The sequence below is a fragment of the Aestuariibacter salexigens DSM 15300 genome, from assembly GCF_000429145.1.
Taxonomy (GTDB): Bacteria; Pseudomonadota; Gammaproteobacteria; order Enterobacterales; family Alteromonadaceae; genus Aestuariibacter; species Aestuariibacter salexigens.
The window spans coordinates 1-57,671 of record NZ_AUBH01000012.1 but is presented as its reverse complement, the minus strand read 5'-3'; the positions used below and the strand labels follow the sequence as shown (position 1 = coordinate 57,671).

General features: G+C 49.1%; 58 protein-coding genes (1 of these 58 running past the window's edge). 40 read left to right on the top strand and 18 right to left on the bottom strand.

Translation table 11 applies throughout. The features are described 5' to 3' along the window. The 6 genes in view from lepA to G441_RS0114350 are tightly spaced (at most 9 nt apart) and all read left to right on the top strand, a layout consistent with a single transcriptional unit that may run on beyond the window. Positions 1–663, top strand: the end of a protein-coding gene (lepA, locus tag G441_RS0114375; protein WP_026376999.1) for a translation elongation factor 4. Its footprint begins 1,134 nt before the window's first position; only the last 663 of its 1,797 coding nucleotides appear in the window; its start codon lies off the left edge, out of view; its stop codon occupies positions 661–663. After that, complete coding sequence (lepB, locus tag G441_RS0114370; protein ID WP_026376998.1) at positions 663–1,601, top strand: signal peptidase I; 939 nt, start codon at positions 663–665, stop codon at positions 1,599–1,601. The genes lepA and lepB overlap by 1 nt, the downstream gene beginning before the upstream one ends. Beyond that, complete coding sequence (rnc, locus tag G441_RS0114365) at positions 1,601–2,287, top strand: ribonuclease III (RefSeq protein ID WP_026376997.1); 687 nt, start codon at positions 1,601–1,603, stop codon at positions 2,285–2,287. Before lepB ends, rnc begins: the two co-directional genes overlap by 1 nt. Then, entirely contained in the window at positions 2,244–3,185 is a 942-nt protein-coding gene (gene era / locus G441_RS0114360; protein ID WP_420806156.1) for a GTPase Era, read from the top strand. The genes rnc and era overlap by 44 nt, the downstream gene beginning before the upstream one ends. Further along, positions 3,186–3,824: a pyridoxamine 5'-phosphate oxidase gene (pdxH, locus tag G441_RS0114355; protein WP_026376995.1), complete on the top strand. Its 639-nt coding sequence runs from the start codon at positions 3,186–3,188 to the stop codon at positions 3,822–3,824. A gap of 9 nt (positions 3,825–3,833) precedes the next feature. Further along, on the top strand, positions 3,834–4,595 hold the full coding sequence (locus tag G441_RS0114350; protein WP_026376994.1) for a TatD family hydrolase: 762 nt from the start codon (positions 3,834–3,836) through the stop codon (positions 4,593–4,595). On the opposite strand, the gene G441_RS0114345 is transcribed toward G441_RS0114350, so the two are convergent. Continuing rightward, the gene (locus tag G441_RS0114345; RefSeq protein ID WP_169726087.1) at positions 4,587–5,204 is read right to left on the bottom strand and encodes an AhpA/YtjB family protein; all 618 of its coding nucleotides are present in this window, start codon (positions 5,202–5,204) and stop codon (positions 4,587–4,589) included. The two genes, G441_RS0114350 and G441_RS0114345, sit on opposite strands and share 9 nt — an antisense overlap. Before the next feature lie 62 nt (positions 5,205–5,266). On the opposite strand from G441_RS0114345, the gene serB reads away from it, so the two are divergent. Next, positions 5,267–6,343, top strand: a complete 1,077-nt coding sequence (gene serB, locus G441_RS0114340; RefSeq protein ID WP_240485147.1) for a phosphoserine phosphatase SerB — start codon at positions 5,267–5,269, stop codon at positions 6,341–6,343. Between the two features lie 64 nt (positions 6,344–6,407). On the opposite strand, the gene G441_RS0114335 is transcribed toward serB, so the two are convergent. Next, on the bottom strand, positions 6,408–6,950 hold the full coding sequence (locus G441_RS0114335) for a hypothetical protein (protein ID WP_026376991.1): 543 nt from the start codon (positions 6,948–6,950) through the stop codon (positions 6,408–6,410). A gap of 319 nt (positions 6,951–7,269) precedes the next feature. On the opposite strand from G441_RS0114335, the gene iscR reads away from it, so the two are divergent. The 8 genes from iscR to G441_RS0114295 all read left to right on the top strand — a co-directional run bounded on the left by iscR (position 7,270) and on the right by G441_RS0114295 (position 13,985). Then, on the top strand, positions 7,270–7,761 hold the full coding sequence (gene iscR, locus G441_RS0114330; protein ID WP_026376990.1) for a Fe-S cluster assembly transcriptional regulator IscR: 492 nt from the start codon (positions 7,270–7,272) through the stop codon (positions 7,759–7,761). Between the two features lie 161 nt (positions 7,762–7,922). Then, entirely contained in the window at positions 7,923–9,359 is a 1,437-nt protein-coding gene (gene sufB, locus G441_RS0114325) for a Fe-S cluster assembly protein SufB (RefSeq protein ID WP_026376989.1), read from the top strand. Positions 9,360–9,375: 16 nt separating this feature from the next. Further along, on the top strand, positions 9,376–10,152 hold the full coding sequence (sufC, locus tag G441_RS0114320) for a Fe-S cluster assembly ATPase SufC (protein WP_026376988.1): 777 nt from the start codon (positions 9,376–9,378) through the stop codon (positions 10,150–10,152). Beyond that, entirely contained in the window at positions 10,149–11,402 is a 1,254-nt protein-coding gene (gene sufD / locus G441_RS0114315; RefSeq protein WP_026376987.1) for a Fe-S cluster assembly protein SufD, read from the top strand. Before sufC ends, sufD begins: the two co-directional genes overlap by 4 nt. Further along, complete coding sequence (locus G441_RS0114310; RefSeq protein WP_026376986.1) at positions 11,399–12,619, top strand: aminotransferase class V-fold PLP-dependent enzyme; 1,221 nt, start codon at positions 11,399–11,401, stop codon at positions 12,617–12,619. The genes sufD and G441_RS0114310 overlap by 4 nt, the downstream gene beginning before the upstream one ends. A 34-nt stretch (positions 12,620–12,653) precedes the next feature. After that, entirely contained in the window at positions 12,654–13,010 is a 357-nt protein-coding gene (locus G441_RS0114305) for a HesB/IscA family protein (RefSeq protein WP_026376985.1), read from the top strand. Positions 13,011–13,030: 20 nt separating this feature from the next. Next, entirely contained in the window at positions 13,031–13,552 is a 522-nt protein-coding gene (gene sufT / locus G441_RS0114300) for a putative Fe-S cluster assembly protein SufT (protein ID WP_034475248.1), read from the top strand. A gap of 22 nt (positions 13,553–13,574) precedes the next feature. Then, complete coding sequence (locus tag G441_RS0114295) at positions 13,575–13,985, top strand: SufE family protein (RefSeq protein ID WP_026376983.1); 411 nt, start codon at positions 13,575–13,577, stop codon at positions 13,983–13,985. 195 nt (positions 13,986–14,180) lie between these two features. On the opposite strand, the gene G441_RS20025 is transcribed toward G441_RS0114295, so the two are convergent. Continuing rightward, positions 14,181–14,573: a type IV pilin protein gene (locus tag G441_RS20025; RefSeq protein ID WP_026376982.1), complete on the bottom strand. Its 393-nt coding sequence runs from the start codon at positions 14,571–14,573 to the stop codon at positions 14,181–14,183. A gap of 112 nt (positions 14,574–14,685) precedes the next feature. Here G441_RS20025 and G441_RS0114285 point away from each other — a divergent pair, with 112 nt between their 5' ends. The 4 genes from G441_RS0114285 to G441_RS19380 are packed head-to-tail and all read left to right on the top strand — an operon-like array spanning position 14,686 to position 19,024. Continuing rightward, complete coding sequence (locus tag G441_RS0114285; protein ID WP_026376981.1) at positions 14,686–15,207, top strand: GspH/FimT family pseudopilin; 522 nt, start codon at positions 14,686–14,688, stop codon at positions 15,205–15,207. Next, positions 15,201–15,833, top strand: a complete 633-nt coding sequence (locus G441_RS0114280) for a hypothetical protein (RefSeq protein ID WP_026376980.1) — start codon at positions 15,201–15,203, stop codon at positions 15,831–15,833. Before G441_RS0114285 ends, G441_RS0114280 begins: the two co-directional genes overlap by 7 nt. Continuing rightward, positions 15,826–16,959, top strand: a complete 1,134-nt coding sequence (locus G441_RS0114275; protein ID WP_051275626.1) for a hypothetical protein — start codon at positions 15,826–15,828, stop codon at positions 16,957–16,959. Before G441_RS0114280 ends, G441_RS0114275 begins: the two co-directional genes overlap by 8 nt. Positions 16,960–16,969: 10 nt before the next feature. Then, positions 16,970–19,024: a type IV pilus modification PilV family protein gene (locus G441_RS19380; protein WP_051275625.1), complete on the top strand. Its 2,055-nt coding sequence runs from the start codon at positions 16,970–16,972 to the stop codon at positions 19,022–19,024. Positions 19,025–19,044: 20 nt separating this feature from the next. Here the strand turns inward: G441_RS19380 and G441_RS0114265 are convergent, their stop codons facing one another. After that, on the bottom strand, positions 19,045–21,573 hold the full coding sequence (locus G441_RS0114265) for a PilZ domain-containing protein (protein WP_026376978.1): 2,529 nt from the start codon (positions 21,571–21,573) through the stop codon (positions 19,045–19,047). Between the two features lie 134 nt (positions 21,574–21,707). Here G441_RS0114265 and radA point away from each other — a divergent pair, with 134 nt between their 5' ends. Beyond that, positions 21,708–23,075, top strand: a complete 1,368-nt coding sequence (gene radA, locus G441_RS0114260) for a DNA repair protein RadA (RefSeq protein WP_026376977.1) — start codon at positions 21,708–21,710, stop codon at positions 23,073–23,075. A 165-nt stretch (positions 23,076–23,240) separates the two neighbouring features. Then, positions 23,241–25,109 carry a DUF885 domain-containing protein gene (locus G441_RS0114255; protein WP_026376976.1) on the top strand — a complete coding sequence of 623 codons (1,869 nt, stop codon included), beginning with the start codon at positions 23,241–23,243 and terminating at the stop codon, positions 25,107–25,109. Between the two features lie 166 nt (positions 25,110–25,275). Here the strand turns inward: G441_RS0114255 and G441_RS0114250 are convergent, their stop codons facing one another. The 4 genes from G441_RS0114250 to ettA all read right to left on the bottom strand — a co-directional run bounded on the left by G441_RS0114250 (position 25,276) and on the right by ettA (position 28,201). Then, positions 25,276–25,566 (bottom strand): type II toxin-antitoxin system RelE/ParE family toxin, encoded by a 291-nt coding sequence (locus G441_RS0114250; RefSeq protein ID WP_026376975.1) that lies wholly within the window; start codon positions 25,564–25,566, stop codon positions 25,276–25,278. Next, positions 25,559–25,780, bottom strand: coding sequence for a TA system antitoxin ParD family protein (locus tag G441_RS0114245; RefSeq protein WP_012518669.1), 222 nt, complete (start codon positions 25,778–25,780; stop codon positions 25,559–25,561). The genes G441_RS0114250 and G441_RS0114245 overlap by 8 nt, the downstream gene beginning before the upstream one ends. Before the next feature lie 272 nt (positions 25,781–26,052). Beyond that, a complete protein-coding gene (locus G441_RS0114240) occupies positions 26,053–26,424 on the bottom strand; it encodes a PilZ domain-containing protein (protein ID WP_026376974.1) in 372 nt (123 codons plus the stop codon). A gap of 109 nt (positions 26,425–26,533) precedes the next feature. Beyond that, entirely contained in the window at positions 26,534–28,201 is a 1,668-nt protein-coding gene (ettA, locus tag G441_RS0114235; RefSeq protein WP_026376973.1) for an energy-dependent translational throttle protein EttA, read from the bottom strand. A 168-nt stretch (positions 28,202–28,369) separates the two neighbouring features. Between ettA and lpxD the strand changes: the two genes are divergently transcribed. The 10 genes from lpxD to G441_RS0114185 all read left to right on the top strand — a co-directional run bounded on the left by lpxD (position 28,370) and on the right by G441_RS0114185 (position 36,739). Next, on the top strand, positions 28,370–29,401 hold the full coding sequence (gene lpxD / locus G441_RS0114230; protein WP_026376972.1) for a UDP-3-O-(3-hydroxymyristoyl)glucosamine N-acyltransferase: 1,032 nt from the start codon (positions 28,370–28,372) through the stop codon (positions 29,399–29,401). 153 nt (positions 29,402–29,554) lie between these two features. Next, entirely contained in the window at positions 29,555–30,811 is a 1,257-nt protein-coding gene (gene glyA, locus G441_RS0114225; protein WP_026376971.1) for a serine hydroxymethyltransferase, read from the top strand. Positions 30,812–30,920: 109 nt separating this feature from the next. Then, entirely contained in the window at positions 30,921–31,370 is a 450-nt protein-coding gene (gene nrdR / locus G441_RS0114220; RefSeq protein WP_026376970.1) for a transcriptional regulator NrdR, read from the top strand. A 38-nt stretch (positions 31,371–31,408) separates the two neighbouring features. Next, on the top strand, positions 31,409–32,497 hold the full coding sequence (gene ribD / locus G441_RS0114215; protein ID WP_034475261.1) for a bifunctional diaminohydroxyphosphoribosylaminopyrimidine deaminase/5-amino-6-(5-phosphoribosylamino)uracil reductase RibD: 1,089 nt from the start codon (positions 31,409–31,411) through the stop codon (positions 32,495–32,497). A gap of 15 nt (positions 32,498–32,512) precedes the next feature. Next, on the top strand, positions 32,513–33,175 hold the full coding sequence (locus tag G441_RS0114210; RefSeq protein ID WP_026376968.1) for a riboflavin synthase: 663 nt from the start codon (positions 32,513–32,515) through the stop codon (positions 33,173–33,175). A gap of 23 nt (positions 33,176–33,198) precedes the next feature. Beyond that, positions 33,199–34,299, top strand: a complete 1,101-nt coding sequence (gene ribBA / locus G441_RS0114205) for a bifunctional 3,4-dihydroxy-2-butanone-4-phosphate synthase/GTP cyclohydrolase II (RefSeq protein WP_026376967.1) — start codon at positions 33,199–33,201, stop codon at positions 34,297–34,299. Positions 34,300–34,372: 73 nt separating this feature from the next. After that, entirely contained in the window at positions 34,373–34,849 is a 477-nt protein-coding gene (ribH, locus tag G441_RS0114200; RefSeq protein WP_026376966.1) for a 6,7-dimethyl-8-ribityllumazine synthase, read from the top strand. Beyond that, a complete protein-coding gene (gene nusB / locus G441_RS0114195) occupies positions 34,850–35,275 on the top strand; it encodes a transcription antitermination factor NusB (RefSeq protein WP_026376965.1) in 426 nt (141 codons plus the stop codon). 4 nt (positions 35,276–35,279) lie between these two features. Further along, a complete protein-coding gene (gene thiL / locus G441_RS0114190) occupies positions 35,280–36,251 on the top strand; it encodes a thiamine-phosphate kinase (RefSeq protein WP_026376964.1) in 972 nt (323 codons plus the stop codon). Then, positions 36,251–36,739 carry a phosphatidylglycerophosphatase A family protein gene (locus G441_RS0114185; RefSeq protein ID WP_026376963.1) on the top strand — a complete coding sequence of 163 codons (489 nt, stop codon included), beginning with the start codon at positions 36,251–36,253 and terminating at the stop codon, positions 36,737–36,739. The genes thiL and G441_RS0114185 overlap by 1 nt, the downstream gene beginning before the upstream one ends. Here the strand turns inward: G441_RS0114185 and dxs are convergent. The 3 genes from dxs to xseB are packed head-to-tail and all read right to left on the bottom strand — an operon-like array spanning position 36,734 to position 39,765. Beyond that, positions 36,734–38,602 carry a 1-deoxy-D-xylulose-5-phosphate synthase gene (dxs, locus tag G441_RS0114180; protein ID WP_026376962.1) on the bottom strand — a complete coding sequence of 623 codons (1,869 nt, stop codon included), beginning with the start codon at positions 38,600–38,602 and terminating at the stop codon, positions 36,734–36,736. The two genes, G441_RS0114185 and dxs, sit on opposite strands and share 6 nt — an antisense overlap. 21 nt (positions 38,603–38,623) lie before the next feature. Then, a complete protein-coding gene (ispA, locus tag G441_RS0114175; RefSeq protein WP_026376961.1) occupies positions 38,624–39,514 on the bottom strand; it encodes a (2E,6E)-farnesyl diphosphate synthase in 891 nt (296 codons plus the stop codon). After that, complete coding sequence (xseB, locus tag G441_RS0114170) at positions 39,514–39,765, bottom strand: exodeoxyribonuclease VII small subunit (protein WP_026376960.1); 252 nt, start codon at positions 39,763–39,765, stop codon at positions 39,514–39,516. The genes ispA and xseB overlap by 1 nt, the downstream gene beginning before the upstream one ends. Before the next feature lie 272 nt (positions 39,766–40,037). Between xseB and pomA the strand changes: the two genes are divergently transcribed. Further along, the gene (gene pomA, locus G441_RS0114165) at positions 40,038–40,802 is read left to right on the top strand and encodes a flagellar motor protein PomA (protein ID WP_026376959.1); all 765 of its coding nucleotides are present in this window, start codon (positions 40,038–40,040) and stop codon (positions 40,800–40,802) included. Between the two features lie 3 nt (positions 40,803–40,805). Beyond that, positions 40,806–41,735, top strand: a complete 930-nt coding sequence (locus G441_RS0114160) for a flagellar motor protein MotB (RefSeq protein ID WP_026376958.1) — start codon at positions 40,806–40,808, stop codon at positions 41,733–41,735. A gap of 16 nt (positions 41,736–41,751) precedes the next feature. Here the strand turns inward: G441_RS0114160 and G441_RS0114155 are convergent, their stop codons facing one another. Genes G441_RS0114155 through G441_RS0114135 form a run of 5 tightly spaced genes read right to left on the bottom strand, consistent with a single transcriptional unit; the run spans position 41,752 to position 46,159 of the window. Beyond that, complete coding sequence (locus G441_RS0114155; RefSeq protein ID WP_026376957.1) at positions 41,752–43,008, bottom strand: SAM-dependent methyltransferase; 1,257 nt, start codon at positions 43,006–43,008, stop codon at positions 41,752–41,754. Next, positions 43,005–43,742 (bottom strand): DUF1365 domain-containing protein, encoded by a 738-nt coding sequence (locus G441_RS0114150; RefSeq protein WP_026376956.1) that lies wholly within the window; start codon positions 43,740–43,742, stop codon positions 43,005–43,007. Before G441_RS0114150 ends, G441_RS0114155 begins: the two co-directional genes overlap by 4 nt. After that, on the bottom strand, positions 43,739–45,007 hold the full coding sequence (locus G441_RS0114145; RefSeq protein ID WP_026376955.1) for an NAD(P)/FAD-dependent oxidoreductase: 1,269 nt from the start codon (positions 45,005–45,007) through the stop codon (positions 43,739–43,741). Before G441_RS0114145 ends, G441_RS0114150 begins: the two co-directional genes overlap by 4 nt. Then, positions 45,000–45,740, bottom strand: a complete 741-nt coding sequence (locus G441_RS0114140; RefSeq protein ID WP_026376954.1) for an SDR family NAD(P)-dependent oxidoreductase — start codon at positions 45,738–45,740, stop codon at positions 45,000–45,002. Before G441_RS0114140 ends, G441_RS0114145 begins: the two co-directional genes overlap by 8 nt. Then, on the bottom strand, positions 45,737–46,159 hold the full coding sequence (locus tag G441_RS0114135) for a nuclear transport factor 2 family protein (protein ID WP_026376953.1): 423 nt from the start codon (positions 46,157–46,159) through the stop codon (positions 45,737–45,739). The genes G441_RS0114140 and G441_RS0114135 overlap by 4 nt, the downstream gene beginning before the upstream one ends. 158 nt (positions 46,160–46,317) lie before the next feature. Here G441_RS0114135 and G441_RS0114130 point away from each other — a divergent pair, with 158 nt between their 5' ends. From G441_RS0114130 to G441_RS0114120, 3 genes are read left to right on the top strand one after another with little or no spacing between them, the layout of a single operon-like run. Then, on the top strand, positions 46,318–46,893 hold the full coding sequence (locus G441_RS0114130; RefSeq protein ID WP_026376952.1) for an LON peptidase substrate-binding domain-containing protein: 576 nt from the start codon (positions 46,318–46,320) through the stop codon (positions 46,891–46,893). A 57-nt stretch (positions 46,894–46,950) separates the two neighbouring features. Then, positions 46,951–47,565 carry a sigma-70 family RNA polymerase sigma factor gene (locus G441_RS0114125; protein WP_026376951.1) on the top strand — a complete coding sequence of 205 codons (615 nt, stop codon included), beginning with the start codon at positions 46,951–46,953 and terminating at the stop codon, positions 47,563–47,565. Further along, positions 47,558–48,226 carry a ChrR family anti-sigma-E factor gene (locus G441_RS0114120; RefSeq protein ID WP_026376950.1) on the top strand — a complete coding sequence of 223 codons (669 nt, stop codon included), beginning with the start codon at positions 47,558–47,560 and terminating at the stop codon, positions 48,224–48,226. Before G441_RS0114125 ends, G441_RS0114120 begins: the two co-directional genes overlap by 8 nt. 25 nt (positions 48,227–48,251) lie before the next feature. Here the strand turns inward: G441_RS0114120 and G441_RS0114115 are convergent, their stop codons facing one another. Continuing rightward, a complete protein-coding gene (locus G441_RS0114115) occupies positions 48,252–49,019 on the bottom strand; it encodes an outer membrane protein assembly factor BamD (RefSeq protein WP_034475259.1) in 768 nt (255 codons plus the stop codon). A gap of 191 nt (positions 49,020–49,210) precedes the next feature. On the opposite strand from G441_RS0114115, the gene rluD reads away from it, so the two are divergent. The 3 genes from rluD to clpB all read left to right on the top strand — a co-directional run bounded on the left by rluD (position 49,211) and on the right by clpB (position 53,632). Continuing rightward, positions 49,211–50,194 carry a 23S rRNA pseudouridine(1911/1915/1917) synthase RluD gene (rluD, locus tag G441_RS0114110; protein ID WP_026376948.1) on the top strand — a complete coding sequence of 328 codons (984 nt, stop codon included), beginning with the start codon at positions 49,211–49,213 and terminating at the stop codon, positions 50,192–50,194. Next, a complete protein-coding gene (pgeF, locus tag G441_RS0114105) occupies positions 50,194–50,931 on the top strand; it encodes a peptidoglycan editing factor PgeF (protein ID WP_034475237.1) in 738 nt (245 codons plus the stop codon). The genes rluD and pgeF overlap by 1 nt, the downstream gene beginning before the upstream one ends. A gap of 130 nt (positions 50,932–51,061) precedes the next feature. Further along, positions 51,062–53,632 carry an ATP-dependent chaperone ClpB gene (clpB, locus tag G441_RS0114100; protein ID WP_026376946.1) on the top strand — a complete coding sequence of 857 codons (2,571 nt, stop codon included), beginning with the start codon at positions 51,062–51,064 and terminating at the stop codon, positions 53,630–53,632. 40 nt (positions 53,633–53,672) lie between these two features. Here the strand turns inward: clpB and prsT are convergent, their stop codons facing one another. After that, complete coding sequence (prsT, locus tag G441_RS0114095; RefSeq protein WP_026376945.1) at positions 53,673–56,498, bottom strand: XrtA/PEP-CTERM system TPR-repeat protein PrsT; 2,826 nt, start codon at positions 56,496–56,498, stop codon at positions 53,673–53,675. Between the two features lie 174 nt (positions 56,499–56,672). Here prsT and pssA point away from each other — a divergent pair, with 174 nt between their 5' ends. Further along, positions 56,673–57,473, top strand: a complete 801-nt coding sequence (gene pssA, locus G441_RS0114090) for a CDP-diacylglycerol--serine O-phosphatidyltransferase (RefSeq protein WP_026376944.1) — start codon at positions 56,673–56,675, stop codon at positions 57,471–57,473. Positions 57,474–57,671: the final 198 nt, after the last annotated feature.

The following is a 57,671-nucleotide window of genomic DNA, read 5'->3' as shown; positions in this document are numbered from 1 at the left end:
ACCAAAGGCGAGACCGTGTCGGTTGATAATCCGTCTAACCTGCCACCGGTAAATGATATCGATGAGATCCGCGAGCCAATCGTCGAAGCCCATATCCTGGTGCCTCAGGATTATCTGGGCAACGTGATTACGTTATGTGTCGAAAAGCGCGGCGTACAAACCAACATGCAATATCACGGTAAGCAGGTGGCGGTAACTTACGAATTACCGATGGCAGAAGTGGTGCTGGACTTCTTTGACCGATTGAAATCTACCAGTCGCGGATTTGCATCGTTGGATTACAACTTCAAGAAATTCCAGAGCGCAGACATGGTGCGGGTGGATATTCTGATTAACGGTGAACGCGTCGATGCACTGGCTATGATAACGCACCGTGATAACGCCCAGTCCCGAGGGAGAGAGCTAGTGGATAAACTGCGCGAGCTGATCCCAAGACAAATGTTCGATATTGCCATTCAGGCCGCTATTGGCAATCATGTGATTGCCCGCAGTACGGTTAAGCAGCTGCGCAAGAACGTTATTGCCAAATGTTACGGCGGTGACGTCAGCCGTAAGAAAAAGCTTTTGCAAAAGCAGAAAGAAGGAAAGAAAAGGATGAAGCAGGTAGGTAACGTAGAACTGCCGCAGGACGCATTCCTTGCAATATTGAAGGTAGGTAAGTAATGGCCAACTATTTTTCGTTATTTCTCGTCATATTGACGGTTGGCTCGGGTCTTATCTGGCTGATTGATTCATTGGTCTTCGCCCCTAAGCGCAGAGAACGTCAGGCGGTGATTGAATCAAGCACCGGTGCAACTTCCGCGCTCAACAACGAAGTGAAATTGCCCTATATCGTCGATACGGCCCAGCAAATCTTTCCTGTTATTGCTTTTGTACTGGTCCTACGTTCGTTTCTTTACGAGCCATTTCAGATCCCCTCTGGCTCAATGATGCCAACGTTGTTGGTAGGCGATTTTATTCTGGTTGAAAAGTACGCCTACGGCCTCAAAGACCCGGTATTTAGAAAGAAGTTTGTTGATACAGGGGCACCTGAGCGTGGTGACGTAGTGGTATTTAAATATCCTGAAGAGCCCAGCATCGACTACATCAAACGGGTTGTGGGTCTGCCGGGAGATATCATCGAGTACCGCAACAAGGCGCTGTATATCAAGCCTGCTTGTGACGACGGCAGTGATTGCGAAGCAATTAAACCGGTGAAACTTACCTTCCAGGAAAATGAAACCTTTAAGCAAAATGGCAGTGCGCTGGAAAGGTTTTCTGAACAATTGGGCGAAGTCGAGCATGAGATTTTACGTAATCCTGCTGTACCCCCGATTGAGCGTTTGAACTTAGCCTTGTTGCCAAAAGAGTTTCGCTATTACACTCAGCCGGGCACGCGCATAAATGAGTGGATCGTGCCAGAAGGCCAATATTTTGTGCTTGGTGACAATCGCGACAACAGCCGCGACAGTCGCTACTGGGGCTTCGTTGAAGACCAGCATCTGGTTGGTCAGGCAGTGGCAATATGGATCAGTTTTGAATTTGAACGTGATCCCTCCAGTTGGCTGCCCAACTGGGTACCGACGGGTATTCGCTTTAACCGTGTAGGCGGCATTCAATAATGCCAGTAACGGCAAACTACACAAAGTTTTACAAGCAAATTGGCTATACGTTTAAGGAGCCTAAGCTCCTAAAGCGGGCACTGACACACCGCAGCGCCGCTCGCGAGCACAATGAACGCCTTGAGTATCTTGGCGACGCAGTGCTTGGCATGCTGATAGCCAAAACCCTCTACCATCGTTTTCCAACCCAGCCAGAAGGTAAGCTGACGCGCATGCGTGCGAGTCTAGTAAAAGGTGAAACACTGGCAGCCTTGGGTAAAGAAATGGGCATTGGAGAACTACTTAATCTCGGGCCGGGAGAAATGAAAAGCGGAGGCCATCGACGGGGCTCCATACTCGCTGATGCGGTAGAAGCCATCATTGGGGCGATTTACCTGGAAGCAGGCATCGACACCTGTGAAAAGCTCGTGACCGAATGGTTTTCTACCCGAATCGAAAAGCTCGATCCGAATGCCCATCCGAAAGATCATAAAACCCGCTTGCAAGAGTTTTTGCAAGGCCGCAAGCAACCTTTGCCAAATTACGAGATTAGCGACATCAGCGGTAAGTCCCACGATCAAACATTTACCGTCACCTGTAGTGTGACGCTGTTAAATGATACGGTCACGGGAACAGGCAACAGCCGACGTCGCGCAGAGCAGGATGCGGCAAAGCAAGCACTGGAGCAGCTCTCAAATGTCAGATAGCGGAACTACATACTGCGGCCTTGTTGCCATTGTCGGTCGACCTAACGTAGGAAAAAGTACCCTGCTGAATAGGCTGCTCGGCTACAAAGTCAGTATTACGTCTAAAAAACCTCAGACGACCCGACACCGGATCCTCGGCATAGACAGTCGTGATAATAAACAAACTGTGTACGTTGACACGCCCGGACTGCATAAAGAAGAAAAACGGGCAATTAACAGGCTGATGAATCGCGCGGCCAGCAGCTCATTGGCAGATGTTAGTTTGGTGTTGTTTGTGGTTGAAGGGACACGCTGGACAGACGATGACCAGCTGGTGCTTGAAAAGGTCAAATATAGCGGTCTTCCCTGTTTCATGATTGTGAACAAAGCCGACAATGTGAAGGACAAAGCGGCACTGATGGAGCATCTGGCGTGGCTAAACACGCAGCATGAATTTGAACAGATTATCCCTGTTAGCGCCAAACACGGTCGCAACGTGGACGAACTAAGGGAACTGGTGCAGCAGCAGTTGCCGGAGAGTGAATTCTACTTCCCGGAAGATTACATCACCGACCGTTCCAGTCGCTTTATGGCGGCTGAAATTATTCGCGAAAAACTGATGCGTTATACCGGTGACGAGCTGCCCTATTCGGTGACGGTAGAAATTGAACAGTTTAAGCTCACTGAAAATGGCGTCATGCGAATTAATGGCCTGATCCTGGTGGAGCGGGAAGGGCAGAAGCGTATGGTGATAGGCAAGGGTGGTCAGCACCTTAAAACCATCGGCGCTGAAGCCCGTAAAGACATGGAGGCGTTATTCGAAAACAAGGTATTTCTCGAACTTTGGGTCAAAGTAAAGTCTGGTTGGGCAGACGATGAAAGAGCGCTGCGCAGCCTTGGCTACGGGGAGAATAACTAAATGCAATTGCAGGATATCCGGCGTCAGTATTCTCGTGGCAGTCTCACAGAACAGGATGTCGACGCAAACCCTATTGTGCAGTTTGAGCGCTGGTTAAAAGACGTTGTCGATGCGCAAATACCGGACCCAACCGCCATGACGGTGGCCACCGTTGGCGAGGATGGGCAGCCTTCACAGCGTATTGTACTGCTCAAAGATGTTGGTCCAGCAGGTTTTGTGTTTTATACCAATCTGGAATCCCGCAAGGCGAGAGAGCTTGAGCATAACAATAAAATATCTCTGCACTTCCCATGGTACCTGCTGGAGCGACAGGTAAGGGTGATTGGTTATGCTGAACAGCTCAGTACCCTTGAAGTGGCTAAGTACTTTGCCAGTCGGCCGCGCGAGAGCCAACTGGCGGCGTGGGCATCACAACAAAGTAAACCGATATCGGCGCGCCATGCATTGATGGGCAAGTTTATGGAAATAAAGCAAAAGTTTGCTCAGGGAGAGATCCCATTACCTAAATTTTGGGGAGGATTTCGCGTGGTTCCCCAACAGATCGAGTTTTGGCAGGGTGGTGAACACCGTCTGCACGATCGACTTGAATATACCAGACAGCCTGATGACAGCTGGACCATCCAGCGCCTCATGCCCTGAGACGTTGAGATGATTGACAGTCACTGTCACCTTGATTTTGCGGTATTTGATGCAGATCGGGACAGCGTACTGTATAACGCTGCCGCTCAGGGCGTACAAGCCATCGTCATTCCCGGCACAACACTCGCATCGGCGCCTTTTCTACTCGATTTATGCAAGTCACATCCACAGTGCTATCCGGCACTGGGTTTACATCCTTACTTTCTCAGAGATTATCGACCACAGCACTTACAGCAGCTTGAAGGGCTTATCAAAGACAATCGTCAACACATAGTGGCGGTGGGCGAAATCGGGCTGGATAGTCAGATTGATGTCGACCTGGACCTGCAAAAAGACGTGCTTGATGCTCAGCTAAGGCTTGCTGCCCGATATGCGTTACCGGTCATTGTGCATCATCGCAAAACTCATCATCTATTGTTAGGCGCGCTTGGCAACGCCGCATTGGTAAAAGCGGGTGTGATACACGCGTTCTCAGGCAGTATCCAGGATGCACATCGTTACATCGAGATGGGATACAAATTGGGTGTAGGAGGTGTGATCACCTATCCGCGAGCTCAGAAAACACGGGAAACACTTAGCAAGGTCCCGCTTGGATCACTGGTACTCGAGACAGATGCACCAGATATGCCGATGCAAGGCAGGCAGGGGCAACGCAACAGTCCGGAGTATTTGTACGATGTCGCACAGTGTCTCGCTCAACTGCGCGGCATATCTGTAGACGAAGTGATGACTGTGACCAGCGAAAACAGCCGGAGGCTATTTTCACTCTGAAGATGCCTGCATGCGCTGTTTAATGCGTTCACGCAGTTTGTAAAACGCACGCATGAGAATGGCACCCGCAAGCGCCGAGATAAAGGCCAAAACCTGCATTTGTTCGAGCCATTGACGCTGATAATCAGCGTGAAAACGCATCACATTTTCCCGCGACAGATAGATCCTGATATAGCCAATCACCACCTCAGCATCCTTTATCTCCTCAAGAAACACCATTGGGGGGAGCGTGTCGTTACGAAAACTGGTGACAACGGAGCTTTGCTCGCTGGTGTTTTCCAATTGCCGTCCACGAAAGTCAAACAGCGCGGCGGCTGACACATGAGGATCCTGAATCAGATTGCCAAGTAATTGCTGGATAGCTTGATTATCATCGGCTCTCAGCGGTTTCACCAGAGCCAGCGCGGCCTGCTGAACCAGACTGCGCCCTAACTGCTGAGTTTGATTGGTGTACCAGACTTGCGACGAGCGCTGGTGGGCCATCCATAGGTTAATACAAACTGCAGCGACAACTACCGCCAACAGGAGGTTTGCCAGGCGTTTGTAGATAGCATAACGGCTTTGTTCAAGTCGCTTATCGTTGCCAAATAAAGTAGGTAGGGCGTTCATATCGCCACAATACGGCAACTGTGTCCGGTTGCCAAGCATTGGCCAAACAGGACTTTTTAAGCGTGTCTACATTGGGTATTATCCTTTGCCCGGACAGGACTTTGGATAACGCTTTGCTTTCACTTCCCTACACAAGCCCAGAGATGACTCGCTATGCATTTCTTGCAGACTTATTAAAAGCCGGCACACATCGCATGTCGCTGTCATCACACCATGTTGAGTTTGAGGCTCAGGCGGCTGAAGCAAAAGCGAGTGATTCATTTACTCTTGTCGTTACCGCCCCCGGACTATGTGCCGAGCAGTTGATTGGCCTGGCGAAACGCTTACCTCTGGACAGTGAGCAGGTGGCGTATGAGTTAGCGCTGCATTGTGAGCTACCGGGGCAGCAAATCGTTGCAAAATTAAAGGTAGGTCAAAACGTTGCAGACGAACTAAAAGCGCAACTTGATGCGTTAAGTCATGCCTTGCAACTGGAATTAATGCTGGTTGGACAGGCTCCCAGCCTGACAGAGCCGGGCTTGCTGGTGATGGATATGGACAGCACCGTGATTAAGGTTGAATGTATCGACGAGATCGCCCGACTCGCCGGCGTCGGAGAGCAGGTATCAAAGGTCACGGCGATGGCGATGCGCGGCGAGCTGGCGTTTTCAGAAAGCCTTGTAAATCGTGTTGCCTGTTTGGCGGATGCGCCACAGTCTATTCTTGAAGAGGTCAGACAGGCCCTGCCGTTGATGCCGGGGGTAGTGAATCTGATCAATGTGCTCAAGCAGCACGGCTGGAAGCTGGCCATTGCGTCAGGTGGTTTTACATACTTTGCCGACTACCTCAAGGACAGATTGGGGATAGATTATGCTGTGTCCAATGTGCTGGAGATTGAGAGCGGGAAGCTAACAGGCAACGTGCACGGCAATATTGTTGATGCTGAGGTTAAAGCCCAAACCGTGACCCAACTAGCAGAGCAATTCGACATTCCGAAGCGACAGGTCATTGCCATGGGGGATGGTGCCAACGACCTGGTAATGATGACCCGCGCGGGACTCGGCGTAGCCGCACATGCCAAGCCTATTGTGCGTGAAAAAGCCGATATGGCGATTCGATTTGGTGGTTTGGATACGCTGCTGGCCGTGCTTGAGCGCTAGTCTAATATTTACGCATTTTGGCCCTGACACGCCTGTGAAGACAGGCGCTCAGTTGCATCCTATTTTAATGCGTTGTGCGCTTTCGTCTTCTTGACCAAAGCAAAAGTACTGGGCTGAGGGCTAAAAGCGCAAACATAGGCGGCTCAGACACTTCAGCGATGGTGTATTGTCCGCTAAAACGGTGTTCGCCATAAAAGCCACCGTCAAAGCTAACCGTTCCCAGATTGAGCTGTTTCAAATCCGCGGCACCGGCGATTGGGTCAATCAGAGTATTGATGTTTAGTTGCCCAATAGGGTCTGCTGGAGGAAAAAGGATACCCCACACGCCTCTCAGAAAAGCAGTATAGCTGGTGAACGAAACAAGTGGTCCTGAACCAAGTCGATAGAAAACCGTCGCGGTAGTGAGGTCAAATCTATCGACGTTAATAACATTCAAATCGTCTGTGTCGAAAGTAAATGTATAAAAAATAGACGTGTCGGGAGCGACGTAAGAAGTGGTTATAACATCACTATCGAATATTCCATTCACAGTGACTTTAATCAGCGCGGCTGACGCGTTGAAGGTTAGCAAGGTCAGGAACACTCCTAACCAGATTTGTTTTTTCATTATTATTCCTTCCAAGATCTGATGTTTTGTACGCGACCAATGGCTAAATGAAAAATCAATAAACCGACAGCTGGCCAGCTGGATTTAAAAGCAATAATTGCGCCAAAATAAAGAGCTTAAGAAAAACAATAAGTTAATTACATGCCATAACGTTCTCCAGTCAATTATGTAAAAAATGCTGACACTAACGGCTAGTAAAGACTGCTTTGTTTCAATCTGTCAGTGCGGTATTGCAATTCGTCGTCATAAAGCTTAATACTTGACTGTTTTAGTCAGGTAATGCACAATTCGCGCAGTTTACTAGGCGATGAGGCGATTCATGAAGTTGACATCAAAAGGGCGCTATGCGGTAACCGCGGTGCTTGACGTGGCGCTGCATGCGCAGGACGGGCCGGTACCATTGATGGATATTTCCGAGCGCCAGGACATCAGCCTGTCTTACCTTGAACAACTTTTCTCACGATTGCGCCGCAAAGGTTTGGTCAGCAGCGTTAGAGGCCCCGGTGGCGGTTATCATCTGGGACGTGAGATGAGTGACATTACAATCAGCGATATCATTGTCGCCATTGATGAGAATGTCGATGCAACTCGTTGTAGTGGTGTAGCTGATTGTCAGGGGGGGACACAGTGTCTGACCCACAGTTTATGGGTTGACTTGAGCGATCGCATCTACTCTTTTCTGGACAACATTACTCTAGCCGATTTGGTGTCCAAGCAGGAGATCCGTTCTGTTGCTGACAGGCAAAACAAATGTCACGCGCAGTCCCCGCGCTTCCAGTCAGAAAGCGAATTTAATATCCAGGTAAAGTAGTCTTTACGCCCCGTTATATAAGGCTACCGGCGTTAAGTTGTGCTATACTCCGGCCCCCTTTGATCTGGGGCTGTGTTAATCCGGTACATAGTTGAGTAAAATAGTCAGGTATTTCTCTCTGGCGCGACGCCAGACAATGCAGATAGGTATGAGTTTTTGATATGAGCTACCAAATAGAAAAAGCCCTTCATCGCGAGTATGAAGCGGGGTTTGTCTCCAATGTAGCCTCAGATACTTTCCCACCGGGATTGGATGAGGACGTGATTCGCCGTATCTCGAAGATGAAAAACGAGCCTGAGTGGATGCTTAACTGGCGTCTAAAGGCATTTCGTATCTGGCAGAAGATGGAAGAGCCTGAATGGGCACATCTGAACTATCCGAAAATCAATTATCAGGATATCTCTTATTATTCTGCACCTAAGAGTATGGCCGATAAGCCAAAATCTTTGGACGAAGTCGATCCAGAGCTGCTGGCAACGTACGAAAAGCTTGGTATTCCATTGCATGAGCAGGAAATGTTAGCCGGTGTGGCAGTAGACGCCGTATTCGATTCTGTGTCAGTCGTCACGACATTCAGGGAAAAGCTTGAAGAAGCTGGCGTCATATTCTGTCCAATCTCTGAGGCAGTGCACAAGTATCCAGAACTGGTGAAAAAATACCTGGGACGCGTTGTGCCGCAGCATGACAATTTCTTTGCTGCACTAAACTGCGCCGTATTCACTGACGGTTCGTTTGTTTACATTCCTAAAGGCGTGCGCTGCCCAATGGAGCTATCTACGTATTTCCGTATCAATGAGCAGAATACCGGTCAGTTCGAGCGCACCTTGATTGTTGCCGATGAAGGCAGCTATGTGTCATATCTCGAAGGCTGCACCGCGCCTCAGCGAGACGAAAACCAATTACATGCTGCTGTAGTTGAGCTGGTGGCACTGGATGATGCGGAAATTAAGTATTCAACCGTACAGAACTGGTACCCGGGCGATGAAAACGGTAAAGGTGGTATTTACAACTTTGTGACCAAGCGCGGTGTATGCCATAACAATGCAAAAATCTCCTGGACACAGGTTGAAACTGGTTCAGCCATCACCTGGAAATACCCAAGTTGTATATTGAAAGGTGATAACAGTATTGGCGAGTTTTATTCAGTTGCGCTGACACGCGGCGCACAGCAGGCTGATACGGGCACCAAGATGGTACACATCGGCAAAAACACCAAATCGACCATCATATCCAAAGGGATTTCAGCCGGACGTAGCAACAACAGCTATCGAGGTCTGGTGCAAATGCACGGCTCTGCGGATGACGCGCGTAACTTTACCCAGTGTGACTCATTGCTGATCGGTGATAAGTGCGGTGCCCATACTTTCCCTTATGTTGAGAGCAGCAACCCGTCTGCGATTGTTGAACACGAAGCGACCACGTCCAAAGTCAGTGACGACCAGATGTTCCTTTGTCAGCAGCGTGGCATGGATCCAGAAAAAGCCGTTTCCATGATCGTCAACGGCTTCTGTAAAGAAGTATTTAAAGAATTACCAATGGAGTTTGCCGTTGAAGCAGGCAAGTTGTTGGAAATCAGCCTTGAAGGCTCAGTAGGCTAACCCAAGAGAAGTAGATATGTTGAAAATCAATCAGTTGTCGGCAAGCGTCGAAGATAAAACGATCCTCAAAGGACTTAACCTTGAGGTCAAGCCTGGTGAAGTTCACGCAATCATGGGACCTAATGGCGCAGGTAAAAGTACCCTGGGCTATGTGCTGTCAGGCCGCGACGGTTATGAGGTTGAAGGTGGCAGTGCAGAGCTGGACGGTAGCGATTTGCTCGAGCTTGAGCCCGAAGAGCGTGCCCGTAAAGGCTTGTTCCTGGCATTTCAGTATCCGGTAGAAATCCCGGGTGTCAGCAACATGGAATTTATGAAAGCCGCTGTCGATGCAGCGCTGGAAGCCCGAGGCGAAGAAGCATTAAGTAGTGCCGAGTTTTTGAAGCGCGCCAAGCAGGCCTGTAAACAGGTGCAATTGCCTCTTGAGTTTCTTAAGCGTGGTGTTAACGAAGGCTTTTCAGGTGGTGAGAAAAAGCGCAATGAAATTATGCAGATGCTGCTGCTTGAACCGAAGCTGGCGATTCTCGACGAGTCAGACTCGGGCCTCGACATCGATGCGTTGAAAGTGGTTGCCGACGGCGTAAACAGTCAGCGTGATGGCCAGCGCAGTTTTATTGTCGTGACCCACTATCAGCGTTTGCTTGACTATATAGAACCGGATTACGTTCATGTGCTGTCGGATGGCAAAATCGTCAAAAGCGGTGATGCATCGCTGGCCAAAGAACTTGAAGCGCAGGGCTATGCCTGGTTGCAAGGCTATGAAGATAAAAACGGTGCTGAGGAGCCAGTGGCATGAGTCAGTGGTTCGAATCAGCCATTGTGCGTGCCGAGCAGGTAAACGACTGGCTGTCTCCAGTCCGTGCCGAAGCGCTGCAGACGCTTAAACGCGCCTCCTGGCCAACCCGCAAGACAGAAGCCTGGAAATACCTGTCATTACGACGCCTTGAAAAGTCCGAGTTTGCTCAGCAGCAGGAAAGCGCACAGATAACACCAGAGATTATTGAAGGGCTGGACAGTCTGGACCTGACCTTTGTAGACGGACAACTGGTCGATTTACCGGCAGATTTGCCAGCAGGACTGTCAATCGTGTCGCTGCAAAATGCCACCGATAGCGTCAAGCAATGGGCCGGTGAAATAATCGGTGACATCAAGCCTGAGCGCCATTTGTTTGGGCTGATTAACGATACCTTGGCACAGCATGGCGTGATCATTGATGTGGCTGAGGGAGTGAGCGTCGAGCGCCCAATCCGCATCAGCTATATGAGTTCAGAGGGCAGCGAAGCCCACACCCGAGTGCTTGTCAGGGTTGCCAGCAACGCCAGCGTGACTGTTATTGAACAGGCACAAAATAAACACAACAGCCTGCACACGTCAGTGGCAGAGTATGCGATTCATGAACAGGCAGAGCTCACTCACTATGGCCTGATGATGGGCGGTGGTGCAGCGATGCACGTTGCCGGTATGCATTTCAGGTTGGCACAGCAGGCCACACTGAACAGTCATCTGGTTGGTTTTGGCAGTGAGCTTAATCGCCTTGATGTGGATGTTCAACATCGCGGTGAACAGGCCGATGCCAACATTAACGCTGTTTATCTGTTGCGCGATGCTGAGGTGTTTGACCTGCACAGCACGATTGAGCATGAAGTACCGCATTGTACGACCGACGAAAACGTCCGGGGCATCGTCGCAGACCGCAGTAAAGCAGTGTTTAACGGTCGAATTCACATTCACCGCGACGCACAAAAGACGTTGGCTGAACTGAATAACAAAAACCTGCTGTTGTCGCGGGAGGCTCAGATCAACACTAAGCCTGAACTTGAAATTTACGCCGACGATGTTAAATGCGCCCACGGCGCTACCGTTGCAGAGATTGATAAAAAGGCACTGTACTATCTTCAGTCCCGGGGTATCAGTCGTGAGCAGGCATTGGTTATGCTGAATTTCGGATTCATTAATGCTCTGGTTGACGAGATGCCGCACTCAGCCCTCGCCGAGTGGCTCCGTCCCATTCTTCGCAACCGTTTTGCCAGTATGGATGTGCAATGAGCCTGAACGTCGACGCTATTCGAGCCCAGTTCCCCATTCTGGCGCGCAAAATAGACGGCAACCCGCTTGTCTATCTGGATAATGCCGCAACGACACAAAAGCCGCAGGCGGTAATAGATGCGATTAGTCACTATTACACGCACAGTAATTCCAATGTACACCGCGGTGCACATACATTGGCAGATGAAGCCACAAGGCTCTTTGAAGGCGCCAGAGACACGGTCGCAGAGTTTATTGGTGCAGCATCGCGTCAGGAAGTGATCTGGACCAGTGGTACGACAGAGGCGATTAATATTGTTGCCCACGGCATGGCAAAAAGATTGCGCTCCGGTGATACCGTGCTGGTCACGGAAATGGAGCATCATGCCAATCTTGTCACCTGGCAGCAGGCTTGTTTGAACAGTGGCGCACAGCTCATCGTCAGTCCAATAAAGGACAATGGTGAGCTGGATATTGATGCCTTCACTGCTAATTTGTCTGACAGCGTGAAAATGGTCTCGATGCCCCACGTGTCGAATGCACTGGGGACGATTAATCCGATCACCACACTTATCCCACTTATCCGTGCTAAAACCTCGGCACTGATAATGATCGATGGCGCACAGGGTATTGCCCATGGCGGTGTCAATGTGCAGGAGTTGGACTGCGACTTTTACGCATTCTCGGCGCACAAAATCTTCGGTCCGACCGGTATGGGCGTGTTATGGGGCAAAAAAGCCGTGCTTGAAGCGTGGCCTGTGTGGCTGACCGGTGGTGAAATGATTAGCACCGTCACCTATCAACAGTCCACCTGGGGCGAGTTACCTAACAGGCTCGAAGCTGGTACGCCACATATCGCTGGCGCGATAGGCCTGGCTGCCGCAATCAAGTGGCTGAGCGAGCTGGATATGCAGGACGTTCATCAGCATGAACAATTGTTGATGAATACGGCGACCGAGTACGCGCAGGCCTTTGACGGCCTGACCATCGTCGGTAACGCCGCGGATAAAATAGGCGTGCTAAGTTTTGTGATGGATGCAGGACATCCTGCGGATATAGGTTTCTTGTTGGATAAGCAGGGCATTGCAATTCGCACCGGCGATCACTGCGCACAGCCCCTGATGAATCGACTGGCGGTTCCCGGTACAGCCAGAGCGTCGTTTTCGATTTACAACACAGCACAGGAAATCGAAACGCTGTTTAACGCACTGAAAAAAGTGCAAATGATGTTGGCCTGACAGGCCAAAAGCATAAGAGAGTGGATAGACCATTATGAGTGTTGAAACATTTGTACCACATGCGCATTCGGTGAGTCTGACCGATGCCGCGGTGCGTCATTTCGAAAGATTGGTGGCACAGCAACCTGGTAAAATGGTCAGGTTATCAACCAAAATGAGCGGTTGTACGGGCTATGCCTACGTCTTGGATATGGTTGATGAAGCCAAAGACGATGACGAGCGCATCGAGGTATCTGATACTCTAACCTTCCTGGTAGATGAAAAGGCCAGGGAACTGGTGAACATGACCGAGCTGGATTATGTCCAGGAAGGCATTAACGGTGTAGTGAAGTTTAATAATCCCAACGTGACCAATGAATGCGGTTGCGGTGAAAGCTTCAACGTAGAATAGGGTTGTCAGTGCAAAAGAAAATGCTGCACACGTTGCGCGAGTGTCCTGCGCGCAGAGTTCCCGCGGGCGACAAAACGATGATCCCCGCCGGTGAGTTCGTGACCCTGAATCAGGCATTAGGTGGAAATTACACTGTGACCTGGCGTGGAAACATGCTCAGGATTGACGGCACCGATGCCGACGCCATCGGCATGAAGCCAGAAAAGCTGGTGTTTTCCCCCGTTAGCGATGAAGACATCCACGAAGACCAGGTATGGGATGCCCTCAACACCATCTTCGACCCTGAAATCCCGATCAGCATCGTGTCGCTTGGATTGGTCTATAAGGTCGACATTGATGCAGAAAATAAAATGGTTAGCATTGATATGACGTTAACCGCGCCAGGGTGCGGTATGGGGCCAGTATTGGTCAGTGATGTTGAATATCGGGTCGCCAAAGTGCCAAACGTTAAAGCCGTTAAGGTCAATCTGGTGTTTGACCCGCCCTGGTCTAAATCCATGATGAGTGAAGAAGCCCAGCTGGAAGCCGGACTATTTTTCTAATACGTCAACTAAAGACAGCAACATGAGCCAAATTAGCACACAAGAAATACTCGACGACCTGGAATTCTTTGATAATTGGGAAGAGCGTTACAAGTACATCATCGATCTTGGCAAAGAGTTGACACCAATGCCAGAGTCAAAGCGCACGCCAGAACGTCTGGTCAAAGGTTGTCAGAGTGACGTTTGGCTGGACGTTGATAAACAGGACGACAAGCTGATATTTCACGTAGATAGTGATGCCATTATCGTACGTGGTTTACTGGTTCTGGTGATGGCTGCTTACAATGAAAAATCGGCACAACAAATCGTTGATTTTGATATTGAGGGCTATTTTTCGCAGTTGGATCTTGAGCGTCACATCAGTCCGACCAGAGGCAATGGCCTGCGCGCGATTGTCGCCAAGATACAAGCATTGGCAAAAGCCGGCCTTTAAGTAAAGCTGCCTGTCAGCACTGCAAAAGCGTCTTTCTCGCCGCTATGAAATATCATTCCCGCGGAGGCGGGAATCTTCTCTTCGCTAAGTAGACACCCGCCTGCGCGGGTGCCACGTCAAATGGACCGCGGGTGAGACGTCAAATGGACCGCGGGTGAGACCTTATATGCAACACAACTCTAAATAATTAGGTTGCTACCAACAATCCGCCGGTGTTCTCGTCATCGACTGGTTGAGCGTGAGCGTCGTACAGCCCGTATCGTCAGTTTGTTTGCCTTTCGCAGTTGCGGTAATGGTGTACGTCGTGGCAGTAACATTTGCAACTTCAAAAGTATAAAAGTCGTTTGCAGGCGCTCCTAATTGTGCCAACGTAGCGTAGCTGACGTTTTCAAGTCGCCATGCTTCCTGTTGCATCTGCATTTGCAACAGCTGTTTCAACACGTCATCACGGCGGGAACCTATGACCTGATTCTGATAAGCAGGTATGGCAATTGCCGAGATAATGCCTACTATAGCTACCACAATCATCAACTCGATGAGCGTCATGCCGTGCTGTTTGTTCTGTTTGCTTATTGTGTTTAATACCATTTGTCCACCCAAATACTCGCCAAGCGAAAAATTTAACTACAATGTTCAATGCGACTGTACTGTAAGCTAAGTATAGTGCCAGCTGCTCAGATAATAGGTATTTAAATTGTTAATGACGTACAAACACAAAGGCATGTCGATTCTGGAAATGATGATAGTGGTCTCTATCATTGCTCTTGTCGTCGTGCTTGGCGGGCCGACGATTGTTGAGTCACAGCGTATTATGCGCCACAAAGGTGCGGTAGAAACCGCGTATTTTACATTGCAATCTGCCAGGGCCGGCGCAATTAGCCGAGCGGCAAACACCACCATAAATTTTGAAACTGAAGACCCCTGGTGTATAGGCGTAAGCGATGTCGGTGTGTGCGACTGCCAGACCTTAGACAGCTGCACAGTGGATGGCGTTGAACAGATTATTCAACAAAGCGACTACAACGGTATCACATTGCAGGAAATTAATTTTGGTGGCAATGACTTTATGGTGTTCGATGGGCAACGGGGACTGGCATTAGGTAATGCCGGCAGTTTCGTATTCAGTGATGGCAATGTTGAGGCGCGCATCGAAGTCAGCACCCTGGGGAGGGTGCGAATCTGCACCGAGGAAGGCAATTTGGGAAATTATCCGGCATGTTAAGGTCCACGCACAGACAAACCGGCGCCACGCTGGTGGAATTAATGATCGCCATGGCGCTAGGTATAAGCGCACTGGCGGCGCTGGCAAGTTTAGTCGGCTATGGGATGGGGATTAACGCCAAGCTGCTGGCAAACTCCCGCCTAAATGAGGAATTAGGCAATGTGATGTCGTTAATGACACGGGACATTCGCCGTGCCGGGTTTAACGGCAATACGCTGGCCATGGTCAGTGACCCTGTTGCCAACCCGTCGGCGTTTACCGGCTCAATGGCACTGGGCGAGTTTCTCGGGGAAACAGCAAACAGCTGTATTACCTACGCTTACGACAATAATTCTGACGGCGTATTAAATGCCGTTGCCGGAAATAATGAAAACTACGGCTTTCGGCTACGCAATCAAATGGTTGAAATGCGGGTTAACGGCCTTGCCTGCGGTGATGATGGGTGGGAGCCGCTTACCGATCCGAACGCGGTCTCTGTTACCGGCCTGACATTTGCACTAAATCAGGTAGTTGAAAACGGCGTGACCAGCACTGAGGTCACCGTGTCCCTGCTGGGCGAACTGACTTCTGACAGCGACCTAACGCGTCGCTTCGATTCAAGCTTTGTGGTGAGAAATTATGATTAAACTCAGACAAAACTTACCATCACTACATGTCCAGCAGGGCGCCATGATGCTTGCTGCATCTGCTTTATTACTCGTGCTCGTAACATTGGGAACCTTGTATACGGGCCGGATTAAATCCATAGAGCACAAAATTACACTGAATACACAGAATCAAAAGGCCGCGTTTGCTGCCGCCGAGGCTGGCTTGATGAAAGCGCTTGGACGTCTGCATGATGAACCACGCTGGGATGGCACAGCTTTTAATGAGGTATTGGATAACCAGAGTCAGTTCACCGTAGCTGGTGTCAGACAGGTAGTACCGCGAAATTCGAGCACCGTAACCGTGATAACAATGACATCTACTGGAACTTCGCCAGATGGCCTTGCAACGGTCACAGCATCCGAGCAAGGGTTGCAATATTCAGTGTTGGCCAATCCTCCAGATGTGCCGCTAATCGTTGCTGGCGGGCTTGGAGTAGGCGGAAACTTTGAAGTCGCGGCAAATCCTAATGGAGGGGGGACGGGTGTACCACTTTCTATCTGGACAGATTTAAATGTTGACCTGACCAATGGCAGCGGCACGACCTGTGGGCTTCAGGAGCTGGCAGACGGTAACTGCAGTTCATCGCCATATTCGGAAAAAGGTTTCAAAGATCTGGATATTCTCGATAATGACGCCAATTTTCCGACCGACCTGATGGAGTATCTATTCAACGTGCCGGAAGCCGAATGGGCAGCACTTCGCTCTGATGCAGATGAAGTGATAAACGATTGTTCTGGCTTAAATGCTGGCACAGTAGGGCTGATATGGATGGACGGCGACTGCAGCATTAATGCAGGCACAATTGTCGGTAGTCCAAATGATCCGGTCATTTTGATTGTTACGGATGGTGACTTGACCATGAACGGTGGAGCAGAAATTTTCGGCATGGTGTTTTCATTCAGAAAGCCAGGTGTGCTTGCAGATTTTGAAATAGATATGCTTGGTGGTGCCAGGGTAAATGGTGTAGTGGCTTCAAATCACCCGGTCGGCCATGCCAACGGTACCTATAATGCAGTTTATGACGCAGACGTGCTTGCTCAGCTTGAGCAAAACGACGCGTTCCAGCGCATTGCGCGCGTGCCAGGCAGCTGGCGAGATTTTTAGCGAGGTAAGTATGAGAGGTTTTACCTTAATCGAAGTAATTGTGGTCGCCTTCATCGTAATGCTGGGCGTAACAGGCTATGTCACCTTGCAAAGCGAGTATGTGCGAACGGATTCAACGTTAAACTTACGCACTATCGCCACTGAACTGGCGCAGGAAAAATTGGATGATTTGAGACAGTTTAATGCACTTGAATCTAATCCAGGTGATATTGCCTACAACGATATCGATGACAACGTGGGTGGCAGCATTGCCGCTGGCGCTGTCGATGTTGCCATAAAAACAGGCGATGGTCAGACCCACCAATTTACCCGCTCGTGGGCGGTCACAGAGCAATATTTTGTTGATACTGATGCGGATGGTGCTCCAGATACCTGGTTGGATGAAGGGGATGCCGGACTACCTGCTGCGCTTCCCGCTTATGCGTCACAAAAGATGGTTGAAGTCACTGTTAGCTTTCAGGACAACACGGGCGCTGCAAAACAGGTTGACGTCAGTGGCAGCGTAGCGCCCATTCCAGTAGGTAGAAGTTTTCAGGCCACCAATGAATCTGATAACGCAAAAGCACAGCCTCAGGTAGTCTATAACCCGGGGCGTGCGCCGGACGTTATTGCCTATGATTTGGGTAATGGCGAAAACATTGAGACCAGTAAGCCGGTGCCAGACATCGATAAGCAGGGCGATAATAACGTCGTGCAGTTTGAAACGATTCGTTATATCGAACTGATTGATCGCACGGATAAACTAGAGCAGGAAGAATTTCTGACGGTTAATTGTGAATGTGTATTGGCTGGTACAGGAGAAGGCTACACCGCATCAGTCACCATGCTTGATGATGAAGAGCTGGTAGTAAAACCCGGTGAAGTGGTTACCAAAATGACTGGTCGCGTTGATGGTGTCGGACAGCCTGCTCTGTGTGAAGAATGCTGTCGCGACCACCACGATAATCTGGATACTGTGGCAAGCGGTTCTTACTACCGCACTGAAGGTGGCTTGCCGCACGGACATTACAAGCGTACCGGCGAGAACACATTCGTGCCGGCAACCTCGGTAGGAAGTAAATACGACGAGGTATGTCGGTTTAAGCGGGTAAATGGTTACTTTGCGCTGTATACCGACTGGCAACTGGTAGATATTGTACAGTTCGATGACCAGTTTTTATTTGATGACGCAGCCCTGGCCGCTTATATCAATTACAGTGAAAATGTTGTAGCCGCCGAAGTTACCGGTGGATCTAAGCCTATTAGACCAGAGGGACGCGATATGACAGTCGCGCCAGGCGGCTATCAGCTTATCTCTCGCGGGATCTATGTGGACAGGTTAACCAGCGACCATCGCGATGCGATTCGCGCTAAAATAGCGGCGGGCGACTCTGACTGGAAAGCCATTACCCCGTTTTATGATATTAACCTGACACTCCTATCAGATTGGTCATCTAAAGACACTAACATTGTTACTGTCACACAGGAGCCGATTCAGACAATCGTGGATCCCGTGAATGATTTTTATGGCACATACAGCCGTGGTCGTCTGGAGGCCCTGAGAGACGGAATCACAAATACGAGAGTGTTTAGTACAGCGTTTAACTCTGGCATTACCGGAACCGGTGCGATTTCGCCGGTTGATGTAAGCGCCGGAGTGCTGGATGATACGTTAGTCGTCACGGTAGATAGCAAAGCTGGTACTGAAAAGTTTTTCGGCCTTATTGCTGATATTAATTGCTTGATTACAACAGCCGGGGTGACAGAAAGCTGTGAAACCAACAATGACCTTCGGGCTAATTTCGTTGATCTTGCTTCTATGGATATATTACCAAGCCCTGAGCAATTTTCCTGTCTAGTTAACGTGCCTAAAGGTAAATCGACACCATTCTTCAGCTGTGAGAATGTCTCCGAAAACTGGAACGGTTACATGGAGTTCACCATCAATAAGCCAGGCTTTACCACGGTATACAAGATTCAGTATCCTGATGGACGCGTAGAGGAAATGAATATCCTTAGGCTTGACTCTCGTCTAGTCGCGACATCAAACAGAGAATATAGCCTAATTCTTGAATTTATAGAGTAATACAGCAAAACTGCGCACCATTAGGTGCGCAGTAGCTCTTCAATGTCGTGATTATCGACTTTGAGTTTTTCGGGCGGCAGCTGGTTGTTCTTAATCTGAATGGCATCAAAACCGAAGCGCATCATTACCTCATCAGTGACATCTACCATATTCCCTATACCGGTAATGCTCCAAAGCTGCTCTTCCAGCTCTTTGGCTTTGTGCATGGCATATACGCTGATGTAATTTAACTCTGACTGAATGGTTTCCAGATCAGGCCGTCCGGTACGCACTATGAACAGTTTTACCGCAACAAACTGGCCATTTTCCAGGGCCTGCTGAATAAATGCTTTACGGGCGCTATCGTCTGTAAACTGGGCCGAAAAACGGCTCACTACCGCATCAGCGTAATGGCGCTGGCTCGGATCAAACGCAACGAGGATCTCATGCATCAGTGCATAGTGGGTCGCGTCTAACTGACGCATGCTCTCCGACAAAAACGGCCTTTCCACATCACCGTCCATAGTTAACACGCTGAAATTGAGCTGACCTTGTTCGGCATCATGCGCAAATAGCCCGTACAGTCTGCTTGGCTGCTGTCTGGCGGCGAACCTATCGGGCACAAATTGGGTTCCGTCTTTGCGGATAAAAAATGCGATATTTTGCTGGTTCTTTGCGTGCATTGAGCGCAGTGCAGAGCCAATGCCGGGAATCTCCTCTTCATCTCTGTACGCTTTGAGACGGGAGCGATTATTGCGGATCAATTCGTCGAAGAATGCCAATGCAGTGGACTTTTGCGTATCACTGTCGGCCTGCAGATGCAGAATATTGCGGTCGCGACTGACATTGCGGACCTGATACGACAGGTTATTTAGTGAGTATTTCTTCGTCACTTTTTGCAACTGCGGGAACGATAACTTCACACGGTTGCCGGGCTGGCCGTGAAAAAATGATTCCAGCTCGATACGCAGACCATGTACTGAAACATCTTCACTCACACCTTCTAACTGCATCCCATCAAACTCAATCAATACTTTGGAGCGCAGCTGATAACGCGTTTCGCTGCGTTGCTCCATGTATTTGTAACGGAAAATACTGAGTTTTGCTGGCGGCCGGTTGCGCGGATGACCGAAAATTTTCAGTTCAGCAAGCTGTTCGCGGCGGATTTTAAGATTATGATACGGCAATCTGCCTACTTCATCGGTAATGTCGGTGACCACGGCCAGGTGTTTGATATTCTTTAACTTTGCCATCAAACGCGGCGGCGGTGGTTGATTCTGTCGCTTCACCGATTCGCTGATGCTGCTGGGGATAGAAAGCGGAGTATAGGCCTGTTGTGGCCTTGCGTCACTGAGTTGTACCTTAAGGATGCGCCAGCTGGCTTTTCGGGCACCAAAGCCAAGGAACACGTCTTTCAACTTAGGATTGCTGTTCAGCTCTTGTATAGACGCAGAATAAAAATACACTTTGTCATCTTTGACGTGGTTAAACACGTAAATGATCATTTCCTGCGCATGAGCAGGCATGTCGATTAACCATTCAAGACGTTTCTGGCTGAGGATGTAACCCAGCCGACATTCACCTTTTTCATCTGCCCAATAACTGAGGATTTCCCGGTTGAAGTCATTCGCCATAACAAAGTGTGGCGCCCACTTGCCCTCACGACTCTCAATGAATACCGGCACCGATGTAAAACTTGGGGTGTAATATTGCTCACAGGTTTTGTTTAACACCGCTTCCAGGGTGTTATCCATATTGACTTTATAACGCCGTTTGTTGCCGTGAATAAACTTATCGATAAAGTTCTCGAAGCTTTCGTTGGGCACGTCATAGAGGCGCTGCAGGCTTAAACGCTGCTCTTTCTGGCTGCGGTCGATATGCACGATGGTGTAGTTCACTCCACGCTTCTTATCCAGCGTGTATTCACCTTCCAAGCCCCGAAACTGAATAGAGAGGCGCTCTCCTGGCTTGAAAAGCTCGTCTTTTGACAGCTTGATCTTGAGGCCGCTGACGGACATATCCAGAGTGACGGCCTGCGAGCTTTTGTTGACGTCGGAAAATACTTCAATCGAGACGGCAAAATTCATGCGCTCTTCAGCACGGCAAGGATAGTCTAGCAAGCTGATGCGCTCTGCCAGGTGGCTTGTTTGCTTTTTTCGGTTTGCTGCAGTGTTGTCGTCGCTGGAAGGTTGCTTACGGTCCAGTTCGGCCTGTTTGCGCTGCATGATCTTAATGTTGTTTTCGGTCTCCATCACCGCTTCATACACGCCGATCGTATAGCCGCTGAACAATCTCACCTGACGCTCATAGACATCAATGGCAATGTCATCGAGAAAGTGACTACGCCCGTCATGGACAAATTCGCGACATTCGCCGTCCACCTGATTGCGCAGGTCAATACGTCTGATGCAGGGCCGTGCCAGACGCTTTAATTCCATTTTGATCAAGAAACGCTTTTCTTTTGGCACGCCGCTGGCTACCTGAGCCAGAACCTGATTAAATTCTGGCTCATTGATCATCGGCTTAAGCTGTTCAATGATATCGCGATATTGTTCCAGATCCGGTGTCATGCTTACCGCTTGTTCTCGTTATTATGATTACCTGAATATTATCGGCCACGAACAGCAGAGTGTGAATCAGCAGCGCTTCGTCAACACATCGTTTCCTGATAATCTAAGGCCACTATATCCCAAAGCAACTTTTTATGGCAAAACGCAAAACAGCTTATGTATGTTCTGACTGCGGCGCAGACTTTCCTCGCTGGCAGGGACAGTGCAGTGAATGTGGGGCATGGAATACCATCAGTGAAGTCAGATTGGCTGCTTCACCGGGTCGCCCATCGCCGACCAATTTGTCCGGTTACGCAGGCAGCACCGCCGCCAAGGTGTCCGTGCTGGCCGATATCGACTTACAGGCGTTACCGCGCTTCACCGCTGGATTTTCTGAGCTTGACCGTGTACTCGGTGGAGGTATTGTGCCGGGTGCAGCAATGCTGATTGGCGGCTCTCCCGGGGCCGGTAAGAGTACCTTGTTGTTACAAGTGATGTGTTTTCTGGCACAGACACAATCAACACTTTATGTCACCGGAGAGGAGTCACTGCAGCAGGTAGCCATGCGCGCTAAACGTTTGGGACTGCCAGATGACAAACTGAAACTGCTGGCCGAAACCAACGTTGAGAGCATTTGCGAGTTGGCGCTGCAACACAAACCGACTGTGATGGTCATTGATTCGATTCAGGTGATGCACATGGCAGATCTGCAATCCGCACCGGGCGGTGTGTCGCAGGTGCGTGAGAGTGCAGCATATTTGACTCGCTTTGCCAAACAACATCATATCGCCATGTTTATTGTTGGCCACGTCACTAAGGATGGCAGCCTTGCCGGTCCGAAGGTGCTTGAGCATTGTATCGACTGTTCGATGATGCTCGAAGGAGACAGCGATAACCGTTACCGCACCTTGCGCGGCAATAAAAATCGTTTTGGTGCGGTCAATGAACTTGGGGTCTTCGCGATGACAGAAAAGGGTCTGCGTGAGGTCACCAATCCATCGGCAATATTTTTAAATCGCGCCGATCAGCAGTCCTCAGGCAGCATTGTCATGGTTATCTGGGAGGGTACACGCCCCCTGTTGGTAGAGATACAGGCCTTGGTTGATCACTCGCCGTTGGCTAACCCCAGACGTCTTGCCGTCGGGCTTGAGCAGAATCGTCTGGCTATGTTGCTGGCGGTGATGCATCGCCATGGCAATATCCAGATGAGCGATCAGGATGTATTTGTCAATGTTGTTGGCGGCGTCAAAGTGACCGAAACGGGGGCCGATTTGGCGTTGCTGTTGGCAATGGTGTCTAGCTTTCGTGACCGCCAGTTACCCAGAGATCTGATTGTTTTTGGCGAAGTCGGATTAGCCGGTGAAATACGCCCCGTACCCAATGGTACAGAGCGTCTGTCAGAGGCGGCTAAGCACGGTTTTAAACGCGCGATTATTCCAAAGGCGAACGCCCCTAAACAGCCCGTGCCCGGTCTTGAAGTGCAGGCAGTAAGCAGACTTCAGGAGGCCCTTGACGCATTGTAACTTTGCGTACGGGTTCTCCATTCATCATAAAAAATCGGTAAGTGAACGCAATTGCGCTGGGACGCAATAGTCCGGAGCAACAAAGCATTGCATAATGACCGGTTTGTCACTGCCGACAGGCAATGACAAGCTCATAACATAATAATGATCACTCCAGGGGGAATAATGACCAAACTTAAACATATCGCTGCAGCGGTTTCACTGGCGCTGCTAGTAGGCGGTTGCAGTCAGGCACCTGAGTCGCAACAGGCGCCTAGCGCCGCAGATACCGCTTCGCAAGCACCTGTTGCACAGGCTGATAGTGCGGTTGCGCAAACTGAATCGGAAAAGGCCAACCAGCTGTTTGAAGACATCTTCATGGAAAATGTGATGCGCAGCCCAATGTATCAGTCGTATCTAGGCATCAAAGACGATCAGGATAAGTGGGACGATATTTCTGAAGCCCGTGCTCAGGAAAATCTGGCCTTGCAAAAAGAGCAACTGGCGCGCGTCATGGCTATTGATGTGGACAAACTGGACGAGCAAACTTCGCTGAGCTGGCAGCTGATGAAGCAACAGCTTGAGCGCCAGATCAATGATTTCAAATGGCGTCATTATAATTACCCGGTAAACCAGATGTTTGGTATGCATTCCAGCATTCCGTCGTTGCTGATCAATCAACATCGCATCAGTGAGGTGGCTGATGCTGAAGCGTATATCTCGCGTTTAAACGGCCTTCCAGCATTGTTTTCTCAACTGGTTGAAAACCTTAATCTGCGTATTGAAAAAGGCATCGTTGCACCGCGCTTCGTGTATCCGTACGTGATCAGTGACAGTCAGAACATTATCACTGGTGCGCCTTTCGATGATGGTGAGCCAAGCACGCTGCTGGCTGATTTCAGCAAAAAAGTGAACGCGCTTGAAATTGACGACGCACAAAAACAAGCGCTGCTGGCCGATGCCGAGAAAGCCTTGGTTGAGTCAGTGAAACCTGCCTATGAAAACCTGATTGCAGCTGTGCAGAACATTGCTGAGCAGGCCGACGATAAAGATGGCGCATGGAAGTTCCCCGAGGGCGAAACCTTCTACAACAACGCGTTAGCAAGAACCACTACCACAGACCTGACAGCTGAAGAGATACATCAGATTGGTCTTAATGAAGTGGCCAGAATTCACGATGAAATGCGTGAGATCATGCGCAAAGTGGGTTACGAGGGCACGCTGCAAGAGTTTTTCGTATTCATGCGTAATAACGAGCAGTTTATCTACGCGGCGAATGATGAGGGCAGATCGCGTTATCTAAGTGAAGCTACGGCACTGATTGATAACATGAAAACGCGTCTGGACGAGTTGTTTATCACTAAGCCTAAAGCGGATTTGATTGTTAAGGCGGTAGAACCCTTCCGTGAAAAGTCAGCTGGTAAGGCGTTTTATCAGCAGCCATCAATGGATGGTTCGCGTCCAGGCACCTATTATGCCAACCTTTATGACATGGCATCCATGCCAACCTATCAGATGGAAGCACTGGCTTATCATGAAGGGGTCCCTGGTCACCACATGCAGATAGCTATTGCACAGGAGCTTGAGGGTATTCCTAAGTTCCGTAAATTTGGCCGTTATACCGCGTACACCGAGGGCTGGGGCCTTTACAGCGAGTTCGTGCCAAAAGAAATCGGCCTGTATCAGGACCCGTATTCCGATTTCGGTCGCCTCGCAATGGAACTATGGCGCGCCTGTCGACTGGTGGTTGATACCGGTATTCATGCCATGAAATGGACGCGTGAAGAAGGTATTGATTACTACGTGTCAAACACGCCAAATGCAGAAGCAGACGCGGTGAAAATGGTTGAACGTCATATCGTCATGCCAAGTCAGGCTACGGCGTACAAGATTGGTATGCTGAAGATCCTGGAGCTGCGTGAAAAAGCTAAAACAGCTCTCGGCGATGCATTCGATATTCGTGAATTCCACGATGTCGTGCTTGCCAATGGTCCGGTACCACTGAATGTGCTTGAGCAGTTTGTGGATGATTACATCAACGCGAACAAAGCATAAGCGCCAAAAGTGAGCATGAAAAAAGCTGCCTTCGGGCAGCCGTGTCGCAATCTCGGTTACTAATGAGAGTATGCTACTCAATTCATGTCCGTAAAAAAATATAACAATATGGGAGCAGGATGCTCCCATTCCTTTTTGCCTATTAGCGTAAAATGATCAGCGTTAGTCAGAATAGCTTTTTCACTTCACGGTAAAAGTTTTCATGGGAACCAAGCGCTATCAACTCAAGAATGACAGTTCCATCTTCGTAACTATAACCAAGCAAAGTCAATTGCTTGGCCATCTTGAACTTATAGACACGAAGAAATGACAAATCACCTTTTTTTTGCTCGCCCAGCAGAGGTTCTTCCATCAGTGCTTTTACCGCTTTATCTAGGTCTTTTTTCTGGTTCGGGTGTAACTTCTTAACCGCTTTCTTAAAATTAGATGTTTGTAAAACGGTTGTAATACTAACCAAAATCGTAAGGCTCCAACTTTCCCGCCTCTTTTTCAGCTTTAGATATAATTGCCTGTTTTACGAATTCGTAAGGCAAGTCTGGATTATCTTCCATCATTTCGCCTATTTTCGCCCAGTGCTCAATTTGTTTAGGCATTGTGCGGTTCAGCGCTTTGCCCATGATAGTTGCTTTCTCAACGAGATCTTGGTCTAGTCTAACGCTTGCTGTTGCCATTCTGACTCTCCTGCAAATTGCTCAATAGATTGTAGCAATCTGCTACAATTGTAGCAAGTTGCTCATATCTAGGCGCATTTGTTCGCTCACCGGCTCGCTGGGATAATCATGCGCACGCTCAGTAGCCCGGCGGCCGATTTCAGTCTACGTATTTCGGTTCAATGTGTGGGTGTTTTTATGTTCAGTATCAGAGTGAAGTGATCATTCAAATCTTAAGTGGCTGACGTCTACAATCCGCTCAGTATTTTTAATGGTTTGACCACAAAAAAGGGCTAGGCTGATTCCGCGTAGTGATTAATCAGCGCATCCAGATCTCGCTGTAACAGCGACTCATCGGCCAGGTTTAGTTCAACGACACGGCGCAGCTGCGTCGCGCTGTCTATATCCATAAGTTCAATATGAAACCCCATAAGCCCTTCACGCACATGTTTTATGTCGCCTTCGAGCACAATAGCGGTATCCAGTTGGGGTAGGGGAATATCTAACAGAAAAGACTGACTGGTGTCCCCATCAAAAGGAGACGAGACAGAAAGCAGCGCGCCCTGCAGTGAAACGTCGACCAGTGTCACCGGCCACTGCTGTTTACCCTGACATAGCGTAGCCGCAGAGTTGACTATTACTCGATTAAACCTGCGCTTTTCCATGTCGCCTCGACAAGATGTGTGTACACCAGACAAGCGTAGCTGATGCGGTGTGAAAAGCAATAGCCGGTCAGTTACCCGGAAGGGATGACCGGCGTTGTAAGACGACAGGTTATTTGCTGATTTTCTTGTACTTGAGACGGTGAGGCTCAACCACGTCCTGACCAAAGTTGGCTTTCAGCCATGCTTCGTAGTCTGTGTAGTTGCCTTCATAAAAGTTGATCTTACCCTCATCGCGGTAATCCATGATGTGCGTGGCAACGCGGTCCAGGAACCATCTGTCGTGCGAAATCACCATTGCGCAGCCAGGAAATTCCAGTAACGCGTTTTCCAGTGCGCGCAAGGTTTCCACGTCGAGGTCGTTGGTAGGTTCGTCGAGCAGCAGTACGTTACCACCGGCCTGCAGCAGTTTCGCTAAATGCACACGGTTGCGCTCACCGCCGGACAGGTCTTTGATGTACTTCTGCTGGTCGGTGCCTTTGAAATTAAAGCGGCTGCAGTATGCGCGACTGTTAATCTCAAAGTTACCAATGCGGATGATATCCTGACCGTCAGACAACTCCTGCCAGACTGTGTTATTGCCGTTCATGTGATCACGGAACTGCTCCACGCTGGCAATGTGAACCGTATCACCCAGCGTGATGTCTCCGCTATCCGGTTGCTCTTTATCCGTTAACATACGGAACAGGGTCGACTTACCCGCACCATTCGGCCCTATGATGCCAACAATTGCGCCTTTGGGGACTGAAAAACTCAAATCATCAATCAGCACTCTGTCGCCATAGGATTTACGCAGGTGGTTAACTTCAATGACTTTATCCCCAAGTCTTTCACCGGGCGGAATAAACAGTTCATTGGTCTCGTTACGACGCTGATAATCTGAACTGTTGAGCTCCTCGAAGCGAGCCATTCGGGCCTTGCTCTTGGCCTGACGCCCCTTCGGATTGGTTCGCACCCATTCCAGCTCTTGTTTGATTGACTTCTGGCGGGCGTTCTCAGCACGTTCTTCCTGCTCCAGACGCTTGTCTTTCTGCTCCAGCCAGGAAGAATAGTTTCCTTCCCAGGGAATCCCGTGTCCGCGGTCCAGCTCCAGTATCCAGCCTGCTACATTGTCGAGGAAGTATCTATCGTGGGTAATGGCGACGACCGTGCCTTCATAGTCATGCAAGAAGCGCTCAAGCCAGGCAACCGATTCTGCATCAAGGTGGTTGGTAGGCTCATCGAGCAGCAGCATGTCTGGTTTTTCAAGTAGCAGTCGGCACAGTGCAACACGACGACGTTCACCTCCGGACAGCTTGGATACGTCGGCATCCCACGGCGGCAGACGCAGCGCATCGGCGGCGCGCTCCAGCGCGTTGTCCAGATTATGGCCATCTTTGGTCTGAATGATCGCTTCAAGCTCTGCCTGTTCTTTGGCTAACGCATCGAAATCTGCATTCTCGTCCGCATAGGCGGCATACACTTCGTCAAGTCGCTTGAGTGCGTGCGCAACGTCAGCCACGGCTTCCTCAATATTACCCCTGACATCCTTGCTTTCGTCCAGTTGTGGCTCTTGCGGCAAATAGCCAATCTTAATGCCTGGCTGAGGACGGGCCTCGCCCTCAATCTCTGTATCGACTCCGGCCATGATGCGCAGCAGGGTTGACTTACCGGCGCCATTCAGGCCCAGCACGCCGATTTTAGCGCCCGGGAAAAAGCTAAGAGAAATATCTTTAAGGATCTGTCTGTTGGGTGGAACAATTTTGCCCACCCGGTGCATAGTGTATACGTATTGAGACATGGATAACTCGTCGCCTGATATAATTCGCTGCGTATTGTAGTGGACGCAGTGTGCAACCTAAAGGTTTGCAACTAAAAATTTATTTGTACATGTGTACGTGGTCACACATGGCGCAATAGCTTACACTACAGGGCATTATTTTTATCATGAAAGTAGTGCAGAGTTTTTATGGCAAAAGCTTATTCACTGGGCCAACTGGCCGCCATTTTAGATGCCGAACTTATTGGCAATGAGGAAGTGACTGTATCACAGGTGGCGACATTGCAATCAGCAGGTCAGCAGCAACTGGCGTTTCTCGCCAATAGCAAGTATCGCAAACACCTGCAGAACACCAATGCCGCGGCAGTGTTAGTGAGCCCAGATGAAGCCCAGCACTGCACGACCAACGCACTGGTGTTAAAAGACCCTTATGTAGCATTTGCCAAAGTCGCTCAATTGCTGGATTCTACGCCGCCTGTCGCTCAGGACATTGCACCAACAGCCTATGTTCATCCCAGTGCATCATTGGGACGCAATGTTGCGCTTGGACATAACGTGGTTATCGAAGCGGATGCGGTGTTAGGTGACAACGTCCAGGTAGGCTCGGGAGCGGTAATCGGCCAGGGCAGCCGATTGGGGAAGGGCTGTAAGATTTATCCTAACGTAACGATTTACCACCATTGTGAAATAGGTGACGACGTGACTGTGCATAGCGGTACGGTAGTAGGTTCAGATGGATTCGGCTACGCCAACGAAGCCGGTAATTGGCTTAAAATTCCACAAACTGGCCGCGTTGTGATTGGCGACGGTACGGAGATTGGTGCCAATACCTGTATCGACAGAGGTGCGATAGATGACACCATCATCGGCAAAAACGTCATAATTGATAATCAGGTACAAATTGCGCACAACTGCCAGATTGGTGACCACAGCTGCCTTTGCGGCCTGGTTGGCATTGCAGGCAGCACGACCTTGGGCAAATACGTGGTTATCGGTGGCAGTAGTGGTGTGAATGGTCATATTTCAATTTGTGACAAGGTTCAGATCACCGGGTTTTCTATGGTCACGCGCGATATCACTGAGCCCGGTGTGTACTCGTCTGGCTCACCCGCTGCGCCAAATCGGGAATGGCGACGTAATGCTGTGCGACTCAAACAGCTCGACAGCCTGTTTGAGCGCGTCAAACAACTCGAAACTGCGGTACAGCAGGGCGACGAGTAACAACAAAAACACAGACACTGCAGGTGCTTACCTGGTGTGCAAAGAATGCGTAACAGTGCTGCATAGTTTAAACCCAAAAACCGGTATACAAGGCAGTGAAATTGGCTAGAATAGGCGCCCTATTCGCGTAACAGTAGCCCCAGAGGAGAGATGATGCTATCCAGCAGCATGACCATAGCCGAATTTGATCCGGAATTAGCCAAAGCGATCGAACAGGAAAACACCCGTCAGGAACAGCATATCGAGCTGATTGCATCGGAAAACTATGCCAGCCCCAGAGTACTGGAGGCACAAGGCTCACAGTTAACCAACAAATACGCAGAGGGCTATCCGCACAAACGCTACTATGGCGGTTGTGAATACGTTGATATTGCAGAAGAATTGGCTATCGAACGCGCCAAACAATTGTTTGGTGCGGAGTATGCTAACGTACAGCCTCACTCTGGTTCGCAGGCTAATACGGCAGTATTTATGGCGCTACTGGATGCAGGCGACACCGTACTGGGTATGAGCTTGTCTGATGGCGGTCACCTGACACATGGTTCGCACGTTAATTTTTCGGGCAAAACCTATCATGCAGTCCAGTATGGCCTGAATAACGACACCGGCGAGATTGACTACGAGCAGGTTGAATCACTGGCACGCGAGCATAAGCCAAAAATGATTATTGGCGGTTTCTCTGCTTACTCTGGCGTTGTTGACTGGCAGCGTTTCCGCGCCATCGCAGACGAGGTGGGTGCTTATTTGTTAGTGGATATGGCGCACGTTGCCGGCTTGGTCGCCGCTGGCGTCTATCCTAACCCGCTGCCTCACGCACACGTTGTTACAACAACGACTCACAAGACCCTGGCGGGCCCTCGCGGTGGTCTTATTCTGTCATCCTGTGGCGATGAAACACTGTATAAAAAATTCAACTCATCGGTGTTCCCTGGCAACCAGGGCGGACCGCTATGCCACGTAATAGCAGCGAAAGCAGTGGCATTCAAAGAAGCGTTGCAGCCTGAATTCAAAGCTTATCAGCAGCAAGTTGTCGCTAACGCCAAGGCCATGGTCAGCGTAATGATGGAGCGTGGTTACAAAATCGTCTCGAACGGTACGGATAATCATTTGTTCTTGCTCGATCTGATTGATAAAGATATTACTGGTAAAGATGCGGACGCCGCGCTTGGACGTTCAAACATTACCGTGAATAAAAACTCTGTACCAAATGACCCCCGGTCTCCGTTTGTCACCAGCGGATTGCGCATAGGTACACCGGCGATCACCAGACGTGGTTTCAAAGAGCAGGAAGCCAAACAGGTGGCAACCTGGATTTGTGACGTGCTTGATCACCTCGGTGATGCTTCTGTAGAAGAGCGGGTGCGTAATGAGGTACTGGGTTTGTGTGAGCGTTTCCCAGTTTACGGGTAACACACCCACATTAGTACACCACACAACCGGCTCATGCCGGTTGTGTGCATTCTGGCGGTCTGTTCAAGACTGAACGTCAGGCCGCCATTGAACACGTAAGGAAGCTGACATGTTTTGTCCGTTTTGCAGCGCACAGGAAACCAAAGTAATCGACTCAAGGCTGGTAGCTGAAGGGCATCAGGTGCGACGTCGTCGCGAATGTGCTAATTGCCATGAACGTTTCACCACCTTCGAGCTGGCAGAATTGGTGATGCCGCGCGTCGTGAAAAGAGACGGATCCCGCGAGCCATTCAATGAGGAGAAGTTGCGAGCAGGTATGCTGCGGGCGCTGGAGAAACGACCGGTGGGAACCGAGCAAATAGAGCAATGTATCAGTCGTCTTAAATCGACATTGCGCGCAACCGGAGAGCGTGAGGTGAGTTCTGAGTTTCTCGGCAATCTGATCATGGATGCGCTCAAAGAACTGGATAAGGTGGCGTATGTGCGCTTCGCCTCAGTGTATCGCTCCTTTGAAGATATTCGTGAGTTTGGTGAGGAAATCGCCAGGCTGGGAGATTAACCTTGCAGTCGGACGCCCCGTATCTGGATGCCGCACATATGGCGCGTGCGCTGCAACTTGCCTGGCGCGGGCAGTACTCGACATCGCCGAACCCCCGCGTGGGCTGTGTGCTGACTGATGAGCAGGGACGGATCGTCGGTGAGGGTTGGCATCGCAAAGCGGGGCAGGCCCATGCGGAAGTTAATGCACTTGCTCAGGCAGGTGATAAAGCCAAGGGCGCTACCTGTTATGTCACCCTCGAGCCCTGTAGTCACCATGGCCGTACTGGCCCGTGCGCCGATGCCTTGTTACGCGCCGGCGTGAAGCGTGTTGTCGCTGCCATGCAAGACCCGAACCCTGAGGTGGCAGGCAATGGTATTAAGCGACTGCGCGATGCGGGCGTGCAGGTCGACGTCGGCCTACTAGGCGCAGAGGCAGAAAAATTGAACCAGGGCTTCATCAAGCGTATGCGCACCGGCATGCCCTGGGTCACCGTCAAACTGGCGGCCAGTCTGGATGGTAAAACGGCGCTCGCGAACGGAAATAGTCAGTGGATAACCGGGCCAGAAGCAAGACGGGACGTACAACGACATAGGGCACAAAGTTGCGCGGTGTTAAGTGGTGCTGGCACGGTGATGTCCGACAATCCGAGCTTAAATGTGAGATTTAATGAACTGACTCACGTAGATTGCGATGATCTGCACGTTTACCAGCGTCAACCGTTGCGGGCTATCATTGACGGGCAAAATCAATTACACAGCCAATTACGATTATTGAGCCTGGACGGTGATATTGTCGTATTTAACAAAGCTTATAATCCGCGGCTAAGTGATACGGCAGCGCAACAAGTTCATATTGACCGCGGTGGTGCTCACATTGAATTGACTGCCATATTAAGAGAGTTGGCTCAGCGTCAGTGCAATACAGTGTGGGTAGAGGCTGGTGCACGACTTGCAGGTGCACTGCTTGAAAAAACTCTGGTGGATGAACTGATAGTGTATCAGGCACCTAAACTTCTTGGCGGCGGTGCGAGAGAGCTACTGCACACCGCACCATACACAACACTGTCAGACGCGATAAAGTTGGACTGGCAGGATATCAGACAGGTAGGTGATGACATCAAGATCACCGCACTGGTAACGAATTAAGGTAACAGCGGGTTTATGTTTACAGGCATTATTGAAGCCACTGGCACAATCACACAATTAACCCATCGTGGAGAGGATATTCGCCTGACGGTTGATACTGGCAAGCTGGACATGAGTGATGTTGAACTGGGTGACAGTATTGCGACAAACGGCGTATGCCTCACAGTGGTTGATTTTTCTTCAGGTCATTACAGTGCTGATGTGTCAGCGGAAACCATCCGCTACACGGGTTTTGCAGATTATCAGGTGGGTTCTAGAGTTAATCTTGAAAAAGCGATGCTACCGACTACTCGTTTTGGCGGTCATATTGTCAGCGGTCATGTCGATGGTGTGGGTACGGTGTCTGCCATTCATGAACATAGCAATTACGTTGAGGTTTGGGTGCAAGCGCCTGATGAGCTGGCGAAATATATTGCCCATAAAGGCTCAATCACAGTAGATGGTGTAAGCCTGACGGTGAACAAAGTGGATGGCGCAACGTTTATGCTGTGGTTGATACCACATACGCTGCAGGAAACGATTATCGGCACCTATAAAGTGGGCACCAAAGTCAATTTGGAAGTCGACGTAGTTGCCCGATATCTGGAGCGTCTGCTACAAGGAGATCAGGCAGCACAGCCTCACAAAAAGGATATCAGCATGGAATTTCTGGCCAAGCACGGCTTCGCAAAACGATAAAAAATCAAAGGTACCCTACACAAATGGCTTTAAACACTACGCAAGAAATCATCGACGACATTCGTCAGGGAAAAATGGTCATCCTGATGGACGATGAAGATCGTGAAAATGAGGGTGATTTGATCATGGCGGCCGAATCCGTCACACCTGAAGCGATCAACTTCATGGTCACCCATGCCAGAGGGCTGGTGTGTCTGCCAATGACGGCTGAGCGTTGTAAGCGGTTAAAGTTACCCTTAATGGTAGACAACAATGGCGCCCAGTTTTCAACCAATTTTACCGTCTCTATTGAGGCAGCAGAAGGTGTGACGACCGGTATTTCTGCAGCTGACAGGGCTCGTACTATCCTCGCGGCGGTCAATAAAGACGCCAAACCTGAAGACATTGTGCAGCCCGGTCATATCTTCCCACTGATCGCAAAAGAGGGTGGGGTGCTCAATCGCGCGGGACATACAGAGGCCGGCGTTGATTTGGCGCGACTGGCAGGTGCTGAACCGGCAGCGGTGATTGTCGAAATCCTTAATGATGATGGCACCATGGCCAGACGCCCGCAGCTGGAAAAGTTTGCTGAAAGGCATCAGTTGAAAATCGGCACCATTGCTGACCTGATTGAATATCGCAACCTTAATGAAACGACCATCGAGCAGGTAGCGGAATGTAAGTTACCTACCGAATATGGTGAATTTGATCTTCTGACGTTTCGTGATTCTATTGATAACCAGATACATTTTGCGCTACGCAAAGGGCCAATCAGTGCTGATGAGCCAACATTAGTACGTGTTCACTTGCACAATACATTTAGTGATCTGCTCGGCTCAAAACGAGCGGTGTCTCGCAGCATGACACTGCCTCAGGCGATGCAACGTATTGCAGATGAGGGCGGTGTCCTGGTGTTAATTGGCAAGCAGGAAGATTTAGTTAGTCAGGCACAACAGTTTGAAGCCGAAGATAAGGGCGAAAAAGCCACCGCCGCAGACTGGAAAGGTTCTTCGCGGACCGTTGGTGTAGGTAGTCAGATTCTGGCCAGCCTGGGCGTACATCAGATGCGACTGCTGAGTAAGCCGATTAAATATCACGCGCTGTCAGGATATGGTCTTGAAGTAGTCGAATACATTCACGACTGAACGTAAAAAAATAAACACCGTGTAGGGCGGTGTGCTACAATGCGCGCCGTTTTTGAGCAGGGGCTTGGATAACATGAAAATCATCGAAGGTTCGATTCGCGCCACAGGTAAAAAGTTTGCTGTTGTGGTTTCTCGTTTTAACAGCTTTGTGGTCGAAAGTCTGTTGGATGGTGCACTGGACACACTCGACAGACACGGTGAAGTAAATGAACAGGACATCACGGTAGTGCGTGTTCCTGGGGCTTACGAATTACCCGTTGTCGCTAAAAAACTAGCGGAAAAAGGCGGTTACGACGCAATTATCGCGCTTGGTGCGGTAATTCGCGGTGGCACACCGCATTTTGATTTCGTTGCCGGTGAATGCAACAAAGGTCTTGCTCAAGTGTCATTAGAATACGGTATTCCGGTCGCATTCGGTGTCATTACCACTGACAGCATCGAACAGGCTATCGAGCGCTCTGGTACCAAAGCTGGCAATAAAGGCGCAGAGGCTGCTCTGGGTGCGTTGGAAATGGTCAACGTGCTTGATCAAATCGCTGGAGACGCCTAAGTGAAACCTGCAGCACGTCGTAAGGCCAGAGAGCTGGCCTTACAGGCAATGTATTCCTGGCAAATGACTGATAATCCGGTCGAGCAGGTGGAACTGAGCATTGCTACCAGCAATGACATGTCAAAAGTTGACATGGCTTATTTTTCTGAACTGTTGCGCGGCGCTGTGCAACACGCTGCAGACCTGGATAAGGCTATCAAACCATATTTGGGGCGTTTGCCGGAAGAGCTCGATCAGGTCGAGCGAGCAGTGTTGCGTTTAGCCGCATTTGAATTGATGCATCGCATCGATACGCCGTTTAAAGTTGTCATCAACGAAGCCATTGAACTGGCTAAGTCGTTCGGCGCTGAAGAAAGTCACAAATTCGTTAACGGTGTGCTTGATAAGGCCGCGCTGAAATTACGCGAACACGAAAAGCGAAACTGACCCCTTGAAAGAATTCGAACTGATTGATACCTACTTTCAACAAGGTGGGTATCAGCGTAAAGACGTATTAGCGGGTATTGGCGATGATTGTGCCATTACCCATGTACCAGAAGGCCAATCTCTGGCTGTCACAACTGATACCCTGGTAAGCGGGGTGCATTTCCCTGAGCACACGTCGGCAAAACATATTGCGCATAAGGCGATGGCAGTCAACCTCAGCGATCTGGCGGCGATGGGCGCTGAGCCAGCATGGGTAAGCTTATCGCTGTCCATGCCCGACAGTAACGAAGCTTGGCTTGCTGAGTTTTCATCATCTCTGCTGGAGCTTTGTGCCTATTATAACGTTCAGCTTATTGGCGGTGATACCGTCAGAGGGCCACTGTCGATTACGATAACGGCGCACGGCTTTGTGCCTGTGAAAACGGAATTGACCCGCAATGGCGCCAAACCCGGCGACTGGCTGTATGTGACAGGCACCCTTGGAGATGCTGGTCTGGGGCTGGATATCGTTAATAAGCAGGTACCAGCTTATGGCGAGCACAAACAGTTTTTGCTGAAACGGTTAAACGCGCCAACGCCTCGCGTGCTCGAAGGTACGGCGTTGCGACGTATCGCGAACGCGTGTATTGATATATCTGATGGTTTATTGGCTGACCTTAAACATGTGCTACATCGTTCAGGTTGTGGTGCTATTGTGCAGGTGGATAATTTACCGTTCTCTGTCGCCATGCGCGAGACGGTGCCGATGGAACAGGCAATTCACTACGCCCTGTCATCAGGTGATGACTATGAGTTGTTGTTCACAGTCAGTGAAGAGCAGCGTGGCAATCTGGACACGGTATTGTCCAATTACCATGTGTCCGCAACCTGTATTGGCCAGATGACCGGCGTCACCGAAAAACTTGAGGTGAGACGAGGGTCTGAACCTTTCTCTATCAGCCCTCACGGCTATCAACACTTTGCCACTCCTGCATAATGGACGCCACACTTCGACAGCGAGTGAGTCTTAAAAACCCGGTGCATTTTCTGGCGTTAGGATTTGGCTCTGGCCTGGTGCCCGTCATGCCAGGCACATTTGGTAGTCTGGCCGCATTTCCTATTATTTTGGCAATGTCGTGGCTACCGCTGTGGGGATATCTGCTTGCTACATTAATTATCTGCGTAGCGGGTATCTGGATTTGTGGAAAAACAGCAAAAGAAATGCAAGTACACGATCACGGCTCGATTGTCTGGGATGAAGTGGCAGGCATGGCGGTGACATTTATTGCGGTGCCGCTGTCGCTGACTAACCTGATAGTGGGATTTTTACTCTTTCGTCTGTTCGATATTCTCAAACCCTGGCCAATCAATGCCTTTGATAAGCGTATTCATGGTGGTACCGGGATTATGCTGGACGATCTTGCCGCGGGTGGGCTGGCCATGCTGGTATTACATGGCCTGATAATGTTCAGCGTTTTGTTATGACGCGCTAAACGACTTTACCTGCGCGACGATACCATCGCTATCCAGACCTAGCTCCGCATACATTTCTGTTTGCGTTCCCTGCATTATAAATTCATCTGGTAAACCCAGTTTCAACAGCCTGCAGTCGCTACGATTGGCCATCAACACTTCGGCCACAGCAGACCCTGCACCACCCATAATCGCCCCGTCTTCTAATGTGACCAGTGTATGGTGGGTTGATGCTGCGTGCATTAAGGCATCACGATCCAGCGGTTTTACAAATCGCATATCTATCACAGTGGCATCCAGTATCTCGGCGGCTTGCTCTGCGTAGGGCAACAGCGTACCAAAGTTCAGTATGGCAATATCTCTGCCCTGCCGAATCTGACGGCTCTTGCCAATATCAATCGTCTGCATAGCTGGATCAACCGGCACACCTTTTCCTGCGCCTCTTGGGTAACGCACCGCTGCCGGACCAGTATGTTTGTGCCCGGTATACAACATATTTCTGCATTCCTGTTCATCGGCAGGTGTCATGATCACCATGTTCGGAATACAGCGCATAAAACATAGGTCAAAAGCCCCCTGGTGAGTAGGGCCATCTGCTCCTACGATACCGGCTCGGTCAATGGCGAACAAAACCGGCAAATTCTGCAGGGCCACGTCATGTATCAATTGATCATATGCACGTTGAAGAAAGGTTGAGTAAATGGCGACTACAGCGTTCAAGCCGTCTTTTGCCAACCCTGCGGCAAACGTCACGGCGTGCTGTTCGGCGATGGCGACGTCGAAGTATTGCTCAGGAAACTCCTGAGAGAATCGCACCATACCAGAGCCTTCACGCATTGCTGGTGTTACTGCCATAAGTTTAGGGTCTTGGGCGGCCATGTCGCACAGCCAATCGCCAAATATTTTTGAAAAGCTGGGCTTGGCATCCTTAGACGATTCAGGCAGAGATTCATCCTTGGGGTTGAATTTCGGAACAGCATGAAACTTAATCGGATCTTTCTCTGCCAGCTCGTAGCCTTTACCTTTCTTGGTGACGACATGCAGGATCTGTGGGCCTTTGATTTTCCGCATATTGCGCAAGGTATCAACGACGCCATTAACGTCGTGCCCATCAATAGGGCCGATGTAATTGAAACCCAGTTCTTCAAAAATCGTACCGGGCACAACCATGCCTTTGATGTGCTCTTCAGCACGGCTGGCGAATTCTTTTATCGGCGGCACATTGCTTAACAACTTTTTACCACCGTCACGGATCGAATTAAAAAAGTTGCCAGTCAACAGACGCGCCAAATGACTATTCAGGGCGCCGACATTTTCAGAGATAGACATTTCATTGTCGTTTAAGACAACCAATAGGTCTTTGTCGATGTCGCCGCCGTGGTTGAGTGCTTCAAATGCCATACCAGCGGTCATGGCGCCGTCGCCAATCACAGCCACTACCTTTCTGCCCATGCCTTCTTTTTCCGCCGCTACGGCCATGCCAAGTGCAGCGCTGATGGAGGTGGATGAGTGGCCGACCGCAAACGTGTCGTATTCGCTTTCTGGTGGCCAGGGGAAAGGGTGCAATCCGCCTTTCTGACGAATGCTGGTCATTCTTTCACGGCGTCCGGTTAGTATCTTATGCGGATAGGCCTGGTGACCGACATCCCATACCAGTCGGTCAAATGGTGTGTTGTATACATAGTGCAAGGCAACGGTAAGCTCTACTGTGCCGAGTCCGGATGCGAAATGGCCACTACTCTGACTGACGCTGGTCAGCAGATACTCGCGTAGCTCATCGGCTACCTGACAGAGCTTGTCCTGCGGCAATGTGCGCAGGTTTTCCGGTGTGTCAGCAAGCGCTAACGTCGGATAATGGGAGAGATCCAGAGTCATGGTTGAAAAAGTGCATATCCTTTAATGGTCTCGATTGGCGACGTATTCTGCCAGGGACCGTAAAATTTCCGTATTGTAGGGTAATCCGTGCAAAGCTTGAAGTGCTTGTTGATGCAGTTTGTTGAGATATGCCTGCGCGCCTTCAAGCCCCAAAATTGCCGGAAACGTCGATTTGTTAAGTGCCTGGTCTGAACCCTGAGGCTTTCCTAGTACGTCAGAGTCACCTACCACGTCCAGAATATCATCCTGAACCTGAAACGCCAGGCCCAGTGCTCGCGAGTAGTCGGCAAGTGATAAAATGATTTGTTCGTTGGTAGTTACGCCGCACAGCGCTGGCATCTGCACAGCAGCTTCGAGTAATGCGCCGGTCTTTTTGCGGTGTAAATCGGTAAGTTGCTCAAGACTAATTTGCTGATTGGTCGCTGATAAATCCATTGCTTGACCACCGCACATGCCTGCATAGCCGCTGGCGCGTGCTAACTGACGGATCAGTGCAATCCGTTGTGGTTCGCTCGACCCACTCAGTGGCTGTGATGCCAGCAATTCAAACGCCATCGTCTGCAATGCATCACCAGCCAGTATGGCAGTGGCTTCGTTAAAGGCGATGTGACAGGTTGGTTTGCCCCTGCGCATGGCGTCATTATCCATGGCCGGTAAGTCATCATGAACGAGCGAATAGGCATGCACGCATTCAATGGCGCCGGCGATAACAGTCAGATCATGTTCTGGTACATCGAGCATTTCACCGGTCGCGAATACCAGCAACGGGCGCATGCGTTTACCACCGGATAGCAGTGCATAGCGCATGGCTTGCTTCAGTTCAGGTGCATGTTCAGACAGGCTGTCTACGATACCTTCAAGCGAGCCATCAATAATGGTTTGAACGTGTTTTTGAAACCGGTTCAATGACATCATTCAGCATCGTTGTCGGGGGTAAAGTCCGTCAGTGACTCGCCCTCCTGGTTCTGCATTAACATCTGCACTTTCTGCTCAGCCTGTTTCAATTTGGCCTGTCCGTGGCGGGCAAGTTTGACCCCACGCTCAAAGCTCTGTAATGCCTCCTCAAGAGGCAGTTCACCTGCTTCCATACGAGCTACGATCGATTCTAATTCCTGCATCGATTGTTCAAAGCTGAGCGCATCAATTTTGGTCGCTTCGGTCATGGTAGGGCACCACTATGCGTTGCATTACTAAAATAAGCGCGCACATTAACTCATGCGAATGAATGGGGTCAAATGGTTTGTCAGTGCTGTTCAGGTCAAAGGTAAGCGCCAATTTGGCTATAGAAATACGGTGTTGTGTCGATACAATAATGAGCGAAAACATCTGTACATCACAACGGCTGCGGATACACTAAACTATACGTGCAGCAATACGTTATGGTATCTGAGCAGATGCAAATTAGTCGACGTAAAACATTGCGGGAGAGAATGTAGTGGATTTAGCAACCGTCATCGGGATGCTGGGTGCTATTGGCTTCATAGTCATGGCTATGATTCTGGGCGGTGACATTGGCATGTTCGTCAACGTCCCCTCTATTTTGATCGTATTTGGTGGCACGCTGTTCGTCGTACTATCTTATTACACGCTGGGTCAGTTTTTCGGTGCCGGGAAAATTGCCGCCAAAGCGTTCATGTTCAAAATTGAGTCGCCGGAAGATTTGATCCAGAAAATCGTCGAAATGGCAGATGCCGCGCGCAAAGGCGGATTCCTTGCCCTCGAAGAAGCCGAAATCGAAAACGCGTTTATGCAAAAGGGCGTTGATATGTTGGTCGACGGTCACGATATCGACGTGGTACGCGAAACGCTGGCCAAAGACATCGCCATGACGACAGAACGCCATGAATTTGGTGCCAGCATCTTCAAAGGCATGGGGGACGTGGCTCCAGCGATGGGCATGATCGGTACGTTGATCGGTCTGGTTGCTATGCTGTCAAACATGGATGATCCTAAAGCCATCGGTCCGGCAATGGCCGTTGCACTTCTGACTACACTGTACGGTGCGTTTTTTGCCAACGTCATCTGTATCCCGGTTGCGCTGAAATTAGGAAACCGCGCTGAAGAAGAAAAACTCAATCAGAAGCTCGTTCTGGACGGCATCGTAGGTATTGCCGATGGCCAGAATCCGCGTGTTATAGAAGGGATACTGAAAAACTATCTGGCTGCCAGTAAACGCAACAATGCCGAAGAGGAAGGCTAGATAATGGCCGAACAAGAATGTCCCAAATGCCCACCCGAAGGGCTGCCGCCATGGATGGGGACGTTTGCCGACCTGATGTCGCTGTTGATGTGTTTCTTCGTATTGCTTCTGGCTTTCTCCGAGATGGATGTATTGAAGTTTAAGCAGATCGCCGGCTCCATGAAGTTTGCCTTTGGCGTACAGAATAAAATCGAAGTTAAAGATATCCCTAAAGGTACTAGCGTAATTGCGATGGAGTTTCGTCCGGGACGACCTGACCCGACACCGATTGAGAATATTCAACAGCAGACCATCGAAATGACCCAGCAAATGCTGGAGTTTCAGGCGGGCGATGAAGATTCATCTGGTGGTCGACAACAGCAGCGCGGCACACAGCGCGGTGGGCAGGCACAGCAAACGGCGTCTGATTCGACATCTTCTGCCACTCAAGCTGCTTCTCAAGAGGAGACCAATGAGATGATGAAAAAGGTCGCGCAGCAGCTGCAGCGACAAATCCTTGATGGCGCGATAGAGTTAGAATCCCTAGGCCAGCAAATCACGATACGCATACGCGAAAACGGTTCATTCTCGGCAGGCTCTGCATTTTTGCAGCCTCAATTTAAGCCTATCCTTCGCACTATCGGCGAGCTGCTGGTTGATATGCCGGGCGAGATTGAAATCTCGGGGCACAGCGACAGTCAGCAAATCAGCAATGAGCTGTATCGCTCGAATTGGGATTTGTCTGCGCAGCGTGCTGTCGCGGTCGCAGAGGAAGTACGTTCAGTGCCCGGTTTTGATGAGTCACGCCTGAAAGTCGTAGGGCGGGCTGATACGGCACCTTTGGTTGATGCCAATGATGGCGAAGCACGACGTATCAACAGACGTGTTGAGATTTCTATCAATCAGGGCAAGCCGATTGATTCAAAACCCATCTCTGTGGTCGACGAAGGATAAAGGGAACGGGCGTAATCTACGCCCGCACTGTTGACTGCAAAAAAGCAGGTTTGCTAAGCACCAGTTGCACAGTGCTGATGGTCCGCTCCAGAAAGCCTCCCTCACAGTAATTCAGATAATATTGCCACATGCGGGCAAAGCGGTTGTCGTAACCGTCTTGTTTGAGTAACTCAAAGTTATCCATAAACGCGTGGTGCCAGTCCCTCAAGGTGCGGGCATAATCCAATCCAATATCATGTAAATCACGGATCATTAGATCGGTGTGCTGTTTAAGGTGTTTATTAATCACGAGCTGGGAGGGGAGAAAGCCACCTGGAAAAATATATTTCTGAATGAAATCAACGCTGTTACTGTAACTGTCATAGCGCCTGTCATCGATGGTGATGGACTGCAACAGCATCAGGCCGGAGTCTTTCAACAGCGATGAACATTTTTTGAAGAAGGTCGGCAAATATTCCTTACCTACTGCCTCTATCATCTCGATGGAGACCAGCTTGTCATAGGTTCCCTCTAGCAGACGATAATCTTTTTTCAGCAAGGTGATGCGGTCTTGCAATCCTTCGCGTGCGACCCAGTCTTGCGCATAAGCATATTGCTCTTCAGAGATAGTGGTTGTCGTCACTTTACAGCCATAATGTTTGGCGGCAAATACTGCAAGGCCTCCCCAGCCGGTGCCAATTTCAAGCAGATGGTCGTTTGCAGTTAATTTCAGCTTTTCACAGATGGTTCTTAATTTGGTGTGCTGCGCGTCGGCCAGGGTGGTATTGGCATCTGGATAGATGGCCGCTGAGTACATCATGCTGTTGTCCAGGAAGCGCGTATAAAGCTTATTGCCAAGGTCGTAATGGGCTTCGATATTTTTCTTGGCCTGACTGCGGGAGTTCTTTCGTGCAACATGCTGTAGCTTAGTGAGCGGCATGGTCAGCCACTTCAATTTATTCTCCCACGCATCCAACGTAGGCAAATTGCGCGCAAAGATGCGAATGACGTTGGTTAGATGTGGTGTTTCCCACTGGCCGTCCATGTATGTCTCTCCGGAAGCAATACTGCCGCCAAACAGCAGTCTGCGATACGCGCGTAAGTCGAGAATATTGACTTCCGCATGCAAATCACTGTCTGCATCTCCGAAAACTTCGACAAGTCGGCCTGCCTCTTTCAGCACCAACTGTCCCTGAGGGAGCTTACTGAGCACTTTGAGAAAGGCCTGTCTGGCCAGCTTATCAGCCAGTCCGAGAGATTCAACATTGGCCAGGGTCTGTTCACCTTGGATCATATTTGTTCCTTTCTATCGGTTGGATGGGAATAAAACGGCACACGCTTGATAAACAACTTCAGCGCCTGCCAATATATGCCCACTACAGTTTTTATTGTCATACTAGGGATGCTTACCATTACGCGGCGTAATGTCGTTGAGTTCATTTCCACTCGTCGTAAATCTAACGCGGCGTCAAAATGACGGGTTTCCTGTAAGCAGGATAGGACCATTTTGAATGTCTCTCCAGGCGCTTTTACGCGCCATCTGTATGTCATATCCATGGGATTGAAAGGTGAGACATGAAATTGTTTCTGACAATCGTCCTGTGAAGCTAAATCGACCAGGTAGCAGTGACGCTCGTTCCATGGCGTGTTACTGACTTCTGCCAGCATATAGGTAAATTGCTGATTCTGGTCGCGCAAAAAATAAAAATTCACCGGGCTGAAGTACACCCCTAGCATTCGCACCTGACCGAGTAAAAATACGTCGCCATCGAGAGGCGACCCGTGCAGTTCGGTCATTTTCGACAATACCGCTTGCTTCAGAGAGATTGTTGGCGGCCCAAGATAATCTTCTCGGCGAAAGCGCACCAGCGCCCGCGAGTTGTGGGAAAACCCGGTTACGTTTTTTGTGAGTTCATCAAGCTCATCTAAATGTAGCCAGAACAGAAAAATATCGTAGCGAAAAGCATGTTTTTTTGGCACATGTCGGCAGTGGCTGACACTGCCGCGATAAATGGCACTTTCACTCACAGCGTCCGCCCAAACCTGTTACACACGTCCAGTGCGCTGCGCACACCGTCTTCGTGAAAACCGTTGTACCAGTATGCACCACAGAAATGCAGGCCATTCTGACCACAAATTTCGCCCCGGCGCCGCTGCGCCTCCACCATCTTCTGACTGAATTGTGGATGCGCATAGTGATATTTGCCAAGAATCTTGTCCGGATCGATGTCTTCGCTGTTATTCAGGGTAACACAAAACGTCACTGGTGCATCGTCAAGTCGTTGCAATATGTTCATATTATAGGTGACAGATGCTGGTGCGAGTTCCTCGCCCTCATAGCCTTTGATCAGATAATTCCAGCTCGCCCATGCAAGTTTGCGTTCGGGTAATAGGCGAGTGTCGGTATGTAATACCACTTCATTCATTGCGTAGGGTATGGAGCCGAGCACGTCCTGTTGAACCTGTGTTGGTGATGCGAGCATTTTTAATGCCTGATCGCTATGGCAAGCAAAGATCACTTCGTCGTATAAGCTGGGTTCGTGTCCCTCGGCTGTAACCAGGTATTGTTGTTGCTGAGGTTCCACTGATGTCACTGGAGAGTTGAGGTGAATACGCTCTGCGTAGCCCTTCGTAAGTGGTGCGATATATTGACGCGATCCCCCTATGAGTGTGCGCCATTGTGGTCTGTCGGTGACATTCAACAGGCCATGGTTATTAAAGAACTGCAGGAAAAAAGGCAGCGGGAAGCGCTTAATTTGGGCAAGGCTGGCGGACCAGATTGCGGCACACATTGGCAAAATATAGTTATCTGCAAATGCCTGGCTGTAACCATGCTGAGTCAAAAAATCGCCCAAACTGACGCCGTGAATATCCTGATCGGATTCGAGCAATGCTTTACATTGCTTGTTGAATCGCAAGATATCTCTCACGATTTTAATGAAACGTGGCCTGATAATATTGCGCCGCTGTGCAAATAGAGTGTTCAGGTCATGACCGTTGTATTCAAGATTTTGCACCAGATTTTTGACACTGAAACTCATTTCCGTTGGCTGTGAGCGTACCCCTAGTTGGTCCATCAATTTAATGAAATTTGGGTACGTCCAGTCGTTGTAAACAATAAAGCCGGTATCGGTCTGCCAGTCTCTACCATCGATATGAACATCTTTCGTTGCAGTGTGTCCACCTACATAGTCGTTACTTTCGAAAACAGTGATTTCATTTTCACGGTGCAGCAGATAGGCACAGGTTAATCCAGAGATACCACTGCCGATGATGGCGATTCTCTTACCCATGTTTATTTTCCTTTTTAGGCGGACGTTTCATTGCTACACATAGTTTGCGTTGCAAACGTTCTGGCAGCAGATTCATTGCTCGTAGCATTAAGCTGAAGCGAGTCGGGAAATAAATAGCGCGCTTCTTACTCTCAATACCTTTGAGCATGTCTTTTGCCGCACGCTCTGCGGTGACTAACATGGGCATGCTAAAATCGTTTTTGTCAGTAAGTGGTGTTTTGACAAATCCGGGAGAAATGCTTTGCACCAGCACGCCTCGCTGTATCAAATCCACTTCCAGACTTTTACTTAAATAGTGCAGCGCCGCTTTGCTAGCACCGTAAGCCTCACTGCGTGTGAATGGCAATAGCCGTGCTAGACTATCAACGAAAACCAATTGCTTACCTTGCGTTAACTTGTTGTTGATCGCCGCGACTACGTTTACCGCACCAAAAAAATTGGCGTCGAATACACGTTTAAACATGGCGGGTTCAATGTGTCTTGAATCGACATATTCACAGGTACCGGCATTTATGATGTAGATATCGGCTTCGATTTCTTTTAATGCATCAATACACGCTCTTTCATCCGTTACGTCGAACGCGACTGGCGTGATATCACCGAGTGAGGCAAGCTCATCTAGCTTCTGTTGATTGCGCCCGCACGCGTAGACGTGATATCCACTATCGACCGCATGTTTAGCGAGTGCTTCGCCGATGCCCGATGTTGCGCCCGTTATTAAGATTGAAGTCATGATGCCATTCCCGTTTTGATACGTTTCACCGCCCAACCAACTAACGGGACGTGTTCGTAAACCATTTGCCCGATGTCAAAGAAATCCCTGTGATAGGTAATTTTATCGTTTTCTATGCGTATCATTGAGCAACCATCTACAGATAGCGCTTTACCGTCTTTTATCCGACGTGACTGAAATGTCATCGTCCAATTGATGCTCGCCGACTCGTCCTGGTGTACAACATTGTGGATAGCAAACTTGCACGAAATGGTGTTTTTCAGAAGTGATAGAAAGTACTGCTCGAGCTGCTCTATACCACGATGTTGGGTAATGGGGTCGATGAACTCTATGTTATCGGCGTACACATCACGCAAACCTGAGATATCTTTGTTCTCAAGCGCCTGATAAAACTCGATAAAATCTTCAATCAACTGCATAACATCTGTTTTTTCTTTACGGTATTCACCAATACCATAGCGGTGAATGAACAGATCACAAATTACGATTTTGTAATGTGAAACTATGCAGATCCAAATCTGTTATGAATCGCGTATACATGGTTTAGTTTAATTAACGAAAAAATGCGACGAATAACGTGAGTGAAAATCGAGTCCCATTATTTCCCTTATCTGCCCATATTCTTCCTGGGGGGCGTATGGCGCTGCGTATCTTCGAGCCACGCTACACGCGGATGGTTAAAGAAGCGTGCGCCAATGACAGTGGTTTTGTCATTTGTATGCTGAATGCTAAAGGGGACAAGGAGCGAAACGAACATATTCATAAGGTAGGTACGTATTGCAAGGTCATTGACTTCGACAAACTTGAAGATGGTTTGCTCGGCGTTACTGTCGAAGGGCTGCACTTGGTTGAGATTTCCAATGTAGAGACCGAACATGATGGTTTACGGACAGGACAGTGTGCAACGTTCGGAGCATGGCAGTGCACAGACACCTGTGTTAGCGAGCCTCTTATCGTCACCCGACTGCAAGAAATATTTGAACGTTACCCAGAGCTAAAAGAGTTGTATACTTCTCCCAAGTTTAACGATCCAACCTGGGTCGTGCATCGCTGGCTCGAGTTAGTGCCGGTGAGTGCAGAGTACAAACAGGAGCTGCTGAGCGAAAGGAACTGCAACGAGGCAGTTAATTTTTTAACAAACTTAATTGAGTGATCTTTTATCCGCGTTAGTACGTTAACAGTACCAAGGATACTAAAATAGGTAAAAGAGATGCTCGTTGGAATTCCTTTGGAAGAATCGCGTTCGAATGTCACCAAGCCTAAAGACTGTGCTGACGAAATGGCTGCGCACCTCGCAGCTGTTGCTGAGAGTCGCAGTAAGACGTCTTTCGCGAAAGTGTTCGGTTACTTTGCCCCGCGGCTTCGCTCCTACGCGCTAAAACAGATGGGTAATGAAGCGTTAGCCATGGAGTTGGTACAAGACACAATGTCGAATGTGTGGCAGAAAGCGCATTTGTTCAACGCAGAGAAGGGCTCTCCGTCAACCTGGATCTTCACAATTGCCAGAAACATTCGCTTCGATATGCTTCGTAAGCTGCAGAATCGAAAAGAAGATGTGTGTTCTGATGATTTGTGGCCAGTCTTGTGCGAGCAGACACCAGACGCAAACGAAGTATCTCTAGACGAACAGATTACGCTTGAGCAGGTCGGGCAATTGTTTGACGTATTGCCGGACAAGCAGAGAGCGGTAATAGAAGCGATATACATTGATGGAAAGTCACAACAAGAAGTCGCAGATGAACTGTGCATACCACTTGGAACGGTGAAATCAAGAACGCGCTTAGCATTACAGCGATTAAAGGATATGTTGCAAGACTATGATTAAATTACATCCAACACAGGCTCAGCTTGTTGAGTTTGCGGAGGGTACGCTTTCTCCTGCAATGTCATTGGTAGTAGCGGCACATTGCGACATGTGTCAGCACTGTCAGGAAAAGCTCGAGGTGATAAACACGCAGCTAGCGGAGTCTTCCCTAGTGTACGATGTGAGCGAGCAGGAGTTACCCGGCGGATACAGTGAAATGTTAAGCAGGATCACCAGCCTACCCGCATCACATATAGATGTGCCGGCGCAACAGCACGGCATCATTGAGCTCGATGGCAAAACATTCAAATTGCCGCGAGCGCTACACCGTTACGTGAGCAAAACAGGAAACTGGTCACATCTGGTCGGTAAGCTGTGGCAGGCACCAGTTGATCTCGGAGATATGGGTCGTGCCAATTTCATTTACATGGAAAAGGGCGGCCGCGTGCCCGAGCACACGCACAAAGGCAATGAGATCACGTTGGTACTCGACGGAGAATTTTCCGATGGGATCTCGCACTATGATACCGGCGATTTTATGATTATGACTGAAGACCATGTTCACGCGCCAGAATCAAATGCCTCTGAAGGGTGCCTGGTGTTCAGCATTGTCGACCAGCCGTTGCACTTCACATCAGGACTGGCAAGGTTACTTAACCCATTTAGTCAGTTGTTCTTTTAAAAAAGCGCCGAGAGGCGCTTTTTTATTAACTAATGAAATCGCTATTCGGAAAATTCAGCTTTAGCGTTTTCATGGCGTTGTCCTTCAGTTCCTGCAAATTCAGCTGGTCGTAACATTCCACCATAATTTCAAGTGCATTTTGTACGGCGCTTGAGTCAGGATAATTTTCTAATACGTAACGCCCGCGATTGGCCGCCGCCACGTAAGCCTGACGACGCATGTAGAACCTTGCAATCGCAATCTCATAATCGGCCAGACGATTTTTGATAAACACCATACGTTTGCGCGCATCCGGCGCATATTTACTGTCTGGATATTTTTCAATCAGAGTACGAAAATCTGCAAATGCCTCGCGCGTTTTACTTGGATCTCTATCTGAACGGTCTATACCAAATAAGTCTTGAAACAGATTGTCATCGGCTTCCATGTTGGTCAGGCCGCGCATGTACTGCGCATAGTCAACGTCTGAATGGTTCGGGTTCAATCTGATAAACCGGTCTATCGTGGCCAGTGTCTGTTCGGTATTGCCTGTTTTGTAATAGGCGTAAATCAAATCTAGTTGGATCTGATGAGACAGAGGACCAAATGGATAACGGGAGTCTAACTGGCTTAGAATATTCGCTGCTGCACCAAAATTGCCAACTTCCAGGCTTTGCTTGGCGTCTTCATAAAGGGCCTGCGCCCCTCTGTTTGCCGCAATTAATTCATCTTCTTCTACAGATGAAGAACATCCCGTCAAAAGTGCCACGCTCAGGGCCGACAGGTATGTCATTCTCAGCATTGTTTTTTTCATGTAGTAACTGACTTCTTCTAGTAAGTTGTGATTAAGCTTGCGAATTATGTGCAACGCGTTCATCTCATTATTTGCGCAACATTCTATCGCAGCCTGTAAAGGCTTGCACAGGGTTTTACTTTGTAAACGGGATGCAGCTTCAGTGCTAAAGAGTTGGTATACTGGATGAATGAATTTCAAATCACAATGCCATGACCACTGAAAACCAACAAATATCCTTAAACGCTGTTGTACCTGAGCATTTATTCAACAAACGGTTGGATCAATGTTTAGCCGAAATGTTCCCTGATTATTCGCGTTCTCGATTAAAAGAATGGATCCTCGCTGACAATGTCATGGTTGACGGTGAAGTGGTGTCTGTTCCGCGTCAGAAATTAATAGGCGGCGAGAACGTAAGCATCGAGGCTGCGGTAACGGTCCAGGTAGGGCACACGGCGCAGCCCATTGAATTGAATATCGTATTTGAGGATGAGCACATACTGGTGATAAACAAGCCAGCCGATCTGGTCGTTCATCCCGGTGCAGGAAATGCTGACGGGACGATTCTAAATGCACTCCTTGCACACACTCCTGATATCGATAAAGTGCCGCGCGCAGGTATCGTGCACCGTTTGGATAAAGATACTACTGGGCTAATGGTGATTGCCAAAACCTTAACTGCGCAAACGCATTTGGTTGAGCAATTGCAGGCGCGTTCAATGAGCCGTGAATATGAAGCCGTGGTGTATGGCACCATGGTTGCCGGAGGAATTGTTGATGAACCCATTGGTCGTCACGCAACCAAGCGCACAAATATGGCGGTCAGAGAAACCGGTAAGCCTGCCGTGACGCATTTTCGTGTGATCGAAAAATTTCGCCAGCATACATACCTAAGGCTCAAACTGGAAACCGGGCGTACGCACCAGATCCGGGTACACATGGCGCATTTGAAACATCCTCTGGTAGGTGACATTCAGTATGGCGGGCGCCCGCGTTTACCTAAAAAGGCTGGCCCTGAGTTTGTTGCGGCGCTTCGCGGTTTTAAGCGTCAGGCCCTGCATGCTATTCAGTTGTCTTTGGACCATCCAGTAAGCAAAGAGCGCATGACCTGGCAAGCGCCGTTACCAGACGACTTCACTCATTTGCTTGATGTATTGCGTGAAGATAAAGCGCAATTCCCTGATCTTATTGATTGATGCAATCTTCGCTAACTCTCATTACACCCAACTGGCCCGCACCTGACAATATTGTCGCATACAGCACAACGCGGGCTGGTGGTGCTAGCACGGGACGTTATGCCACGTTTAATCTGGGCCACCACGTTGGTGATGATCCAAGCACTGTGGCATACAATCGTTCACTGCTTCCACATTCATCAGAAATAAACTGGCTTGAACAGGTACACGGGACTGAGTGCGTAAAGCTTGAAAATATCAATACTTCACCTGCTAAGGCCGATGCATCTTATACGCAGTGCAGGCGAGTTGGCTGTTCCGTGATGACAGCAGATTGTTTGCCGGTCTTGCTCTGTGACAAATCCGGCAAAGTTGTCGCGGCGGTTCATGCAGGCTGGCGAGGACTGGCTTATGGGGTGATTAAAAACACTGTCGCGAGCTTGCCCGTTGCGCCGTCATCACTATTGGCGTGGCTCGGCCCCTGCATTGGCGCTGAACATTTTGAAGTGGGTAGCGATGTCTTACGTCATTTTCAGGACTGTTCGCACGCATTTGTCGCCAGACAACAAAATGACAAGTATTTAATGGATTTACACGCCGCAGCGCGAGTCAAACTGGAGGCCTGTGGTGTCACCGATGTTTATTCATATCAAGGTTGCACTTACGCGCAAGAAGATAAATTTTTCTCTCATCGACGCGCGACTCACCACGCTGAAACCCCTACAGGGCGCATGGTTACAGTTATTCTTATGGATTAGATAAACTAATCTATAATGTTTGTCTTTTGATCTCTCTCAATATTCGATTGTTATTTCTACTGGAATAGCTTGAAAGTCGAACAACTAGCTACCATAACTAAACGTAATGATAAGTAGTGAGTGAAAATCTATGCGTTTAGACAGATTCACAAGTAAATTTCAGATTGCGATTTCAGATGCGCAATCTCTGGCACTCGGTCGGGACCATCAGTTTATCGAGCCTGTGCATTTGATGTCTGCGATGCTCAACCAGCAGGGCGGTTCAGTGCGTCCACTTTTTGATGCCGCGGGCGTGAATGTTAATTCGTTACGCTCAGCCCTGGCTGAAGCCATTGAGCGACTGCCTCGGGTGGAAGGGGTTGGCGGTGACGTACAACTCGGCAAAGATAGCGTCGTGCTGCTTAATTTGTGCGACAAGATCGCGCAAAAACGCAAGGACGAGTACATCACATCAGAAATCTTTGTCCTGGCTGCGATGGAAGATAAAGGTAAGTTAGGTGACATCCTCAAACAGGTAGGCGCCACCCAAGCCAGTATCGAGAAAGCCATCGATCAACTGCGGGGCGGGCAGAAAGTCACCGATCCTAACGCTGAGGACGTTCGTCAGGCGTTAGAAAAATATACCACTGACCTTACAGAACGAGCGGAACAGGGCAAACTTGATCCAGTCATTGGTCGTGACGAGGAGATCCGCCGCACTATCCAGGTGTTGCAGCGCAGAACCAAAAACAACCCGGTACTCATCGGTGAACCCGGTGTAGGTAAAACGGCTATCGTTGAGGGGCTTGCGCAGCGCATTATTAATGGTGAAGTGCCGGAAGGATTGAAAAATAAGCGTGTGCTGTCCTTGGACATGGGCGCGCTGGTGGCCGGCGCCAAGTATCGTGGCGAATTTGAAGAGCGGCTCAAGGCCGTTTTGACAGAACTAGCCAAAGAAGAGGGCCGCGTCATCCTGTTTGTAGATGAGCTTCATACTATGGTGGGTGCTGGTAAAGGCGAGGGAGCAATGGATGCCGGCAATATGCTCAAGCCCGCTTTGGCGCGCGGTGAATTGCACTGTGTGGGTGCGACGACGCTTGACGAGTACCGTCAATATATTGAGAAGGATGCGGCCTTGGAGCGGCGCTTCCAGAAAGTCCTGGTGGATGAACCTAGTGTCGAGGACACCATTGCGATTTTGCGCGGCCTCAAAGAGCGCTATGAATTGCATCACTCGGTAGATATCACCGACCCGGCTATTGTCGCAGCTGCATCCTTGTCCCATCGTTATATTAGCGACAGACAGTTGCCTGACAAAGCTATCGATTTGATTGATGAGGCGGCATCCAGTATCCGTCTGCAAATCGACAGTAAGCCTGAAGAAATGGATCGTCTTGAGCGCCGTATCATTCAGTTAAAGCTCGAAGAGCAGGCTCTGGCTAAAGAGACCGACGAAGCAAGTTTCAAACGCTTATCCAACATCGAGTTGGAGCGAGAGCAGCTGGAAAGTAAGTATTCAGAGCTCGAAAAAGTCTGGCTGGATGAAAAGCAGACCATGCAGGGGACGCAGCATATTAAATCTGAGCTCGAACAGGCAAAGCTGGATCTTGAAATAGCGCGTCGTGCCTCAGATCTCAGCCGCATGTCAGAGCTGCAATACGGACGCATTCCTGAGCTTGAGCAGATGCTGGAAAAAGCCAGCGCGGCGGAAGGCAAAGAGATGCAGCTGGTTAAAAATAAAGTGACGGATGCAGAAATTGCGTATGTGCTGTCCCGCTGGACGGGTATCCCAGTCGCCAAAATGCTGGAAGGAGAGAAAGAAAAACTCCTGCGTATGGAAGAGGTTCTACATAAACGCGTGGTGGGACAGGAAGAAGCGGTAAATGCAGTATCCAATGCTATCCGTCGCTCACGTGCCGGCCTGGCAGATCCGAATCGTCCGATTGGTTCGTTCCTGTTCCTTGGCCCAACCGGTGTGGGTAAGACCGAGCTATGTAAAGCACTGGCTGGGTTCATGTTCGACACAGAAGATGCCATGGTTCGCATCGATATGTCTGAGTTTATGGAAAAGCATTCCGTAGCCCGACTGGTTGGTGCGCCTCCAGGCTATGTGGGATACGAAGAGGGGGGCTACCTCACTGAAGCGGTGCGTCGTAAACCATATTCGGTGATCCTGCTTGACGAGGTGGAGAAGGCCCATCCTGATGTGTTCAATATCCTGCTGCAGGTGTTAGATGACGGTCGTTTGACTGACGGACAGGGTCGCACGGTCGACTTTAAAAATACGGTCGTGATTATGACCAGTAACCTGGGTTCGGACATCATTCAGGATAAGCACGAAGAGAGTCAGTATCAGGAAATGAAGTCAATGGTGATGAGTGTTGTAGGCCAGCACTTCAGACCTGAATTTATCAACCGTGTTGATGACATTGTGGTATTCCACCCACTGGGTAAAGAGCAAATCAAATCGATTGCGAAGATCCAACTAGCGTCACTGCGTGCACGTTTAGCTGATAAAGGCTACCGACTTGAGCTGTCTGGCGCCGCGTTGGATAAGCTGGCAGAAGCAGGGTTTGACCCCGTGTTTGGAGCAAGACCACTGAAGCGAGCGATTCAGGTTGAGATTGAAAACCCACTGGCACAGAAGCTATTGTCTGGTGAGATAGAGCCTGAGAGTACCGTGAGAATTGATGTCGATGGCACCGAGATGACAATTCTTTAAACGACAAAAGAGCCGGGCTTACTCCCGGCTCTTCTTTGTTTTATGTGCCAGTGTTGGCAGTTGAACTATCCAGCGACAATTGCAATGCTTTGGCATCCTGTCGCCCCAAAAACTCTTGACCAGATGCTAATGCTGCGGCAATTTCGATTTTTGCTTCCGCATTACGTCCCAACTTATCCAGTGTGTATGCAAGATGATAGCGGATGGACGGGTCACCGGAGTCCATTGCAAAGGCTTGCCGTAAAAATGTCAGCGCTTCGTTGAATTTGCCCTGCTTTGCAAGTACCCATCCTTTGGTGTCTATGATGGAGGCTGACTGGTTTTCTATATCAAGAGCTCGCTCAACATATTGCATTGCTAACACGTTATCTTTATCGAGCACTAACAGTGCTAGCCTGGTAAATATTGATTCTTTCTCATCAATATCGGGGACATCGACAAGACGCTCATAGTTGCTTAACGCTTCATCAAAACGCTCTGAGTCCATCAGGAAATCAGCCAGTAACCTTCTTTGAAAATGGGCGTTTGGTGTGCTCCTTAGGTATGCTTTCATTTCGGACATAAATACATCGGTACCAACTCCCATTTGTGCAACGTGATACAGTTTTTCAGCAGCAAGTTGGAAGTCGGAATCAAGCCGCAATGCTCGTAGATAATATTTATGCGCTTGTTTTAAATTGTTTTTTTCAAATTCAATGTCGCCGGCTGCAATTTGTACATATTTATTGCGGGGCTCTGTGGCCATTAGAGAGTCTGATATTGATTTAGCCTCTTGAACGTCGCCTCTTAACAAATATAAACGCACCATCTCTAGCTTTGAGTCAACACTTTCAGGTTCAAGCTCTACTGCTTTTTCCAAAGATCGTAGTGCATTGGTTATATCATTAGCCTGTATTTGCAGGCGACTTAGTTCAAGCAATTTACTCTCTTGGTCAGACCAAAGACCGTATAGGAGTGCTAATTGTTTTGACGCTTTTCTATTGTCGCCCTTTTTTAGATGTATCTCGGCTTTACTTAACACATATTCCGGAACCAGGAAGAAATCTCGCGTCAGGCGCTCAAGCACATCCAAGGCTTTGTCATATTCTTTTTGCCGGATATATATGTCTGCAATTAACTCAGAAGGGAGTGGGTTATCGCGAGATAAGTTTCGAGCTTTTTCAAGTGTCCTTAATGATTGCTCGACATTTCCTTGTGTATCTAATACCCGCCCCAGCAAAATTAGCATATCAATATTGCCAGGCTCGTTACTCAGAATAGCGTTTGCTGTTGCTCTAGCTTCTTCTAGTTCGCCTAAATGAAACAAAATTTTGGCTTGATTTTCGCGAGCCGCAGATGAGTTAGGATCTTGCGCCAATATGTTATCAACGATAGGTCTGGCTTGTTGATATCTCTCAAGAGCAATCAGTACATTGGATTTTAACAGTTCAATAGTGAGTGATGCTGGTTGCTTTTCAGAAAGTACGTTAATTTTATTGAGTGCTCTGTCGTGCAAACCATTTTGTAAGTACAAATCGACTGCAGTAAACAGAAGATGTTCATCTGTAGCATCGGCAAACTTGCTTTCAAAAAGCTGCAGCGCTTCTTCGAAACGCTGTCTGCTGTTGAGAGATAAAACACGAGTGTATATCAAACCCTCTGAATCACCGTACTGCCGAGAAAGCTTATCCAGCATGCTCTCGCACTTGTATGCTTTATTCGCGTTTAAATAAAGCTTGCAAAGGATGAGACCAAGCTCTAAGTCTTCACTGACTGCTCTGGCGTGACGCTCAAGAATCCGCTCTGCCTGGTTGGCCTTGTCCAGCAACAGATAAGTGGTCGCCAACATACCTACTGCGTCTAAATCATTCTGTTCCTCATCCAAATAAGCGAGTAGTTTTGACTCGGAGGCATCATAGTTCTTTTCATAAAACGCGATGAGTGCATCGGCAAAGTTCACCAATTTGTTGCTGGCTTCAATATCACCTCTGGGTAATGAGAGTTTCAAGGCGACTCGTTCAAACGCAGTTGAGATGACATCAGACGCATCTTCATTAACGTTGGTCAATTTTGCTTTGAGAAGCAATGTTAGAGAGTCTTGTGGTTTTGATGTAAGAACGTCGGCAATGAGCCTCAGAGCATTGCTCGAATCGCCTGTTGTGACAAGAACTGTAGCAAGCGAACTTTTAATATCCACATCCTGTGGATTGATATTCATAGCGCGCTTGAGGTAAGACTTAGCCAGTGCTGCATTGCCTTGAACTTGTGCAAGTTGTCCTGCTACATGCAGAGTGTCGGCGTTATTCTCGTCAGTACCAAGTGCTTTTTTTATCAGCGATTCACTATTGCTGTATTGTTCATTGATTAAGTAAAAGGAAGAAAGACGAAGTAGGGCTGCAACATCATTGGGCTTGTGTGCTAGTGCCTGCTCATAAGACGTCAATGCAGCAGATGTGTTACCAAGGTTTTGATATGCATCGGCTTTGATAAGCGCCAGCTCATAACGGTTTATATTGTCTAATTGATTTTCACTTAATGATAATAAATCGTCGTATTGTTTGAGGCGAAAGTAAGCCTTGGCTAGCGGAATGACCGTGAGATTTAAGTCAGCTCCATATGAAATGGCTTCTTCGAATTCATCGGCAGCATCTTTTGTGTCGCCTCTGGCCAGCAAAGTTTGTCCCATCAATATCTTGGAAGGGAGATGGGAATCGTTCTTTTCCAATGCGATTTGCAATAGCTCGTATGTGATGTCCAAGTTGCCACTATAAAAGCTTTGTAGTGCCTGCTCATATTCAGCCGCCGCTTGAGCTTCTGAATCATAACTCGTAACTGCAAGGCTCAACGCTATGAACAACGTGATTATACGAATTGCATCTAATACCATGTCTACTACTACTGTCCGATGTACGAGGCTGAGTGTAACGAATTGCGAAAGGATGAAAAAGCATCAGTTCAAACTATATGACGAAATGTCCATCTATAGAGCTTTGGCCATGACGCGTAAATTAGTAAATGATACACTTAAGCGTAGTTAAAGCAGTAAGTTGAACGGCAATTTATGACCGAACCGAAACGCAAAGGTATATACCTATTACCTAACCTTTTGACGACCGCAGGACTATTTTCCGGCTTTTTTGCCGTTGTTTCCTCCATGAATGGTCGATTTGAAGCCGCAGCCGTCGCGATTTTTGTTGCGATGATATTTGATGGCTTGGACGGTCGTGTCGCCAGAATCACCAATACCCAAAGCGACTTCGGTGCGGAATACGACTCGATGGCAGACATGGTGTCTTTTGGTGTCGCTCCTGCTCTGGTCGCTTACAACTGGGGCCTCACTGAACTTGGCAAACTCGGCTGGTTGGCTGCCTTTATATACGTCGCTGGTGCTGCATTGCGGCTGGCTCGCTTTAATACCAACATTGCGGTAGTGGATAAGCGCTTTTTTCAGGGCCTGGCAAGTCCCGCTGCTGCAGGTGTTACGGCAGGGCTAGTATGGGTCGGCGTAGAATACGACGTTAACGGCAGTGATTATGGACTCATCGTTGCTATCGTGACCGGCTTGGCGGGTCTGCTGATGGTGAGCAACTTTAAATACAACTCCTTTAAAGAGGTGAACTGGCACGGCAAGGTGCCATTTGTTGCGCTACTTATCATTATGTTGGTATTTGTCGTTGTTGCGACGGAACCCGCTTTGGTGTTGTTTGTTGTATTCGCTTTATATGCGTGTGCTGGCCCAATTAATACATTTAGAAGCGTAGATAAAGTAACGCTTGAACATGTCGTCGGCGATCACGAAGAAGATGATGCTGATTTTGCCGACAATTCGAAACCAGAAGACATCAAAGATCATCATAACTAGCCCGGTTATGCGGAATATTTAGCATATCTGGTTGAAAATTAGCCGTTCGAACATTAACGCGCGATTTTGTTGTTGACGTTGATAACCAGGTCTGTAGAATGCGCGCTCGCTTCAACGCACTGGCCCTAAACTGCCAACTGTGCAAAAAGGCTGCAAAGCCCGTTTGAAGCGGTTTTCAGCGATGTCGATTGAAAAATA

Coding starts and splice junctions, on each gene's coding strand:
- lepB (WP_026376998.1), top strand. CDS start 663: ATGGCCAACTATTTTTCGTTATTTCTCGTCATATTGACGGTTGGCTCG.
- rnc (WP_026376997.1), top strand. CDS start 1,601: ATGCCAGTAACGGCAAACTACACAAAGTTTTACAAGCAAATTGGCTAT.
- era (WP_420806156.1), top strand. CDS start 2,244: ATGCGGCAAAGCAAGCACTGGAGCAGCTCTCAAATGTCAGATAGCGGA.
- pdxH (WP_026376995.1), top strand. CDS start 3,186: ATGCAATTGCAGGATATCCGGCGTCAGTATTCTCGTGGCAGTCTCACA.
- G441_RS0114350 (WP_026376994.1), top strand. CDS start 3,834: ATGATTGACAGTCACTGTCACCTTGATTTTGCGGTATTTGATGCAGAT.
- G441_RS0114345 (WP_169726087.1), bottom strand. CDS start 5,204: ATGAACGCCCTACCTACTTTATTTGGCAACGATAAGCGACTTGAACAA.
- G441_RS0114335 (WP_026376991.1), bottom strand. CDS start 6,950: ATGAAAAAACAAATCTGGTTAGGAGTGTTCCTGACCTTGCTAACCTTC.
- iscR (WP_026376990.1), top strand. CDS start 7,270: ATGAAGTTGACATCAAAAGGGCGCTATGCGGTAACCGCGGTGCTTGAC.
- sufB (WP_026376989.1), top strand. CDS start 7,923: ATGAGCTACCAAATAGAAAAAGCCCTTCATCGCGAGTATGAAGCGGGG.
- sufC (WP_026376988.1), top strand. CDS start 9,376: ATGTTGAAAATCAATCAGTTGTCGGCAAGCGTCGAAGATAAAACGATC.
- sufD (WP_026376987.1), top strand. CDS start 10,149: ATGAGTCAGTGGTTCGAATCAGCCATTGTGCGTGCCGAGCAGGTAAAC.
- G441_RS0114310 (WP_026376986.1), top strand. CDS start 11,399: ATGAGCCTGAACGTCGACGCTATTCGAGCCCAGTTCCCCATTCTGGCG.
- G441_RS0114305 (WP_026376985.1), top strand. CDS start 12,654: ATGAGTGTTGAAACATTTGTACCACATGCGCATTCGGTGAGTCTGACC.
- sufT (WP_034475248.1), top strand. CDS start 13,031: ATGCTGCACACGTTGCGCGAGTGTCCTGCGCGCAGAGTTCCCGCGGGC.
- G441_RS0114295 (WP_026376983.1), top strand. CDS start 13,575: ATGAGCCAAATTAGCACACAAGAAATACTCGACGACCTGGAATTCTTT.
- G441_RS20025 (WP_026376982.1), bottom strand. CDS start 14,573: ATGGTATTAAACACAATAAGCAAACAGAACAAACAGCACGGCATGACG.
- G441_RS0114285 (WP_026376981.1), top strand. CDS start 14,686: ATGACGTACAAACACAAAGGCATGTCGATTCTGGAAATGATGATAGTG.
- G441_RS0114280 (WP_026376980.1), top strand. CDS start 15,201: ATGTTAAGGTCCACGCACAGACAAACCGGCGCCACGCTGGTGGAATTA.
- G441_RS0114275 (WP_051275626.1), top strand. CDS start 15,826: ATGATTAAACTCAGACAAAACTTACCATCACTACATGTCCAGCAGGGC.
- G441_RS19380 (WP_051275625.1), top strand. CDS start 16,970: ATGAGAGGTTTTACCTTAATCGAAGTAATTGTGGTCGCCTTCATCGTA.
- G441_RS0114265 (WP_026376978.1), bottom strand. CDS start 21,573: ATGACACCGGATCTGGAACAATATCGCGATATCATTGAACAGCTTAAG.
- radA (WP_026376977.1), top strand. CDS start 21,708: ATGGCAAAACGCAAAACAGCTTATGTATGTTCTGACTGCGGCGCAGAC.
- G441_RS0114255 (WP_026376976.1), top strand. CDS start 23,241: ATGACCAAACTTAAACATATCGCTGCAGCGGTTTCACTGGCGCTGCTA.
- G441_RS0114245 (WP_012518669.1), bottom strand. CDS start 25,780: ATGGCAACAGCAAGCGTTAGACTAGACCAAGATCTCGTTGAGAAAGCA.
- G441_RS0114240 (WP_026376974.1), bottom strand. CDS start 26,424: ATGGAAAAGCGCAGGTTTAATCGAGTAATAGTCAACTCTGCGGCTACG.
- ettA (WP_026376973.1), bottom strand. CDS start 28,201: ATGTCTCAATACGTATACACTATGCACCGGGTGGGCAAAATTGTTCCA.
- lpxD (WP_026376972.1), top strand. CDS start 28,370: ATGGCAAAAGCTTATTCACTGGGCCAACTGGCCGCCATTTTAGATGCC.
- glyA (WP_026376971.1), top strand. CDS start 29,555: ATGCTATCCAGCAGCATGACCATAGCCGAATTTGATCCGGAATTAGCC.
- nrdR (WP_026376970.1), top strand. CDS start 30,921: ATGTTTTGTCCGTTTTGCAGCGCACAGGAAACCAAAGTAATCGACTCA.
- ribD (WP_034475261.1), top strand. CDS start 31,409: ATGGCGCGTGCGCTGCAACTTGCCTGGCGCGGGCAGTACTCGACATCG.
- G441_RS0114210 (WP_026376968.1), top strand. CDS start 32,513: ATGTTTACAGGCATTATTGAAGCCACTGGCACAATCACACAATTAACC.
- ribBA (WP_026376967.1), top strand. CDS start 33,199: ATGGCTTTAAACACTACGCAAGAAATCATCGACGACATTCGTCAGGGA.
- ribH (WP_026376966.1), top strand. CDS start 34,373: ATGAAAATCATCGAAGGTTCGATTCGCGCCACAGGTAAAAAGTTTGCT.
- G441_RS0114185 (WP_026376963.1), top strand. CDS start 36,251: ATGGACGCCACACTTCGACAGCGAGTGAGTCTTAAAAACCCGGTGCAT.
- dxs (WP_026376962.1), bottom strand. CDS start 38,602: ATGACTCTGGATCTCTCCCATTATCCGACGTTAGCGCTTGCTGACACA.
- ispA (WP_026376961.1), bottom strand. CDS start 39,514: ATGTCATTGAACCGGTTTCAAAAACACGTTCAAACCATTATTGATGGC.
- xseB (WP_026376960.1), bottom strand. CDS start 39,765: ATGACCGAAGCGACCAAAATTGATGCGCTCAGCTTTGAACAATCGATG.
- G441_RS0114160 (WP_026376958.1), top strand. CDS start 40,806: ATGGCCGAACAAGAATGTCCCAAATGCCCACCCGAAGGGCTGCCGCCA.
- G441_RS0114155 (WP_026376957.1), bottom strand. CDS start 43,008: ATGATCCAAGGTGAACAGACCCTGGCCAATGTTGAATCTCTCGGACTG.
- G441_RS0114145 (WP_026376955.1), bottom strand. CDS start 45,007: ATGGGTAAGAGAATCGCCATCATCGGCAGTGGTATCTCTGGATTAACC.
- G441_RS0114140 (WP_026376954.1), bottom strand. CDS start 45,740: ATGACTTCAATCTTAATAACGGGCGCAACATCGGGCATCGGCGAAGCA.
- G441_RS0114135 (WP_026376953.1), bottom strand. CDS start 46,159: ATGCAGTTGATTGAAGATTTTATCGAGTTTTATCAGGCGCTTGAGAAC.
- G441_RS0114125 (WP_026376951.1), top strand. CDS start 46,951: ATGCTCGTTGGAATTCCTTTGGAAGAATCGCGTTCGAATGTCACCAAG.
- G441_RS0114120 (WP_026376950.1), top strand. CDS start 47,558: ATGATTAAATTACATCCAACACAGGCTCAGCTTGTTGAGTTTGCGGAG.
- G441_RS0114115 (WP_034475259.1), bottom strand. CDS start 49,019: ATGAAAAAAACAATGCTGAGAATGACATACCTGTCGGCCCTGAGCGTG.
- rluD (WP_026376948.1), top strand. CDS start 49,211: ATGACCACTGAAAACCAACAAATATCCTTAAACGCTGTTGTACCTGAG.
- pgeF (WP_034475237.1), top strand. CDS start 50,194: ATGCAATCTTCGCTAACTCTCATTACACCCAACTGGCCCGCACCTGAC.
- clpB (WP_026376946.1), top strand. CDS start 51,062: ATGCGTTTAGACAGATTCACAAGTAAATTTCAGATTGCGATTTCAGAT.
- prsT (WP_026376945.1), bottom strand. CDS start 56,498: ATGGTATTAGATGCAATTCGTATAATCACGTTGTTCATAGCGTTGAGC.
- pssA (WP_026376944.1), top strand. CDS start 56,673: ATGACCGAACCGAAACGCAAAGGTATATACCTATTACCTAACCTTTTG.